Raw genomic sequence first — 56,448 nt, 5'->3', positions numbered from 1 at the left:
CTCGGTCATCAGTGAGGCTGAGGCCGTGGAAATGGCACAGCCGACACCTTCGAAGCGGGCATCCTCGATCAAGCCGCCGACCACTTTCAGGCGCAGCGTCAGGCGGTCGCCGCACAGCGGGTTGAAGCCCTCGGCCTGGTGGCTGGCCTCGGGCAGCGGGCCGAAATTGCGCGGCCGGCGCGCGTGGTCGATGATCGTTTCCTGATACAGATCGCGCAGTTCAGTACTCATCCGAACATCTCCCGGGCCTTGGTCAGCCCCTGAAACAGCGTGTCGATTTCATGCCGGGTGTTGTACAGCGCAAAGGAGGCACGCACCGTGGCCGGCACGCCGAAATGTTCCATCACCGGCATGGCGCAATGATGGCCGGTCCGTACCGCGACGCCGCAGCTGTCGAGGATGGTGCCAATATCATGCGGGTGGATGCCGGCCAGCGTGAAGGACAGAATGGCGCCCTTGTCGGCAGCCGTGCCGATCTGGGTGAGGCCAGGGAATTCGCCGGCCAGTGCGGTGGCGTAGCGCAGCAGTTCGCTTTCGTGGGCGGCGATGGCTGCCAGGCCGACGCCACCCACATAGTCGAGGGCAGCGCCGAGGCCGATGCCGCCGGCGATATTGGGCGTGCCGGCTTCGAACTTGTAGGGCAGGTCGTTCCAGCTTGAGCCGGCAAAACGGACCTCGCGAATCATGTCGCCGCCGCCCTGGTAGGGCGGCATGCTGTCAAGGATGGCGCGCCGGGCGTAGAGCACGCCGATACCGGTCGGGCCGTACAGCTTGTGGCCGGAAAAGGCATAGAAATCGCAGTCGATATCCATCACATTGACCGGCAGGTGGGCGACGGCCTGCGCGCCATCGAGCAGCACCACGGCACCGACCTGATGCGCCAGGTTGACCAGTTTTTTGACCGGGTTGATGCTGCCCAAGGCGTTCGACATGTGGCTCAGCGCGACCAGTCGGGTCCGCGGCCCGAGCAGTTTGGCGAATTGCTCGACGCAGAGTTGTCCGGCATCGTCGATCGGCGCCACCCGCAGCAGCGCGCCGCTGCGCTGGCAAAGCAGTTGCCAGGGGACGATGTTGGAATGGTGCTCCATTTCCGTGATCAGGATTTCGTCGCCGGCTTGCAGGCGCTGACCAAAGCTGCTTGCCACCAGGTTGATCGACTCGGTGGTGCCGCGGGTGAAGATGATCTCCTCGCGGCTCGACGCGTGGATGAAATCGCGCACCCGGTCGCGTGCCGCTTCATAGGCCTCGGTCGCTTCCTGGCTCATTTGGTGCACGCCGCGGTGGATATTGGCGTTGTAGTGGGCGTAATAGTGCCGTTCGGCCTCGATCACCGACCATGGCTTCTGGCTGGTTGCCGCATTGTCGAGATAGACCAGCGGTTGGCCATGGACTGCGCGCTGCAGGATCGGGAAGTCCTGGCGCAGGCGGGCGACATCGAGGGCGGGAAGCCTGGCGGTCGGCGAGGTATTCAAGGCGGTCAGCATCTTGGCTCTCTCACTGCCGCGGCAGCTTGTCCTGCAGTAGCTGATCCAGCCGCTCCTGCAGCGACAGCGGGCCGACCCGGTCGATGATTTCCTTGGCAAAGGCCCGGGTCAGTATCGCCCGGGCCGAGGTTTCGCCGATGCCCCGGGCGCGCAGATAGTAAACCTGATCCTCGTCCAGTTGGCCGACCGTTGCGCCATGGCTGCACTTGACGTCGTCGGCCCAGATTTCCAGTTGCGGCTTGGTGTCGATCTCGGCGTTTTCCGAGAGCAGCAGATTATGGTTGGTCTGCTGGGCATCGCTGCCCTGGGCATCGGGATGCACTACCACCCGGCCATTGAAGACGGCCCGCGACGCGCCGTTCAGGATGCCTTTGTAGAGTTCGCGACTGGTACAGCGGGGTTTCTGATGGTCGATCCAGGTATGGTGATCGACATGCTGGCGGCCATCGCTCAGATAAAGCCCATCCAACGTGCAATGGGCGTCCTCGGCCTGGAACTTGACGGCGATGCCGGTCCGGGCCAGGCGGGCGCCGAGGGAGAAGGAGGTCGAGGTGAACCGGCTTTTTGCTACCTGCGAGACGTTGACCGTAGCAATATGAAAAGCCGCCGGGCTTTCCTGCTGGACCTTGTGATGTTCAAGCGTGGCGCCGCTGCCAACGAGAATGTCGGTGACCGCATTGGTGAAATAGCTGCTCTCGCCGAGGGCGACATGCTGTTCGACGATACTGGCCGAACTGCCAGCGCCGGCGACCAGCAGATTGCGCGGCTGGACCGCGAGATTGGCCTCGCTGGTAATGAACAGCAACTGGATCGGGGCGGCCAGCGTCGCTTCAGGCGGCAAGCGGACATAGGCGCCGTCGGCCATGAAGGCAAGATTGAGATCGGCGAAGGGCGAGGCCGGCGGGTAGGTGACCAGCGTATCCTCCGGCCAATCCTGATCCTGCTCGAGCTGATAGGCCAGGCTGCTCAACACGGTGCCCGGCGGCAGGCGGCCCGGCCGGCAGAGTCCGGGGTCCAGGCGGCCATTGACGAAGACCAGAAGATGGCTGTCGGGCAGGGCATGGAGGGCGACCTGCGGGGCCAGCAAATTGTCGCTGGCGGTCGGCAGGATGTTGAAGCGGCCTTTTTCGATGCTCGCCACACTGGTGTATTTCCAGTCCTCGTCGTGCAGTGTCGGAAAGCCCTGCTGGCTGAAGCGACCAATCGCCTCGGCCCGGGCCTGGCGCAGCCAGTCCAGATGCTGGCCCGGCAAAATGCCCGAAATTCGCCGAAAGGCGCCCAGGTAATCGGCAGCCGAGCCGGGGACGCGGGCGTTCATGGCGTGGCCGCCTGCCGTCCCTGATGATCCGCCGGCGTGCCGTAGCCGGTGCGTTCGAGTTCGATGGCCAGTTCGCGGCCGCCGGAACGGGCGATGCGCCCGTCGGCCAGGACATGAACCTGGTCCGGCACGACGTAATCGAGCAGGCGCTGGTAATGGGTGACCAGGACGATCGCCCGCTGCGGGCTGCGCAGCCCGTTGATGCCGGCGGCGACCACTTTCAGGGCGTCGATGTCGAGGCCCGAATCGCTTTCGTCGAGCAGGGCGAGCGTCGGTTCGAGGAGAACCATCTGGAGGATCTCGTTGCGCTTTTTCTCGCCGCCGGAAAAGCCCTGGTTGACCGGCCGGTAGAGCAGGCTCTCGTCCATTTCCATCTGCTTCAGCTTGCTGCGGATCAGGGTGAGAAAGTCGATGGCGTCGAGTTCGGGCTGGCCACGATGGCGGCGCAGCGCGTTGAGCGCCGCCTTGAGGAAATAGACATTGGCCACGCCGGGGATTTCGACCGGATACTGGAAGGCGAGGAGGATTCCCTGCCGCGCCCGCTCCTCGATGCTCAGTTCGAGCAGGTTGCTGCCCTGGTAAAGGACTTCGCCGGCACTGACGACATAGCCGTCGCGGCCGGCCAGCACATGGGCCAGCGTGCTTTTTCCTGAGCCGTTCGGCCCCATGATGGCATGGACTTCACCGGCCTTGACGCTGAGGTCCAGCCCCTTGAGGATGGGCTTGCCGTCGACGCTGACGTGCAGGTTGCGGATGTCGAGCATGATGGAGGCCGTGCCTAGCCGATGCTGCCTTCGAGGCTGACCCCGAGCAGCTTTTGCGCCTCGACGGCGAACTCCATCGGCAGTTCCTGGAAGACTTCCTTGCAGAAACCGTTGACGATCATCGACACGGCGTCCTCGGCCGACAAGCCGCGGCTCTGGCAATAGAACAACTGGTCTTCGCCGATGCGCGAAGTGGTCGCCTCATGCTCGACCCGGGCCGAGGGATGCTTGACCTCGATATAGGGGAAGGTATGGGCCGCGCACTTGTCGCCGAGCAGCAGCGAGTCGCACTGACTGTAGTTGCGGGCGCCGACCGCGCTTTTGGCCATCTTGACCAGGCCCCGGTAGGCGTTGTGGCCATGGCCGGCCGAAATGCCTTTGGAGACGATATTGCTGCGCGTATTGCGGCCGAGGTGGATCATCTTGGTGCCGGTGTCGGCTTGCTGGTAGTTGCTGGTCAGGGCGACCGAGTGGAACTCGCCCTGCGAATTGTCACCGCGCAGGATCACGCTCGGGTACTTCCAGGTGATCGCCGAGCCGGTCTCGACCTGGGTCCAGGAAATCCGCGAATTGTCGCCCCGGCATTCACCGCGCTTGGTGACGAAGTTGTAGATGCCGCCGCGGCCTTCCTTGTCGCCTGGGTACCAGTTCTGCACCGTGGCGTAACGGATCTGGGCCCCTTCCAGCGCGATCAGTTCGACCACCGCGGCGTGCAACTGGTTCTCGTCGCGCATCGGTGCCGTGCAGCCTTCGAGGTAACTGACGTAGCTGTCGCGGTCGGCGATGATCAGCGTGCGCTCGAACTGGCCGGTATTGATGGCGTTGATGCGGAAGTAGGTGGACAACTCCATCGGGCAATGGACGCCGGGCGGGATGTAGCAGAATGAACCGTCGGAGAAAACCGCCGAGTTCAGGCTGGCGAAATAGTTGTCGGTGTAGGGGACCACCGAGCCGAGGTATTGGCGGACCAGCGCCGGATGTTCACGCACGGCTTCGGAGAAGGAGCAGAAGATGATGCCGAGTTCCCCCAGCTTGGCCTTGAAGGTGGTGGCGACGGAAACGCTGTCGAAAACCGCGTCGACCGCAACCCCGGCCAGAATTTCCCGCTCCTGCAGCGGCACGCCGAGCTTTTCGTAGGTCCGCAACAGTTCGGGATCGACCTCGGCCAGACTCTGCGGGCCATCTTGGCGGGATTTGGGCGCCGAGTAGTAGCTGATCGCCTGGTAATCGATGGGCGGGTGGTGGATCGTGGACCAGCCGGGTTCGCTCATCGTCAGCCAGTGCCGGTAGGCCTGCAGCCGCCAGTCGAGCATGAATTCGGGCTCTTCCTTCTTGGCTGAAATGAGGCGGATCACCGCTTCATTCAGGCCTTGGGAGAGCGTGTCGGTTTCCAGATCGGTATGAAAACCGTGCTGATATTCGCGACTGACGAGTTCGTCGAGTTTGGTGGCTTCCTTGAGCATGGCTCGCCTCCTTCGCAACTTGGACCGACGTCCCTATTCATCGTTCCAGGCCGACTCAAATGCACATCGACCGAACCAAGCGGACCTATATCAACTCGAACCTATGGAGAGTTTTGTTTCTTTCCCAATCCGATCATTGCCCTAAATCAGGTGGAGGCATGCACCATGAACAACTTTTTCAACAGCTTGTTTCACCCATACGGCGACAAGTCTGGCCATGGCGTCATGGATCGGGGTTTTGTTTCCAATCACACCCGTTTCATCGACCACTTTCTCGAGGAACACCCGGAGGTGGTCAAGGACCAGCACAAAGGCTGGCATATTTACTGGGACAAGCAAGTCGATCAGGTCGCCCAGAAAAAGGCTGAACTGGATAGCGTCCCCGACGATGGCTACGGCTTCCACAGTCATGGCCCACTAAAAGGGCCGGAGTGAGCTTTGCTCGCCCGGCCACGGGCGATAGCCTACTTGCTTTGGCGGGCCGCCTTTTCGCGCAGGAAACGTTCGGTCACATCCCGCGCCATGGCGACCGAACCGATAATTTTTCCGGGTTCGTCGCTGACTAGCGCAAAGCTCATTTCGACATAGAGCGTCTGTCCTGACTTGTGCGCTGCCCGCGTCAGGGTGGGGCGGCCGTGCAGTCGCGTCGAACCATTGCTCATCGCTGCGTCAAAACCCCGCCAATGCGCGGCCCGCAGGGGTTCGGGAATGATCAGGTCGAGGCTTTGGCCGCAGGCCTCGTCGAAGGTATAGCCGAACATCGATGCGGCAGCGGGGTTCCAGCGCTCGATGATGCCGTCGCGATTCGAGTAGATGAGCGCGTCGGCCGTGTGTTCGACGATCAAGTCGCCGAGGGAAGAAACCGCTTGCAGATTGTCATCCATAGTTGGCTCTCCTTTTGTTGCTCAAAGTAGAACTAAGTATTCGTTTCGGGCTGCTCGTTCGGGTCGATGCCCCAATCGCCCCACGTGTACCAGTCCTCGCCGAGCATTTCGGACGGGTGCTGGGTGCGACCGGAGCCGTTTCCGCACTGCAATGCGTTCACCGAGCAATATTTGTCGCATCCCCAACAGGTCCGCTCGGGATGTTTGGGGTTTAATGGAAATTTTTTTGCCATTTCAGGCGACTTGAAAAAGGTCGGTGTTTTACTCACGGGCGTGGATATGAGCTTGGCTATAGCTGAGTAGCTTACTCGACTATTCTGGCAATAATTTGATCTCGCTCACAAGATCGGCTTCCCGGCTGGCAGCCACCGAGCGCGTCGGCTTTGCGGGGTTCAGGCCAGGGACTAACCCTTTTTCTCAGTGGCAAAAGTCCGCAGTTCAGCCTCCAGATGCTTGGCACGGCTGATGTCGTTGAAAGTGATCACGACGCCGTCGATGACATTTTCCAGGGTTCGGTAGGGCATGATCTTGACCTGGAACCAACGGCCGTCGCGGGTGGACACCTCCCGGTCCGAGAAAACCAGCGTGTGCAGCACTTCCTCGGCATCGTGCCGGAACTCGGGGTAATCGAGGTCGGTGACGATGTCGGACAAGGCGCGGCCGAGATCGCTCGGGATCAGCTTGAACAGGCGGGTCGCCTGGGTGGTGAAGCGGCGGACATGTAGTGCGTTATCCAGGAAGACGGTAGCGATGTCGGTACTGTTGAGCAGGTTCTTCATGTCGTTATTGGTCGTCGACAGCTCATCGACCTTCGATTGCAGTTCGACATTCACCGTCTGCAGTTCTTCGTTCAAGGACTGCATTTCTTCCTTTGACGTGGTGAGCTCTTCGTTGGTCGACTGCAACTCCTCGTTGGTGGACTGGAGTTCCTCGTTGGCCGATTTGAGCTCCTCGTGTGAGGTCTGCATTTCCTCGCGCAACGTCCGTACTTCCAGGTGAGCTTGCAGGAGCGCTTGTTCCAGCTCCATTTCACGCGGGCTACCCCGTTCTCCTCGCTTGCCGGGCTTGGCATCGCGGGGTTTCGCTGTGGTCGCGGCGTCCCTGAAAACCAGCATGAGCATGCCGCGCAGGGCGGCGGGTTCGGCAATGGGTTGCAGCGTCAGGTCCACGATTTGCGTAACGCCATTGCTGTCGACCGAAAGGTTGGGGCAGACCACCCGTTCGCCGCTGCGCAAGGCCTTGGGGATGGCCAGCGCAATCGCCTGGCGTAGCCCGTCGCGGGCCATGGCGTGGATGTTCCAGTTCACCTTGCCGGCAGCGGGTTCGAGATATTTGCCGGTACGGCCGCTGATATAGACCAGGTCGCCGGTCGCGGTGACCAGCACGGCGGCCGGCGAGAACTGCTGGAGGAGCAGCTCGTCGGCAAGGTGTTGCAGGTTGGCGGGAACCTGTTCGGGCTTTGTTTCCATCGGAGACTCTGTTCTTGTAGGTAGATCGCGGGTCGGGAATTCAAGGGATGTCGGGCGCGTAAGGCTGTCGTTGCGCCGGAATAAGCGTGCCTTGCTCTCCAGCGGCACGAACAGGTCGGTAAAGCTGCCGATCGTTTCGGCACTGCCCAGCATCAGCACGCCACCCGGTTTGAGACTGTAGTGGAACAGGGGAAGCACCCGCTTCTGAAGCTCGGCGCCGAGGTAGATCAGCAGATTGCGGCAGGTGAGGATATCAAGTTTGGTGAAGGGCGGGTCCATGATCAGGTTTTGCGGTGCGAAGACCACCATTTCACGGATTTCCTTGCCGATCCGGAAACTGTCTCCTTCGTCAATGAAGAAGCGTTTCAGGCGATCCTCGGCGACATCCGCGGCGATATTGGCCGGGTAAATGCCGCGCCGCGCCTTTTCGATGGCATCCGGGTCAAGATCCGTGGCAAAAATCTGGACGGAATAGCGGGCGGGGGGCGGCATCTTGTCCATGGCTTCACGGAAGGCGATCGCCAGCGAAAAGGCTTCTTCGCCAGTCGAGCAGCCGGCCACCCAGGCGCGCAGCGTGCCGCCACCCGGGTAGGTGGCGAGCAAGCCGGGCAGCACGTGTTCCTGAAGATAGGCCCAGGTGGCCGGATCGCGAAAGAAACTGGTGACCCCGATCAGCAACTCCTTGAACAGCAATTCGACTTCCTGCAGGTTCTCGCGCAGGTAACGGGCGTAATCGGCAATCCGGTCAAGTTGATGAATGGCCATGCGCCGTTCGATTCGACGATAGACCGTCGTTTTCTTGTAAAGCGAAAAATCGTGGCCGGTCGCCGCCCGCAGCAGGATGCAGATTATTTCGAAAGCTGTCTTGTCGGCCGTGCTTTCGGTGGCCGGCACGGGGCGGACGGGCGGGTAATGGTGCGCATGATGCAGGGTGTCGATGATGCGCAACGGCAGTTCTTCGGCCGCCGCAATGATGTCGATCAGGCCGGTGGCGATAGCGCTTTTCGGCATGCTGTCGAACTTGGCGTTGCCCGGTTCCTGGACCAGAACGAGGCCACCGTATTCCTTGATGCTGCGCAGACCGAGGGTGCCATCTGAGCCCATGCCCGAGAGAATGACGCCGATGGCGTGCTCGCGCCGGTCTTCGGCCAACGCATGGAAGAAAAAGTCGATTGGCAGCCGCAGGCCGCGGGGTGCCACGGGAGCGAGCAGATAAAGATTGCCATGCAGAATGGAAATATTGGTATTGGGCGGAATGACATAGACGCAATCGGGCTTGACCTTCATCCGGTTGCGCGCCGGCTCGACCGGCATGCTGGTCGCCCGCTGCAGCAATTCGGGGAGCATGTCCTTGCGATCGGGGTCGAGGTGCTGGATGACGATAAAGGCCATACCACTGGCGGCCGGGACGTGACCGAGAAATTGCTCCAGCGCCTCGAGACCACCGGCCGAGGCACCGATCGCGACAATCGGGAAGAGCTTTGCCGGGCGATGCGTAACGACATTGGCCGGGTGGCTTGGCGGGCGCGTTTTGGGTACGGTCGACATCAGTCGCAACTCGCTATCAATATTTTTCCTTGCGGACATCAGGGGGATCGAACACCGTTTCAGGGTGCCCCGAATCTGCCGCCGCTGCAATCAATAAATCGCCGCCAGGCAAAGCCTGTGTGCGATGACACACAGACCTGCATCACAGTTGGGCAGCGGCTGGCGCCGTTGCTGACAAGCATGCAGCGGCGATGGCGAGATGCTCCTTGACTATCGCCATTGGCAGACCAGTATTGAGGGGGGGCTGGCCTTGTTCCAGTTCTGAGATTGCGGGAGCGGAATCCAACTACCTTTGGAGTCAGGATATTCATGCGACACACAGAGAAACACCGGACAGAACGGATCGGCTGGCTGCGCGCCGCAGTGCTCGGGGCAAATGACGGGATAGTCTCGACGGCCAGTCTGGTTCTGGGCGTTGCTGCAGCCGGGGCGGATTCGAGCACCATCCTGATTGCCGGCGTCGCGGGCCTGATGGCTGGCGCAAGTTCGATGGCCGCCGGCGAGTATGTTTCCGTGAGTTCGCAGGCTGATACGGAAAAAGCCGATCTGGATCGTGAACGGCGTGAATTGGCGGCCGATCCGGAACACGAGCAGGCGGAACTGCGAGCCATATACATCGGGCGCGGGCTGGACTCAGAAATTGCGGATGTGGTGGCCAGCCAATTGATGGCCCATGACGCCATCGGGACGCATGCCCGGGACGAGCTGGGTATCTCGGCCTGTCAGACGGCCAAACCCCTGCAGGCCGCGTTGACCTCGGCCGCCACCTTTTCAATGGGGGCGGTGCTGCCGCTGCTGGTTGTCCTGTTGGTGCCGGCGACTGTGCTGTTCTGGAGTGTCGCCGGCAGCGCGTTGCTTTTTCTTGCCCTGCTCGGCGCCTTGTCGGCTGCCGCCGGCGGCGCACCCCTGATCGTCGCGATCGCCCGCGTCAGCTTTTGGGGCGCCTTGGCGATGGCCTTGACGGCTGGCGTCGGTGCCTTGTTCGGCGTGACTGCCTGAGCTTTCTGCCTTTGGCCTGAGGCAGGCATCAATTGCGCCATTCAGCAGGCAAATCTCTGCTTATGTGCGCCAAGGGACAGATGGCTAGGGGCTTCTGTTCCAAGCTCGGTGCATCGGAGCCAAATGCAGTGCGACACCCGCACTGCGGCAACGCGCGATGCTCACGTATTACGCGGTTTTGGCAAAGAAAACCGTATGCCGGGCCTCATTTGCCTTTGCATCGGTCTCTCGATCAAACCATCAAGGACCCCAATGAAAAATCTCACCACCAACACGATCGCACTTGCCATCACCCTCGCTTTAAGTGCCAGCGCCATGGCTGAAGGCATGTCGAAAGGCGATTTCAATGCCGGCAAGGACAAAATTTCAGCCGAGTACAAGACGGCCAAGGCGCACTGCAATTCTCTGTCGGGCAATGCCAATGATGTCTGCATGGCTGAAGCAAAGGGCAAAGAGAAAGTCGCCAAAGCTGACCTTGAGGCCGCCTACAAGCCGACCCAGAAGTCACGCTACGAAGCACGCGTGGCCAAGGCCGAGGCGGACTATGGCGTGGCCAAGGAGAAATGCGACGATCTTGCCGGCAACCCCAAGGATGTCTGCGTAAAGGAAGCAAAGGCCGCGGAAACTGCCGCAAAAGCCGATGCCAAGGCGCAGATGAAGACCGCTGAAGCCAACGCAACAGCCAATGAAAAGACGGCTGATGCGCGCGGCGATGCCAGCAAGAAAACCAGCGATGCCCGCAAGGATGCCTCTGCCGACAAGAGCGATGCCGAGTATGCGGTTGCCAAGGAAAAGTGCGATACGTATTCCGGTTCGGCCAAGGATAGCTGCCTCGACAAGGCAAAAGTCACTTACCAGAAGTAGTAAGACCGCCTGACTCAGGCCGTCAAGGCTTGAAATCAGGTGTGTCGAGAAAGAGGTTGTTTGATGAAAACGAGAAACAAATATCTGGCTAATGCCGGCGTTATGTTGGCCCTGATTGGTCTCGGGGCTTGCTCCGGCATGTCACAACAGGGGCAGAACACAGCCATCGGTGCCGGTGCAGGCGCCATCGGCGGTGCTGTGCTGACCGGTGGCAGTGCGGCCGGAACCGTTGGCGGTGCTGTGGTTGCCGGCGTCATCGGTCACGAAATCAGCAAGTAAGCCTGAGTAATGATTGACCGGGTACGACCGGTCAGTCATCAACAACTGCGGGTTGGCAAATGCTTTCGAGGAGAACGCAATGAATACCAACGGAAAAACCATGACAGCGGTCATCGCCATGAGTGCCTTGCTCACCGCCCTGTATGGCTGCGAGAAAAAGGAAGGTCCGATGGAAAAGGCGGGCAAGGAAGTCGATAAGGCTGCCGTGTCAGCCGGAGAGCAGGTCGAAAAAGCCGGCGAAAAGATGAAGGATGCCGCCCAGGGCGACAAGAAGTAGTTGCCCGCTAGCTTTCACCATGGTGCCCGGGGATTCTCGTCAGGTGCTAGGTGAATTGATGAGAAGAACAGAAGGAACACCATGAAATTATTTCTGATTGCGCTACTACTAGCGGCCTCAACCGCCCAGGCGGCGGATGTCGGGGTATCGGTGAGTATCGGCCAGCCAGGCTTTTACGGCCGACTCGATTTTGGCGACTATCCGCCCCCGCCACAGCTGATTTATCAGCAGCCGAGAGCGGTGTACCGGGTACCGGAGAATCGGCCGCCGGTCTATCTGAATGTGCCTCCCGGCCACGCCAAAAACTGGCGCCGACATTGCAGTCAATACAATGCCTGCAACGAGCGGGTCTATTTCGTCCAAAACAGTTGGTACGAGCGCGAATATGCGCCGCGTTACCAGCGGCATTACGGTGATCGCCGGGACGATCAGCGTGGCGACCAGCGCAACGGCCCCCCTGGAAATGATCATCAGCGAGGTGGATATCGTTGAGCGAGTGGCAATCACCCTGCACGCGCCGCAGCATCAGCCGGTGGTCTCCACCGGTTGCCGTATCGGAGAGCAAGCCGGGAAAAATCGACACTTCCTCATGCCAGTCCACGGCTGTTTCGGAGCAGATCATGCACATACCAGCACTAGCAACATTCGCTCGGGGCCATCCTAAATTGGCTGGCCAGTCCGTTTGGTTACCCATCGCCGTCATTCTTGGCGCCTTGCTATGTCCTCCCTTGCAAGCCAGCGAGGTGGGTGACAATGCAAAATCCAATGCAACCAGCGTTTCGCAAGCCGATATTCCCTGGATGAGTGGCGGCATCGGTGAGGAGGCGCGCGATGAAATGCGCAAGGCAGCTTCTTCCTACAATGTCCACATTGTTTTCAGCAATCGCCAGGGCAGCTACCTGGCGGACATTCCATTCGCCGTGGCTGGCCGCGACGGCCGGCAGATCATTTCCGGGGTCAGCGAAGGTCCGCTGCTCTATGTCAAGTTGCCTCCGGCCGTCTATCGGATATCGGCACAAATTGACGGGGCGTGGCAGCATCGGCGCATCCAGGCGGGTACCACCGGGCGACCGCTGCGCATGGGATTCGTCAGTCGGGGGGAATGATCCTCTGCGGACCAGGAGTGCAAGCCTGGTGGAGTGCGAACGGGGTTGCAATAAAAAAACGGTCTTGATTCCATCTGGACTCAAGACCGTCATAAGGCGAGAGGCGTTTTAACTACGGCCTAGCTAGCGTTTGATACGGCTGATTTTCGTGCCCTCGATGCTGAGGCTGGCCATCAGTCCCTGCTGGTCGAAAATGAAGGCGTAGGCATCGTTCTTCAAAGTCGATGTCGAGAGATTCTTGGCTATCCCTTCATTGACCACGACCACCGTCGGGCCGACGCCGATTTCCCATCCCATGGAGTCATCAAGGTATTTCACGGCCTTGTCGCTCATCAGGAATACTACGTAGCCATACGACTCAGCTCCGGCCTGCCAGCCGAAAGTGGCGGTAACCGAGTTGTAGTAGCTCACGAATTTGTCATGCTTGCTCAGAACGCCTTCACCGTAGGCGCCACCGAAGACCAGTCCAGCCTTGAGAATCTTCGGAAAAACGAGGATTGCCTTGGCTTTCTTGGAAAGACTCTCGGCAACCGGGCTGCTCTTGTAGAGTATTTGCAGCGCCTGGGCCGCGTCCTTGTTGAGGTCTTCGGCGCTGGCGGCAAACGTCACGTTGCTGATGGTGGTCAATGCGAAGGCCGTAGCGGTAATGAGGATGAATTTTTGCAAGATGCTTGGTGTGTTGTTCATTTTTTTGATCTCCAGAATTACAAAGGGGAACTCGACGCGCCCGGGCTGCAAAACATGAGAAAACGGGAGGGGCGTTCCTGAAGACAGCCTAGATGGAGAAGTTTTCCATCTCTGTTTGATAGCGCACATAGTGAGCAATCAGTTATCGCTCTTCGGTCGGGGTGAGGCCGTTTGGCGCCTGATTCGGATGGCTTCTGTACAAAAAACAGCGAGCCGCGTCATGACCTTCTGCACGGCGTTATTCGCGGCGATGACGCCACCGTAGGGGGTGTCGTGGGGGGCGGGAACGCTCTCGTCGAATTCCTCCCTGGCAAGAACCTGGCGGGTTTCGGTATCGATCAGATAAGCGCGCAGGGTGAAACGGACCTGGCTTGGCGAACGGTCAAACTCATGCTGCAGGCGCACGATTTCGACATCAAGGCGAAGCTCGCCAACTGCGGCACTGGGGGTGAGGAGGATGGCGCGGAAGGTGGCGTTTTTTTCAAGCGCGGCGACGATCAGCGGTGCGATCATGCGGGCCGGCGTATCCGCCCATTCGCTATTGGCAAAGTATTCCAGTCGATGCGGTTCTCGCACGTAGATGATGCGCTGGCTATCGAAACCGGCTGCCGCATGCGGTGGATTGACGATCAGCGTTGGCGCAGCGATCGAGACCGGCAATGGTGCAGGAAGCATTCGTGCATCGACGACGCCTGCACCGTCCAGCGAATAAAAGGCTCGTTGCGATTCCCGGCCTGGGTTGAGTGCACCGCAGGCGCCGAGCAATGCGAACAGTACGCTGGCCAGCAGCCATTTGAGACGGAAGACCGATGGCTTGATCATGGCTGACTCACTCCTGCTGATGACTCGCCCGGCCCGTTCGGTAGCGGCCGGTGGCCGAACAGCAGACCGGACGGATCACGCTCGATCTGCTCACTGAGGCGGCGCAGCGAAGTGCTCAGGACGCTCAATTCGCGGAGCAGTCGTTCCAGTTCGGGCATGGTTTCGGCAGTGAAGCGTCCGACATCGCTACCTACCGAGTTGATGGTCTTGCCTGCGCTGGCACTGGTCCGGGTGACTTCGTTGCCCATTTTTTCGACGGCATCTGCCGCGCGCCCGATCCGGTCGAGCGCCGGTTCCAGCTTGACCGAGGCCTGCGATGCGTGGGCAAACAGGCGGGCGGCATCGACCAGGCCGGCATCGATGCTTTCCTTGCGTGCCGCAAGGGTGTGCGCCACGCTGGCGATGTCGGCGAGGCTGTTCTTGAATGCCGCCTGGTTTTCGGCACTGAGTATGTCGTTGAGGTGGCTTGAGGAGGCATCCAGCTTGGCGAGTACGCTGGTCAGCACATTTTCCAGACGTGTGCTCAGCGATGGCTTGGTGCGGATTACCGGATACTCGTTGTCGGCTGTCGCTTGCAGCAGCGGCGCATGGTCGGCGCCGCCGCTCAGTTCGACATAGGCGATTCCAGTCAGGCCCTGCGTTTTCAGCACGGCCACCGTGTCTTCCTTGATGGGCGTGCCGCGCTCGATGGCGAAGAGCAGATTGACCCTTTCCGGGTTGCCGGGGTCGAGCTGAATTTGCCGCACCTTGCCAACGTCGACGCCGTTGTATTTGACGGGCGCATTCAGATTGAGACCGGCTACCGATTCCTCCTCGATCGCCAGGTAAATATCGTATTTTTTTTGGATGGCGCCCCCCGCGGCCAACCAAAGGGCGGCGGCGACCAGTACCGTCGCCAGAAGCAGGACAAAGGCACCGACGACCGCATAGTTCACTTTTGTTTCCATCATTTCACCCCGCTTTGCGCGGCTCGCCCGCGCGGGCCGTCGAAGAATTTGCGGACAGCGGGATGGTCGAGGTGCGCCAGTTCGGCCATCGAGCCCAGGCCTTGCACCTTGCCGTCGGCGAGGACGCCAACGCGGTCGGCGACTTGCCACAACAGGTCGAGATCGTGCGTGATGATGACAATGCCCAGGCCGAACAGGTCGCGCAGTTTTTTGATCAATTGGTCGATTTCTTCGGCGCTCTCGGGATCAAGGCCGGAGGTCGGTTCGTCGAGAAAGAGCAGCTCCGGGTCGAGGGCCAGGGCGCGGGCGAGCGAGGCCCGTTTCATCATGCCGCCACTGAGTTCTGACGGGTACTGCGCGCCGACCGACGGTTCAAGCCCGGTCATTGCCAGCTTCCAGTCGGCAATCTCGTCGATCAGCGGGTCAGCCAGCCCGCTATGCTCGCGTAGCGGCAGGCCGACGTTTTCCCTGATCGTCAGCGAGCCGAACAGGCCGCCACTCTGGAACATGACACCCCAGCGCTGGCGCAGGGCGAGGGCGGCGGTGTCGCTGATGTTTTCCAGATCGACGCCAAGCACCTTGATGGAACCCGAGGCCGGCTGCTGCAGCAGAATGATTTCGCGTAGCAGGGTCGACTTCCCCGAGCCCGAGCCGCCGACCAGCGCAAATATTTCGCCTTGGTGGACAAGGAGATCCAGATCGGCATGGACGACATGTTTACCGAAGCGTGTCGTCAGTTGGCTGATCTCGATGGCGGGCGTGGTTTCCGGTGTCAGCGCGTTCATCTCAGAGGTCCAGGGCGCTGAAAGCAACAGAGAACAGGGCATCGGCAACGATCACCAGAAAGATCGACTGGACGACGCTGCGCGTCGTCTGCAGCCCGACGCTGTCGGCGCCACCCCGGGTGCGAAAGCCCTGAAAGCAGCCGACGGTGACAATGATTGCCGCAAAAACCGGTGCCTTGCCGATACCGATCAGATAAGCCGTGACACTGACGGTTTTGACGAAGCGGTCGAGGAATTCGAGATAACTGACGGCCAACTGGGCGCGCGCCATAATCATGCCGCCGAAGACACCGAGAAGATCGGCAAACACGGTGAGCAGGGGCAGGGCGATGAAGAGGGCAATAACCTTGGGGAGGACCAGCATCTCCAGCGGTGCGATGCCAATGGTGCGCATGGCATCGATCTCCTCGGTCACCGCCATGCTGCCGATCTGCGCGGCGTAGGCCGAACCCGAACGGCCGGCGACGATGATGGCGGTGATCAGTGGCGCGAATTCACGCAGCATCGAAAGACCGACCAGATCGGCGACAAAGATGTTGGCCCCGTATTGCCGGAGCTGGTCGGCGCCCTGATAGGCCACGACGACGCCGAGCAGGAAGGAGAGCAGGCCGACGATGGGCAGGGCATCGAAGCCGGCGCTGCGGATGTTGTAGAGAATGGGGCGCCAGCGGATGCGAGCCGGATGGGCAATCCACCCGCCCAAGGCGATGCTGGATTCACCGACAAAGGCCAGCAGGGCCACCCCTTGTTGGAGAGCGTCGGCCGTGCTGTGTCCGAGACCTTCGAGATTCGTTAACGGCTTGACCGCATCCGGTGGGCTGGTTGATGCCTGATGGGCAATTTCCTGACCAACGACATCCAGCAATCTGACGAACTCCGGCCGCAGGTCCCGTATTTCAGCCTGGCCGGAAGTGCCGCCCAGGCGATGCAGCAGCTTGTGCACGATCCAGGCGCCTGCGCTGTCAAAGGCCTCAATGCGCGAGGCATCGATGACCATGGTTGAGCCGGACGGCATGCTCAGGGTATTGAGTTCACTGTCGATCCGGCCGATCCCGCGCACCGTCCATGAACCCGATAGCGCAACTTCAAGTGGCTTTGTCCGGGTGACGCTGGCTGCTGTGGCCGGAGTTTGCGTCATGGAACGAGAATGCCGGCATTCGGCTTTTTGTTCATGGTGACTTCTTCCTTGCCGCTTGAAAAACGATGTTTCCGATCCTGCGAAGTAGCCAGGAGTTGCTACTTGTCGCCATGCAGATTTAGCACCACGCTCTCCATGTTTCTGTGCGCCAGCCCACATAGCGCGTTTTTTCGCGACTCAATTGCAGTTATCGGTAATCCACCGCATTTGTCACTTCTGTGTGTGTCAGCGAACGGAGGCCTGCCGAACGTGGGCGTACTGTTGAACAACAGCACACGGCGATCGAAAGACGCCAAAGTTAGTGCTTTCAATAAAGAGGAATCCAGATGAAATACTTAACGATTTTTTCAGCGCTGCTGCTCGCCTTGGGCTTGGGCGCATGCGAAAAGCAACCCAAGGTCGTGACACCGACGGTGGTCAACGTTCCCGTTCAAGTTCCAGTTCCCGGCCCGGCCGGGCCGGCTGGGGCCACCGGATCAAGCGGGCAGACCGGCTCCACGGGGGCAACCGGCTCGACCGGTGATACCGGGGCAACTGGAGCGGCTGGCGGGACCGGGGCCCAGGGCGAGCCAGGCAAGACGGGGGGCGATACGGTAGTCGTCGTTCCTGCTGCGCCGGCACGCTGAGTCATCAGGAAAGTTCGGCAGCCTGCTTGCGGGTGGTGGTGTCGTCCTTTTCACGGCCGATGGCGGGCGGAGGTGGTCAGTCATGCTTGTCCGCATCGCCAGGTTTGTTGTGGCGTCGACGGCGCTCCTACTCGTTGCAGCAGGTTGTGTCGCGCTGCCCGATACCGATGCCGTTATCGACCGCCACGGTGAACAGGCCGCCAGGTTCGAAAATGCGGAAGGCCCGTTGCCGGCCCGCAAAAATGCCGCCATCGTTGCCGATCTGAAACGCAAGTCGGGCGATATCGATATCCTCGACAAGCAGATTGCGCTGGAGCAGGCCATTGCCGGCGGCCCGCTCATGCTGGGCAACCGGGTAATTCTGCTGGAGGATGGCGCAGCGACCTACCGTGCGATGTTCGCGGCGATCCGGGCGGCGCGCGACCATATCAATCTTGAGTCGTACATCATTGAAGATGACGAGATTGGGCACCAGTTTGCGGACTTGTTACTGGCACAGCAGCGGCGAGGTATTCAGGTCAATCTGATTTACGACAGCTTTGGCGGGATCAATACGCCAAAAGCCTTCTTCGAGCGCATGCAGCAAGAAGGCATCAATATCCTCGAGTTCAATCCGATCAATCCGCTTGCGGCAAAGGTGGCATGGCGCTTCAATCATCGCGATCACCGGAAGTTGTTGGTGGTCGACGGGCGGACGGCATTCCTGGGCGGCATCAATATCAGCAGTGTCTATTCATCCGGTTCGGCCAATCGGCGGGCCAGAAAAGCTGCGGAAAACAAGGTTGCCTGGCGCGATACGGATTTGCAGATCGACGGCCCGGTCGTCGGCGAACTGCAAAAAATGTTCATTGAAACCTGGACGAAACAGCGCGGTAAACCGCTGGCGGCGAGGGATTATTTCCCCGAACTGGCGGCGCAGGGCAAAGATATCGTGCGCGCTATCGGCAGCACGCCGGATAACGCCAACAGCCCGATCTACCTGACCCTGGTCTCGGCGATCGGCAATGCCGAACGGCAGATTCATCTGACCAATGCCTACTTCGTGCCCGATCCGCAACTGCTCAAGGCTTTGATCGATGCGGCCGGGCGCGGGGTTGATGTCAAGCTCATCCTGCCCGGCAAGTCGGACTCGGCCGTGGTTTTTCAGGCCGGTCGTTCCCACTACTCCATGCTCTTGAAAGCCGGCGTTCAGATTTATGAGCGACACGGGGCCTTGCTTCACTCAAAAACGGCGCTCATCGATGGCGTCTGGTCGTGCGTCGGTTCAAGCAATCTTGATTGGCGCAGCTTTGTCGATAACGACGAGGTCAACGTGGTCGTCCTCGGGCGCGACTTCGCGCAACAGATGTCGGGATTGATTGCCCGGGACATCGAGGGATCGGAGGCAATCGATCTTGAGCATTGGGAACAGCGATCCATGCTGCTTCGTCTCAAGGAGTGGGGGGCCAGCTTGTTGCAGCGCCTGCTTTAGCGGTGCGTTATGCATGCCCCTGGCAATAACCCAAAAAAATGCCCGGATACAGGCAGGCTGTTCCGGGCAAATACCAAAGGCGTCCAACAAGGGGGTCATGGGAGAACGCCTTCTTGCATCATGCCTACGCTCAATGTCTGTTTCGGTCTGGTAGCGCACAGAGCGCAATTTCTTGAACCGAATGCCGTCGTCTTGCCGCTCAGGCCGGGGCTGTCCGATTGCCGCCGGCTTGGTGAGCGTGGGTCAGCGCTTGTTCCGCGCGGAGCAGGACGTCATCGGCCGATGCGTCGTCCCCGTTCATCGTGGCCAGGCCGATGCTGATCGTGGTCGATACCGGCTGGCCGGCGATGATGATCGTCGTGCTGGCGACCTTCTCCCGCAAGCGCTCGGCAAATACCTTGGCGGCGAACAGGTTGGTCTCCGGCAGCAGGACGGCGAATTTTTCGCTGTCGATGCGGCCGGCAAAATCGACCTTGCGCAATTCGTCGCGGAGCAGGGCCGAGAACAGGCGGAGCAGGGCATCGCCGGCCAGACCACCGAGGCTCTCGGTGGTCGTCTGGAACTGATCGAGGTCCAGCCGCAGGACGACCACCTCACGGTCGATGCCCCGTTTCAGCCGGGAGAAGGCTTGTTCCACGTGGTCGAGGAAATGCTGCCGGCTGGCCAGTTCGGTCAGCGGGTCGATGCTGGCCAGACGGTGCAGTTCAGCATCGATCAGTTTCTTGGCGGAGATGTCCTCGAGGATCGCGAGGACCGCGACGCGCCCCTCCCATTCGACGCTGCTGACATGAACGAGGCAGTCGATGATCCGCCCCGCCATGTTCACCAACCTGAGCTCGGCGCTGCTGTTTTCCAGTTCCCCGAGTGAGTGAACCTTGTGGGTGTCGGTGACCCATTGACGGTCGGCTTCATGGATCAGGGGCAGGAAGGATTGGCCGACGCAGGCGCCGGCCGGATCGCCGATCAGTTCCAGCCCCCTGGAATTGATGTACTTCAGGACGCCATCCTGAAGAATGGCGACGCTAAGCGGCATCTTCTCGATCAGGCTCCGGTATCGCTTCTCGGAGTTCTTCAGCGCTTGCTCGGCGGCGTAGCGCTCCGTAATGTCGCGAGCAAAGCCGACCGTACCGATCGGTTGGCCTTCAAGATGGATCGGCGATTTATAGACTTCGAACCAGCGTTGCCCATTGATCGTTTCGATCTGTTCCACCAGGGTTTTCGTCTGGCCGGATTCGAGGACGGCGCGATCTTCCGTCCGATAAAATTCGGCGAGTTCCCGGCTGGTGATGTCGAAATCCGTCTTGCCGATCAGGGCATCGGCCGAGGGCCAGCCGAAATTTGCCGAAAAAGGGGCGTTCACCGCAAGAAAGCTGCTTTGCGCATCTTTCAGCCAGACGATGAAGGGAAAGTTGTCGATGACAGCGCGCAGGTATTGCTCGCGCTCCTGCAGGGCTTTTTGGGCTTGCCGGGCCGGCGAAACATCGATGACGACCATCCGGCACTCATCTCCGTTTTCATCGGGGACGGCTTCGATTTTGACGATTGCCTCGGGGCGATGATCGTTGGCCGACAGCACGAACTCGCCGGCGGTCTTGTCTTTTGCCCGGAAGACTTGCTCGAAGAATGCATTGAAATCGACCAGATACTCGGGAGCGATGCGCGAGGCAAAGCGATAGCGGCCTTTCTGCGAGCTTTTGATGGCGAGCAGGATCGACCCGGCCAGGTTCATGTCGATGATGACGCCTTGCCGGTCAAGCGTGAAGTAACTGACCGGGGCGAAGTCGTAGATGTCGGCGTAACGCTCGATCAGGGCGTCGGCCTCGTTATAGGCCAGACGGAGTTCCTCGTTGTGCATTTCAAGTTCGATCTGATGAACCTGCAGTTCATGCACCAGTCGCGTGTTGTCCCATGGCGTTTTCAGGATGTCTGGGGCGGATTGCTGCAAGCGCGCTTCGGCACGTTTGCGCAGCGTCTCCGGGTTGGGGCGGACCCGGTTTTTGACGCGAATGGCGGCCGGAAACTGAAAAAGGCGGTCGTATTCCGACTTGGCCACGGCATAGCATTCGCAGACCCGCTCCTCCAGGCCAGCTCGGTCGAGGATGCTGATATGTCCGCGGCTGTACTGGATCAGGCCGGCGGCCTGCAGTTTCCCGGCGGCTTCGGTGACCGCCTCGCGCCTGACCCCCAGCATGTTACCAATCAGTTCCTGGGTCATGTTCAGTTGATTGCCGGGCAGACGGTCGAGGCTGAGCAGCAGCCAGCGGCAGAGCTGCTGGTCCACAGAATGATGGCGGTTGCAGACCACGCTTTGCGCCATCTGCGTCATCAAGGCCTGGGCGTAGCGCAGGCAGAGGTGCTGCAGTTCGCCGCCCTGGTCCAGTTCCCAGCGCATGATCTCCATCTTCAGGCGGTAAGCGATGCCGTCGCTCTGGATGACCGCCCGGTGGGTCGTGGTGTTGCCCCCCAGGACCAGCGGGATGCCGACCAGTCCATCGTTGCCGGTAATCGCCAGTTCGGCTGAGGCCCCCTTTTGGGTGGTGAACATCAGCGAAACGATGCAGGTCGTCGGGAAATAGGCGTAGGCAACGTTGTCGCCGGATTCGAAGAGAACCTGCCCGAGTTTCATCGAAACGCATTCGAGATCATCCTGCAGGCGCGCATAGTCATTGGGGGTGAGGGCCGCCAGAATACGGTTCTGCTTCGGACTTTGCGTCGACTGCTGTGGCATCGCTTCCTCTCTCGGTAGCTCGCTATCGCACATCATTGTTTGACGTATGGCGCTGCCTATATGCAAAGCATAGACGCCATTTTAAAAACTGTATGTGCGGAACCCGACATAGCCCGATTTTTCCGGCCTTGAATCGCGCTTTCGCCAATGGGTACGGTGACGCACAGACATCGAGTGCCATGCCGGCTAGCCTGAACTGTCATCCGTCGAGTACGGATATCCCAAGGAGAGTTGCCATGGATGAATATCGTCACCACGTTTCGGGCTTTTTTGCCCACCGCCCGGAAGCCGAAGGGGCATTGACGAGGCTTGTCGAGCGTGGCCTGCCAAGCGATCAACTCCAGTTGTTTGATGCCGATTCGGGGCCTGCAATTAGCGAACCCAAAGGCGAGAGCAACGAAGTGCTGACCAATGTCCTCGTCGATGGTGCCGTTGGCACCGCGGTGGGTACCGGCATCGGTGCGCTTGCCCAACTGGCACTGGTTGCGGCGAATGTCAGCCTGTTCATCGCCAGTCCCCTGATTGCACCTCTGGTCATGCTGGGTTGGGGCGCCAGCCTGGGGGGCTTTGTTGGTGCCGCGGCCGGTGCCAACACCGGTATCGAACACAAGGAAGGCTGGCTTTCGGATCTGGTGCATGATGCGATCGCCAATGGTCAGGTCGTGCTGGTGGCGCAGACCAGAACGCCGGATGAAACGGCCATTGCACGGGAAATCATCGAAGCCGCCGTCGGCGAATTCCAGGACACCGCCACTAATGCTTGAGTCGAGCCAAACGACCCGCCGCGACATCGACCAGCAGACAGGCATTGTTGGTCACCGCCCGCGCGATGGGCAGTCGGGCGTTTTGCTGCCAGGCGGCGAGGGCGGATGATTTTTCGCCGCCAGTGACGAGGACTAGCTGCTCCCGGCAGGTTTGCAGGCTTTGATAATTGAGGCTGACGCGTTCCGCCGGCGGTTTCGGTGCGCCATGCACGGCGATTACCGGGGCGTCTTGCGCTGCGGCCTGCGGAAACAGGCTGGCCGTGTGGCCATCCTCGCCCATGCCGAGCAATACCAGATCAAAAGGCGGGCCTTCGGCAAGCAAGGCGCCATAGCGTGCGGCCGCTATTTCCGGGCCGAGTTCGACCGGAATCGGGTGTAGCTGGGCGGCTGGAATCGGTACCTGTGCCAGCCAGACAGCCTGCGCCATGCGGTCGTTACGTTCGGGATGATTGGCCTGCAGGCAGCGTTCATCGCTCCAGAAAATTTCCCAGGCGGGCCAGTCTTGTTCGGTCGCGGCCAGCAACTGGTAGCAGCGGCGTGGCGTATTGCCGCCCGCCAGCACCAGGCGAAAGACCCGGCGTTGCCGGATGGCGTCCTGTGCTGCGCGGCCGATCAGGCGGCAGGCTTCGGCGGCAACGGCCTCGGCATCGACCAGCAGGCGGGTGTCAGCCGGCAACATCGGCTTCGCCGTTGCAGCTCAGGCTTTGTCGCCACTCCTGGCCGGCCTTGCCAAAGAGTTGGCTGGCCGCTTTCGGCCCCCAGCTGCCGACCGGATATTGCAGCGGCGGATGTTCATCCTCGGCCCATGCCTGCATCACCGGATCGACGACACTCCAGGCTGCCTTGACTTCGTCGTAGCGCAGGAACAGCGAACGGTTTCCTTCGATGACGTCGAGCAGCAGGTCTTCGTAGGCGTCCGCCTTGCGCTCGCCGGGATTGCCGACGCTGGCATCCATCGAGATCTGGCGGGTTCGCGTTTCGACGCCGGGAACCTTGGCGGATATTTCCAGGCGCACGACATCGTCCGGCTGGATGCCGATCAGTAACCAGTTGGGGTGGACGGTGGCGGCGCCAGTGCCCTGAAACAACTGCATCGGCGGTTCGCGAAAGCGGACGGCGACCATCGAGCGGCGCTCCTTCAGGCGCTTGCCGGTGCGCAGGTAGAAGGGCACATCGCGCCAGCGCCAGTTGTCGATGTAGAGCTTGAGCGCGGCGTAGGTTTCGGTGTGGCTACCCGGGGAGATGCCGGCTTCCTGATGGTAGCCGGCATATTGGGCGCGCACCGCGTGGCTGGCCAGTTGCGTGATGTCCAGCGGGCGGATCGAGCGCAGCACCTTGACCTTTTCGTCGCGCAGCGACTCCGCTTCCAGCGACACTGGCGGTTCCATCGCCAGCAGCGCCAGGACCTGCAACAGGTGGCTCTGGATCATGTCGCGCGTTGCCCCGCCGTGCCCGTCGTAGTAACTGGCGCGTCCTTCAAGGCCGACGGTCTCGGCGTGGGTGATCTGCACATGATCGATGTAATGACGGTTCCACAGCGGTTCCAGGATCATGTTGGCAAAGCGCAGCACCAGCAGATTCTGGACCGACTCCTTGCCGACGTAATGATCGATGCGGTAAATCTGCTCTTCTTCGAGATGGGTATTCAGGGCGTGCTGCAAGTGACGCGCCGATTGCAGGTCGTGACCGAAAGGTTTTTCGACGACCACCCTTCGCCAGCCGTTGCTTTCGGCCAGCAGGCCGGCCTGCGCCAGCCCGACGGTGACCGGCACGTAGAGCCCGGGGCTGAGCGAAAGGTAGAAAATGACGTTTCTGGCACACTCGCCGGTCCCGATCCAGTTGCCCAGCGCCTGGTAGAAGGCGGCATCCTGCAGGCTGCCGATCAGGTAGTCGAGGCGCTCGACGAAGCCTTCCAGGCAACTGCCGGTTCCGGTGCCTGAATCGCTCAGGATTTTGCGGACTTCGTCGCGCCAACCATCGCGTTCATGCGGTGTACGTCCACAACCGAGGATTTTCACCCCGGGCGCCAGGTAGCCCAGGCAGTGCAGTTGGTAGAGCGCGGGCAGGAGCTTGATCTTGGCCAGGTTGCCGGTGGCCCCGAAAATGACGTAGGCGTGCGATTCGGTGGCGCAGCTCATGGCAGCAACTCCTCGCCGCCATCGCCCAGCCAGCGGGTATGAAAGCGTTGCGCCGGATCGCGGTCGATACGCTGATAGGAATGTGCTCCGAAGAAATCGCGCTGGGCCTGCAGGATATTGGCCGAGCCGTTGGCGCAGCGGTAGCCATCGTAGAAGGCGAGGGCGGAGGCCAGGGCCGGGGCGGCGACGCCGCTGCCGACGGCGAGCATCACCGCCTTTCGCCAGCCGGCTTCGGCCGCCTTGAGTTCGCCGGCAAAGTAAGGGTCCTGCAGCAGGCTGGGCGGCGCCGGCTGGCGGGCGAAGCTGGCCTTGATGTCGCCGAGAAAGCGGCTGCGGATGATGCAGCCGGCCCGCCAGAGCATGGCGATCTCACCGTAAGGCAGGGCCCAGCCCTCGCTTTCGGCGGCGGCCTGGAGCAGCATGAACCCCTGGGCGTAGGAAACCAGTTTTGCGGCGTAAAGCGCATCGTGCAGGGCGTCGACCGCGGCGGCCCGTTCCGCTGCCGGGACGACCGCCGGCGGGCTGCCGAGCAGGGCGGCGGCCGCGACACGTTCGGCCTTGCGCGCCGACAGCATCCGGGCATGCACCGCCTCGCCGATCAGGGTCAGCGGTACGGCCTGTTCCAGCGCATCCTGCGCGGTCCAGACACCGGTGCCTTTTTGCCCGGCGCGGTCGAGGATCTTGTCGACCAGCGGGCTGCCATCGCGGTCGCGCTGGCGCAGGATGTGGCTGGTGATCTCGATCAGGTAGGACTCCAGACGACCGGCGTTCCACGCCGCGAACGTGTCGGCCATCGCATCGTGCGGCATGCCGAGGGTGTGTTGCAGCAGGTGGCAGACTTCGGCGATCAGTTGCATGTCGCCGTATTCGATGCCGTTATGAACCATCTTGACGTAATGGCCGGCGCCGCCGTCGCCCAGCCACTGGCAGCACGGGACGCCATCGACCCGGGCCGCGATGGCCTGGAACATTTCGCGGATAGTTGGCCAGGCCGCTGCAGCACCTCCCGGCATCAGCGAGGGGCCATGACGGGCGCCTTCTTCACCGCCGGAAATGCCCATGCCGACAAAGAGAATGCCCCGGGCGCCCAGTTCGCGCCAGCGGCGGTTGCTGTCGCGAAAATGCGAGTTGCCGCCGTCGATCAGGATGTCGCCCGGGGCAAGCAGCGGTGACAGTTGCTCGATGACTGCCTCGACAGCCTTGCCGGCCGTCACCATGAGCAGGATGACCCGGGGATGCGCCAGTTGGCTGACCAATTGCTGCGGGGTGTCGGCGGCCGTGAGGTCCCGCCCCTGGCCGTGGGCCACGACGAATTCGGCCGTCACCGCTGCCGTCCGGTTATAGACGCCGAGGCGGTAGCCTTTGTCGCTCAGGTTGAGGGCGAGGTTGGCGCCCATTACGCCGAGGCCGATGACCCCGATATCCGATCTGCTCATGGTGGTCTCCACCCGTGAAGCCTTGTCGATGCTGGACAACGGAGCAAGCCGCTGGTTCCCGGTTGGCCGGAATAGGCCTGCCGGCCTCAGAGGATGAAGTGGGTATTTATGAAATTGGATTTGTTGCCGAGCACGATGGCATCGAGCAGCCTTTTCGATGCTTCGGTCTGCTTGGCGGCGACCATGGTGCGGATCGAGAAGGCGCGCAGGGCGTCGTGCACGGACAGCGTGCCTTCGGCCGAATCCTTGCGCCCGACGAAGGGAAAGACGTCGGGGCCGCGCTGGCACTGGCAATTGATATTGACCCGGCAGACCTGGTTGACCAGCGTATCGACCAGCGAGGCGATCTGCCCCGGGTCGCTGCCGAAAATGGCGACCTGCTGGCCGTGGTCGGAGGTGATCACATAGTCGAGCGGCGTTTCGATGTCCTCGAAGGTGGCGACCGGGATGATCGGCCCGAACTGTTCCTCGCGATAGAGCTTCATGCCTTCGCTGACCGGGAAAAGCACCGCCGGATAAAACAGCGTCTCGACCGTCGCGCCACCGCCCGGATTGATCACGCGGGCGCCCTTGCCCACCGCGTCGGCGATGCATTCGTTCATGTAGGCGACCATTTCCATCTCGGGCAGCGGCGTCAGCATGACGCCCGGCTCCCAGGGCATGCCGATCGCCAGCCTGGCGACCTCCTCGCAGAAGCGGCGCAGGAAGGTTTCGGCAATCGACTGGTGCACCAGGATCATTTTGATCGCCGTGCAGCGTTGACCGTTGAAGGACAGCGCGCCGGTGATGCATTCCTTGACCGTCAGTTCGATGTCGGCATCCGGCATGATGATCGCCGCGTTCTTTGCACCGAGGCCGAGAATGGCGCGCAGGCGGTTGGTCTTCGGGTGTGATTTCTTCAGTTGGTCGGCCACTTCGGAGGAGCCGATCAGGGCCAGCACATTGACCTTGCCCGAGCCCATGATGTGCGGCACGACGACATGGCCCTGGCCGTAAACGATGTTGATGACGCCGGGCGGAAAGGCGCTACGGAAGGCTTCGAGCATTGGGTAATAAAGCAGCACGCCGAAGCGCGGCGGCTTGAAGAGCACCACGTTGCCCATGATCAGTGCCGGGATCAGCGTGCTGAAGGTCTCGTTCATCGGGTAGTTGTACGGCCCCATGCACAGCGCGATGCCGACCGGCGAGCGGCGGATCTGAGCGATGGTGCCGTCGACGATCTCGAAGCGCGAATTGCTGTTGTCGAGGCGCTTCAGTTCCTCGATGGTGGCGCGGATGTAATCGATGGTGCGGTCGAATTCCTTCTGCGAATCGGCCTGGCTCTTGCCGATTTCCCACATGATCAGGTTCACGATCTCGCGCCGGCGGGCGACGATCTGGCCGGTGAAATCGACGACACAGGCGATGCGCTGGGCGACCGACAGGTTCGGCCAGTCGCCGCGGCCGTGATCGTATGCGGCAACGGCGGCAGCCAGCGCGGCGTCGGCCTCGGCCGTGCCGGTGACCGGCACGCTGCCTAGTTCGACATGACTGAGGCGGCCGTCGTCGTCGCTGACGCAGACCGGCGAATGCACGGCGCGCGTTTCGCCTTTCCAGATGCGCATTTCGCCATTGATCAGGATGGCACGCTGGTGGATCGGGGCCAGGATGCGGCAGTCGGCCGGAATCTGCTCGGCGCGGGGAAACAGGCTGGCCAGTTGAGCAACGGTCTTCATGCGTCAGTAGCGACCCGGATCGTTCGGGCGCCTGTCCTGCCGATCCTGAACGCCATCTCGGTCGCGGTCGTGATCGCGATGGGTCGAGTTGTCGTGCTCGCCGCGGTATCGGCCATCGTTCCGGTAATGGTCGTCATAGACCACGCAGCCCGCTAACAGGCTGGCGAGAGCGGCCAGTATTACGGCAATTTTTTTCATGTCATTTCCTTAACAAGAAAGTTGAAGGAAGCGGGAGCCGAGTGATTCAGGGAGCAGGCTGCCAAAGTCGTTCATTGGGCCAGGCGCATCGGTTTGCCGGGGATCTGGGCCCGGATTTCCCCATCCGGGTATTGCGCGCTATGCACATTCACATACAGGTTGCCCATCGTGAAGCTGTTGAATTGCGCCTCGCTCAGGCGGCTGTCGGCGGGTACGGCGAAAGTGTTGTCAGGGGAGAAAGTCAGGGTAATGATCGGCGGCCCATTCTTTCCGACAGCTGCTTCATGAATGTGGGCCTTGGTCGGGACCATGCCGGTCACCTTGATGCTGCCACTGATATTGCGGTTCGGCAGCACGGTGATTTCGCCCGAGGCGGATGCTGAAGTGACGACTGGAGGCACCTCGGCTGCGCCGCTCAGGGTGATCGCTAGCGGCTCTGCATGCAGGCCGGCCGCCGCCAGAAACAGCAAGGCCATCGACAGGATGGTGCGCAACGGGCGTCGGGGAATATTTGACGATGGATTCATGCTTGTCTCCTTGACTGAGGACAGGTCTGACCAACAAGGCGAAGTGCCCCATGTCGGACGAAGCTATAAATTGCGCTGCCATTGAGCGGGATTCCGTTCGCCAGCGCACATAGATCGGCGTTTGTCTTATGTGCGGTATCGCACAGAGATCGTGCATTGCTGCTGGCATCTTGTATTTGTGTCGGACGGTGCGCCAACAACTTGATCGGCGACCAACCGGGCAAGCATTTGAAGACGCGCTGGCCTATATTGGAATTGGCATGTTCAGGGAGGACGCATGAAAAACGACGAAACATCTAGCCGCAAGCCGGCTCTCCATCGAGCAACCGAGATTGGCTGCACCTGCTGGACGCCGATCCAGCGTCCAGTGATTGCTGCCGGTCAGGAACATCCGGAAAATTCCTTCGCTTTGTCCGCCAAGCCGGAGTCTGTCGCCGAATCCGCCAGCACGATTCCGCTCAAGGCCGATCTCTGTCGGCCCAAAGACCGATGAAATCCAGGTGGCCGACGACCGGCGGGCTGCTGAGCAGCCGGGCAACATGGGCGGAGCGGGCATGAGAAAACGCAGGCGTACCTCGGCGTGGACGGGCATCTTTCGGCGCAGCATGACGGCTGTTGCGCGCAGTACGATCAAGGTCGGAACGCAGGCGCTCAAGCAGTCGCTCAAGCGGGCTGCCCTAAAATCCCCGCCGCCAACGGGGCCTGGCGCCTGGAGCCAGAGCCTCGTCACGGGCGCAGCCGGGGCACGCCGCTTCAGGCTTTACCAGCCGCCCGACATCAAGACCGGAGAGCGGCTGCCGCTATTGGTCATGTTGCACGGTTGCGGCCAGGATGCGAATGCCTTTGCGACAAGCACGCGGATGAATCGTGTCGCGATGCGCGAGCGCTTTCTCGTTCTCTACCCGGAACAGGATCGGCTGGCCAACGGCCAGGGCTGCTGGAACTGGTTCGACACGGCATCCGGCCGGGCTTATCGGGAAGCGGGGCTGATCATCCAGGCGGTCGACCAGGTTTGCCTGCTCCATCCGGTCGACAGCAGCCGCCTGGCAATTGCCGGTTTGTCGGCCGGGGCCAGCATGGCTGCACTGGTGGTTTCGCTGCATCCCACCTGCTTCAAGGCGGTGGTCATGCATTCGGGCATTCCGCCGGGAACCGCCCATTCGACACTGTCGGCGGTGGGCGCCATGCGCGGCCGTCGCACCACTTCGCCGCTCGCTGCCACGCCGCTGACGATGGCGGCGGCGTGGCCGGCTTTGCTGGTGATTCACGGCGAGGCCGACGGTGTGGTATCGCCGCAGAATGGCCAGGCCGCAGTGCAGTCCTGGGCCTATGCGGCCGGTGCCCGCGCCGGCACAACCCGCAGCGTGCAACGCGGCAAGCGTTACCCAATGTCGGTGACGGATTTCAAGCGTCGGGACAGAACGGTCGCCACGCTGGTGCTGGTCAGCCGACTGGCCCATGCCTGGAGTGGTGGCGCCGCCAACAAGCCGTACAGCGATGAGCGCGGCCCCGACGCGTCGCGCATGGTGTGGTCCTTTATCGCAAAGCACTTCAACGCCTGAGTCGTTACCGGGCTTGTGTGCTCTGTCGAACAGACGATGCGAATGCTGTTCTCTAGGCTTTAAGGACAGGGTATCGCTGCGTGGCATGTTGCATCGACATTTCCCTGCCATCTTTTATTGGAGATAGACATGAACTACGAAGAGCGCGATTCCTACGGCATCTACAAGGTAAAAACAGGCACACCCTCCGGCCCCGATACCAGCCATGGTCCGGGTCCGCATTTGATGGGCGCCGAGACGCTCATCGGCAATGACGTATTCAACAAGGCGGCCGAGGATATCGGCGACATCAAGGAAATCATGATCGACATGCGGACCGGGCGGGTCAGCTATGCCGTGCTGTCCTTCGGCGGGTTCATGGGCTTTGGCGAGAAATTGTTCGCGGTGCCGTGGGAGGCGTTGACCCTGGATACGACCAACAAGCGCTTCGAGCTTGATGTGAACAAGGAGCGGCTTGAGCACGCCCCCGGCTTCGACAAGAACAAGTGGCCCGACATGGCCGATGCCAAGTGGGAAGCCGGCATTCACGCCTACTACGGAACGACGCCCAGTCGCCCACCGGCCAGCCTCTGAACCAGAGAAGCGCCGTCTGAACAAAAAACTGCGGGCAGGTCTTAAATGGAATTCAAGGACTATTACAAGATCATGGGCCTGGCGCGTGATGCCAGCCAGGACGAAATCAAGCGCGCCTATCGCCAGTTGGCCCGCAAATATCATCCGGATGTCAGCAAGGCAGCGGATGCCGAGGTGCGCTTCAAGGAACTCGGCGAGGCCTATGCGGTACTGAAGGATCTGGAAAAGCGCGCCGCCTACGATCAGTTGGGCAAGGACTGGAAAGCCGGGCAGGACTTCCGGCCGCCGCCGGACTGGAACGCCGGTTTCGAGTATGCCGGTGACGGGGCCGGGGCGGGCGATGGCGGCTCCGGCGAGTTCAGCGACTTTTTTGAAGCCCTCTATGGCCGCCACTTCAGGAGCGGCGGACGGCAGCAGGCAGATTTTCATGCCCGGGGCGAGGATCGTCACGCCAAGGTGCTGATCGACCTGGAAGATGCCTACCGTGGCACCACCCGCAGCATCACGCTGCAAACGCCGAAAATCGATAGCCAGGGACGCGTGTCGATGGCGGCCCACACGCTCAATGTGACCATCCCGATCGGCATTCGCGCCGGCCAGCATATCCGCCTGAGCGGCCAGGGCGCGCCGGGTATCGGGCAGGGCAAGCCCGGCGACCTCTATCTGGAAATCGGCTTTCATCCGCATGCCCTCTATCGGGTCGACGGTCGCGATATCTATCTCGACCTGCCGCTCGCCCCGTGGGAGGCCGCCCTGGGCGCCACAATCAAGGCGCCGACGCCGGGTGGCACGGTCGAACTGAAGATCCCGCCGGGTTCGGCGAGTGGCGGCAAGCTTCGACTGAAGGGCCGTGGCATTCCCGGAAATACGCCGGGCGATTTCTATGCGGTGATCCGGATCGACTTGCCGGCCGCCGCGGCGGATGCTGAAAAAGCCTTCTACGGCAGCATGGCCGAGCAGTTCAAGAGCTTCCGGCCACGTGCCAAACTGGGAGTCTGAGAATGGCGAACGAAAAGAACCTGCCGCTGCCGAGCGCGCTCATTCTCGATGAACAGAGCAACCTGACGCTGGCCGAACTGTGCCGTGCCTGTTCGGTGCGGGCCGAGTTCATCGTTGAACTGGTCGATGAAGGCGTGCTCGCGCCGCAGGGCCGCGAGCCGCATCGCTGGCGCTTCAGCGGCGCACACCTCTACCGAACCCGCGTTGCCTTGCACTTGCAGCGCGACCTCGGCATCAATCTGGCCGGTGCGGCGCTGGCCCTGCAATTGCTGGAGGAAGTTGATGAGCTACGGGCCAGGCTGCGCATAATGGGCGGCGAGTAGCGGCATTGGCGCCGCTTCTCGGCACGGGGCCGGGCGGGGCGTCTGGTCAGCATTGCGGCGGATTTTCACTTTGATCGTTCAAGGAGAAGCAATTGTCCTCAATTGAAGCGGTGCTGGCGGTCGACGAACTGCAGCGGATGGATGCCTACTGGCGGGCCGCCAATTACCTGTCGGTGGGGCAGATCTACCTGCTCGACAATCCGCTCCTCAGGCAGCCGCTGCAACTGGCGCACATCAAGCCGCGCCTGCTCGGCCACTGGGGCACGACGCCCGGCCTGAACTTCATCTACGTGCATATGAACCGGCTGATTCGCCAGCGCGACCTGAGCATGATCTACATTGCCGGTCCCGGCCACGGCGGGCCGGCCGTGGTGGCGAATACCTGGCTCGAAGGCAGCTACAGCGAGCTGTATTCCGACATCTCGCAAGATGAAGAGGGCATGCGCCGGCTGTTCCGCCAGTTTTCCTTCCCGGGCGGCATTCCGAGCCACGCGGCGCCGGAAACGCCGGGCTCGATCCATGAAGGCGGCGAGCTGGGTTACGCCCTGTTCCATGCCTATGGCGCGGTATTCGACAATCCCGATCTGGTCGCCTGCTGCGTCGTCGGCGATGGCGAAGCGGAGACCGGGCCGCTGGCCGCATCCTGGCATTCCAACAAGTTCCTGAATCCGCGCACCGATGGCGCGGTGCTGCCGATCCTGCATCTCAACGGCTACAAGATTGCCAATCCGACGGTACTCGCCCGGATCAGCCATAGCGAACTTGAATGCCTGTTCGTCGGCTACGGCTACAAACCGTATTTCGTCGAGGGCGAAGACCCGGCAAGCATGCATCAGTTGATGGCTGCTGCGGTCGACCACGCCATGGACCAAATTTCGGACATTCAGCGCCAGGCCCGTGCCGGCGGGGAAGTGCAGCGCCCGCGCTGGCCGATGATCATCTTGCGCTCGCCCAAAGGGTGGACCGGACCGAAGGAAGTCGATGGCAAGAAGAGCGAAGGCTACTGGCGCTCGCATCAGGTGCCGTTCAGCGACATGGAGAAGCCGGAACACCTCCGCCTGCTCGAAGACTGGATGCTGTCCTACTTGCCGCGCGAACTGTTCGATGCCGAGGGCCGGCTGCGGCCGGAACTGGCGGCCCTGGCACCGACCGGCGAACGGCGGATGGGGGCCAATCCGCATGCCAACGGCGGAGTCTTGCTGCACGACCTGCGCCTGCCGGATTTTCGCGACTACGCGGTGCCGGTCCCGACGCCGGGCGGCGTGAGGGCAGAATCGACGCGCGCGATGGGCGAATTCCTGCGCGATGTGATGCACCGGAACCCGCACAACTTCCGCGTCTTCGGGCCCGATGAAACCGCCTCCAACCGCCTCGGCGCCTTGTTCGAGGCAACCGACCGGCGCTGGATGGCCGAGCGGCTGGCCGATGACGATCATCTGGGCGTCGATGGCCGGGTCATGGAAATCCTTTCCGAACATGCCTGCGAAGGCTGGCTCGAAGGCTATCTACTGACCGGTCGGCACGGGTTGTTCTCGTGCTACGAGGCCTTCATCCACATCATCGACTCGATGTTCAACCAGCACGCCAAGTGGCTGAAAGTCTGCAGCGAGATTCCCTGGCGGCGGCCGATTGCCTCGTTGAACATCCTGCTCACTTCCCACGTCTGGCGCCAGGACCACAACGGCTTCTCGCACCAGGACCCGGGCTTCATCGACCATGTCGTGAACAAGAAGGCCGACATCATCCGCGTCTATTTGCCGCCGGATGCCAATACGCTGCTCTACGTCACCGACGAATGCCTGAAAAGCAGGAACCTGGTCAATGTCATCGTCGCCGGCAAGCAACTGGAGCGGCAATGGCTGGACATGCCTGCCGCGATCAACCATGCCAGTGCCGGCATCGGCATGTGGGAATGGGCCTGCAGCGACCAGTCCGGCGAGCCGGACATCGTGCTGGCCGCGGCCGGCGATGTGCCGACGCTGGAAATGCTGGCCGCCATCGACATCCTGCGCCAGATTGTGCCGGCGCTGAAAATCCGTTTCATCAACGTCGTCGACCTGATGACCCTGCAGCCGCAGGAGGAGCACCCGCACGGTCTGTCCGATACCGAATTCATTTCGCTGTTCCGCGCCGACACGCCCATCCTCTTCGCCTATCACGGCTACCCCTGGCTGATTCACCGCCTGACCTACCGGCGCAGCAATCACGCCCATCTGCACGTGCGCGGCTATAAGGAAGAGGGAACGACGACGACGCCGTTCGACATGGTCGTGCTGAATCACCTCGACCGCTTCAATCTGGTGATGGATGTCGCCAATCAGGTGCCGAAACTGCAGTCGCAGGCGGCCCACATCAAGCAACAAATGCGCGACATGCTCAACCGGCACACGCAATACATCCACGAGCACGGCGAAGACATGCCGGAAATCCGCAACTGGCAATGGCCGGAGGCCCGGGAATGAAGCAGAACTCCCGGCTGGTGCTTACTTGCCGCGCATCAAGCCCATGACGAGAGAGCCGATGAAGAGCAGGATGAAGACGAAAAACAGAATCTTGGCAATTTCGACCGCACCGGCCGCAATGCCGGTAAAGCCGAAGAGTGCGGCGATCAGCGCAACAACAAAAAATACAACGGCGTAGTGCAACATGGTATTTCCTTTCTTTCCCGGGGAGGCGGTGTCAGGCTCTTTGGGCAAAGCGCCGGTCAACTGCCAAAACCGGGTTGAAACTTCAAATCTTGCCCAGCAAGAACAGAATGAGCAGGATGACCAGCACCAGCCCAAGACCGCCACTGGGGCCGTAACCCCAGCCACGGCTGTGGGGCCAGCTGGGAAATGCGCCGATCAGCATCAGAATCACGATGATCAGCAGGATTGTTCCTAAGGACATTTGATCTCTCCTTGTTTCTATTAGTAGCCACTCGGCGCCCGAGAGAAGTCCGGACAGGCGCTTCTGTCGCTTGTCTTCAAGACTACTCGGGGTGGAGCTGACGTCTGTGCGCCAGCACACCGACATCGCCCGACAACCAGGAGGAGGATGCGCCAAGGGGAGAGCGCCGAGTCAAACGTAGCCTCGCCTACGGAATTGCCCCGCAACGCAATGAGAAGGAGAGATGATGACTACTGAAAACACCAATCAAGGGACCGTCGAAGGCAGCAAGCAAGCCTTGGTCAAGGATCTCAAAAATGTTGTCGGCGATGCGAATGCGTTGATCGGTAACGTCGCTGCCGCCACTACCGACGAATTACTTACGGCCCGAACGAAGCTCGAAGCCCGTCTGGCGCAGACCAAGACGCGGCTGCTGGATGCGAGCGCGGCGCTGACCGCCAAGGCCCGCTGCTCCGCCGATGCGACTGACGAGTATGTCCGGAACAATCCCTGGAAAGTGCTGGGGGTTGCGGCTGCGGCTGGCGCCGTCATCGGCGCCATGCTCAGCCGGCGCCGAGCGGCTGATGATTGAAGCCCGCCGTTCGGCCCTTCAATCATTACCAACGTTCGGCGCCTGATATTTCCCTATGTATGGGAGCACACCGACCTGATCCGGGAATGCGTCTAACTTTGTACTTGCATCGCTCCTTTCAGCCAAGCGGCCCGTGCAGTTGCTGTGTTGATGGCCGACCGGTGCCGAAAAGAGGCGGAGCAAAAGGACCTTCGACAGGTGATTCCGCCCGCCGGGTCCTGACCAAAGGAGTTGGACATGAACTGGGATATTGTTGAAGGCAACTGGAAGCAATTCAAGGGCACGGTCAAGTCACAGTGGGGCAAGCTTACCGATGATCACCTCGACGTGATCGCCGGCAAGCGCGACCAGCTCGCCGGCAAGTTGCAGGAGAGCTACGGCATCACCAAGGATGAGGCGGAGAGGCAGATCAAGCTTTTCGAAGATTCCAACAAGGACTTTCGTCCGCCGGGGGCTTCCTGACGGAGGCAACAATCTCCCGAGCAAAAGTCTTTCCGGCCCCGGGGGCAGCCTCGTCTCTCACGGACGCTCGTGTCCGCGGTGCAACGGTTCGACAAACCGTATCTCCCGACGTGTGGCCGATCTGATTCTGAGTATTTTCGTTCCGGTCCATCGCTACCGTTGCCGCGATCTCCGCTGTGGCTGGGAAGGTAATCTGCGCGAGAGGGAATGCCCATGAACGCTCCAGACCTGAACAATGCTCTGACCCGTGTTCTGCTGGTCGAGGATGATCCAACCGACGCCGGGCTGATCAGGGACGCGCTTGCCAATGCGGCCGGTTGGGCTTTTCATGTCGAATGGGTGAGGAAGCAGGCAACGGCACTTGAGCGCCTGGGCAAGGCAGCCGTCGATGTCATTCTGCTTGATCTGAGCCTGCCCGACGGCCAGGGGCTCGCGGTGTTCGACAAGATTTCCAGGGCGGCACCGCGCGCCCTGATTCTGGTCCTGAGTGGGGCCAACGATGAGGCCCTGGCGCGCGCGGCAGTGGAACGCGGGGCCAGCGACTATTTGGCGAAAGGTGCGGTCGACGCCCATTGGTTGCCGCATGCCCTGCGCTACATCCTGGATCGCAAGGCGAGCCAGGATGCGCAGCGCGACAGCGAAGAATATTTTCGCGCCATGAGCGATGCCTCGCCACTGGGCATTTTCGTCTCCGATGCGCAGGGTAATTGTGTGTATACGAACGCGGCCTACCAGAAGATTTCCGGGCTCGATTTCGAACAGACGCTGGGCACCAACTGGAGCATGGCGATTCACCCGGACGATCGGCTGCGCATCGTTGCCGAGTGGCGCGATGCGGTACGCGGCCAGGAGGCTTTTCAGACCGAAGTGCGCTTTATGCGAAAAGACGGGACTATCGTCTGGACCCGCCTGAATGCGGCTGCCATGCCCGACGGTCCGAGTTCGCGCGGTCGGGTGCAGACGGTCGAGGATATAACCGAGCGCAAGGCGGCAGATCTCGAATTGCAACTGACCCGGGAAGAGTTGTTCCAGGAAAAGGAACGGGCTCAGGTGACGCTCAACTCGATTGGCGATGCAGTGCTGTGTACCGACATCGCCGGCAAGGTGACCTACCTCAATCTGGTGGCCGAGACGATGACCGGCTGGTCCCTTGCAGAAGCGCTGGGCCAGCCGCTGAGCGACGTTTTCCGGATCATCGACGGGGCGACCCGGCAACCTGCCGACAATCCGGCACAGCGCGCCATTGCAGAGAACCGGGTGGTCGGGCTGGCGACGGATAGCGTACTGATCCGGCGCGACGGCATCGAATCTGAGATCGAGGATTCTTCGGCGCCGATCCACAATCGGGATGGTCGGGTGGCCGGTGCCGTCATCGTCTTTCACGATGTCAGCGAATCGCGGGCCATGGCGCAGAAAATGGCCCATCTGGCCCAGCATGATTTCCTGACCGGCCTGCCCAATCGCCTGCTGCTGACCGAACGCTTTTCGCGGGCGATCGGACAGGCCCAGCGGCACCACAAGCAGGTCGCGCTGCTCTTTCTGGACATGGATTACTTCAAGAACATCAACGACTCATTGGGCCATGTCATCGGCGACCAGTTGCTGCAGTCGGTAGCGAAGCGTCTGGGTGAATGCATTCGGACGACGGACACGGTATGCCGCCAGGGCGGCGACGAGTTCGTGATCCTGCTCGCCGAGATCGAGCGGCAGCAGGATGCGGCGCAGGTGGCCGAGAAACTGCTGGCGGCACTGCTGGTGCCGCACCGCATCGCCGGCAATGAACTGCATATCACCCTGAGCATAGGGATCAGCATCTACCCGGACGATGGTTCTACCGCCGATGCCGTGATGCAGAATGCCGACACGGCGATGTATTACGCCAAGGCCAAGGGCCGCAACAATTACCAGTTCTTTACGCCCGAAATGAACACCCGGGCCATCCAGCGCTTGTCAGTCGAAAACAATCTACGCCGGGCCCTGAAGCATGGCGAGTTCGAGTTGTACTACCAGCCGAAAATCGATATCGCCTCGGGCATCATGACCGGGGCCGAGGCCCTTATTCGCTGGCAGGATCCGACGCTCGGCCTGATCCATCCCGGGCAGTTCGTGGCCATTGCCGAAGAGTGTGGCCTCATCGTACCGATCGGGCGCTGGGTGCTGCACGAAGCCTGCCGGCAAGTCCAGGCCTGGCTCGACTTCGGACTGCAGGCCGTGCCCGTCTCGGTCAATATTTCGGCGCTTGAGTTCAGGCACCTCAAGTTTCTTGAGGGGGTCGCCAGCATTCTTCAGGAGACCGGGCTGGCGCCGCGCTATCTCGAACTGGAACTAACTGAAAGCATATTGATGCACGAGGCCGAGGCCTCGGCCCAGGTCCTTGAAAAGCTCAAGGCGATGGGCCTGCAATTGGCGATCGACGATTTTGGCACCGGTTATTCGAGCCTCAGCTATCTCAGTCGCTTCCCGATCGATACGCTGAAAATAGACCAGTCCTTCGTGCGCGACATTGCCCGTAATGCGGATGACGCAGCCATCGTCAGCGCCATCATCGGCATGGGGAAAAATCTCCAGCAGCGGGTCGTTGCCGAGGGGGTTGAAAGCAGTGAGCAACTGGCTTTTCTGAAAACCCAGCGGTGCGATGAGGCTCAGGGCTTTCTGTTCAATCACCCGCTGCCGGCCGGGGATTTTTCCCGTTTGCTCGGCACGCGCACGCTGCTGAGTACGCCTCCAGCTTGAGTGCAAGCCTGGTTGGCTGCTATGTGCGCCAGCGTACCGAGTCGGCTGCCACTTCAACCTATGCTGACCGTTGAGGCGTCTCCACGAATCAACAAAAAGACGCTGGAAACAGGATTTCCTGTTTTGCTCACTTCAGGAGTGTCAATCATGAACCCAGCAAGCAAATATCTCTCCGCCGCCATTCTCGCCGTGACGCTGGTTACCGCCGTCGGCTGTGGCTCAACCTCGAAACAGGAAAGCACCGGCGAGTATGTCGACGACAGCGTCATCACCTCCAAGGTCAAGTCGGCGATCCTCGGTGACCCGGCCACGAAAGTCGCCGAGATCGGCGTCGAGACCTATAAGGGTGTCGTTCAGTTGAGTGGCTTCGTCTCATCCCAGGCCGCCGCCAACCGCGCCGTCGAACTGGCCCGCGGCGTCAAGGGCGTGGTCTCCGTCAAAAACGACATGCGCATCAAGTAAGCGTTCGCGGCAGCGGTGCCGCCGCCGGAATTTTGCCTCCGGTAGCGGCCCGCAAGGTACGAGGATTCCTTTCTCGCCGGTGAAGCACGTCGCTGAAGGCTATTTTCGCGAAAGGTCCCCTTGAATTGAGCGCAGACAGCAAGCTCTCCGCGTATGTTCGGCAGTTGCCGGCAAGACTGCGCGGCAACGATATGGTGCGCCGCTCGGTGAGTGAGGAGGCGCCCCTGCGCGCCGAGTTGTATAGCGCCGACCAGATGGCGCAGCATGGCAAGTCGCTGGCCGCCGCGCACCGCCTGGCTGCCGGGCGGGCACCCGATTTGTTGCTGGCGCGGCTGGCCGCCAACGAAAATGTGCTGGTCGGGGTCTGCAAGCTGTTGACCGAGGGCGTCGCCGACAACCGGCGGATCACCCCGGCCGGCGAGTGGTTGCTCGATAATTTCTATCTGATCGAAGAACAGATCAGGACGGCCAAGCGCCACTTGCCCAAGGGCTACAGCTTGGAACTGCCGCGCCTGGCCAGCGGGCTGTCGGCCGGCCGCCCGCGAGTCTACGACATCGCACTGGAAACCGTCGCCCATGGCGATGGCCGAGTCGATACCGAAACGCTGATCCGCTTCGTGGCGGCTTACCAGTCCGTCACCGACCTCAAGCTCGGCGAGCTATGGGCGATTCCGATCATGCTGCGCCTGGCGGTGATCGAAAATCTCCGCCGCGTCGGGGCGCGGATTGCTCTTGGCTGGGAGGAGCGCAACCTGGCCAACTCCTGGGCCGACCAGATGGTCGAGACGGCTGATCAGGACCCGAAAAGCCTGATTCTCGTCATCGCCGACATGGCGCGCTCGAATCCGCCGATGAGCAGTGCTTTTGTCGCCGAATTGGCCCGCCGGCTGCAGGGCAGGGGGCCGGCGCTGGCATTGCCGCTGACCTGGGTCGAGCAGCGACTGGCCGAGTCCGGTCTGAGCATCGCCCAGCTGGTTCAGACGGAAAACCAGCTGCAGGCGGCCGATCAGGTTTCGATCAGCAACAGCATCGGCAGCCTGCGCGTGCTCGGGGCGATGGATTGGCAGGAATTCGTCGAGACGCTCAGCGTCGTCGAGCAAAGCCTGCGCGAAGACCCGGCCGGCGTCTATGGCAGCATGGATTTCGCCAGCCGCGATCGCTACCGCCATGCAACCGAGGAAATTGCCCGGCATGGCCGACTGAGCGAGGGCGAGGTCGCCCGCCTGGCCGTCGAACTGGCCCGGACCGCCGCTATGGCGGAGGAGGGCAGCGGTGCCGGCGGGCGGGCCGGGCATGTCGGCTTTCATCTGATCGACAAGGGCTTGCCGAAACTCGAAGAACTGGCCGAGGTCAAGCGCCCGGTCGGCCGGCGCCTGCGCCGGGTGGCGGCCCGCTGCCCCTTGCTCCTCTATCTCGGTGCCATTGCCTTGATCGCGCTGCTCATTACCGGCAGCCTGCTCGCACTCACCACGCCGAGCGGACTATCGGGATGGCTGCTCGGGCTGCTCGGCCTGGGCTTGCTGTTGGCCGGTAGCCAGTTGGCCCTGGCGCTGGTGAACTGGCTCGCCACCTTGCTGGTAACGGCACATCCGCTGCCGAGAATGGATTTTTCCCGTGGCATTCCACTCGCTGCGCGAACCCTGGTCGTCGTGCCGACCATGCTGACCAGCACGGGCGGGGTGGAGGATCTGGTCGAGGCGCTGGAAGTCAGGTTTCTGGCCAATCGCGATCAAAACCTGCGCTTCGGCCTGCTGACGGATTTTCGTGATGCCCCGCAGGAAACGCTGGCCGAGGATGCGGCGCTGGTCGGGCTGGCCCGCTTGCGGATCGATGAACTGAATGCGAAGTACGCAGGCGCCGGGGAGCCGCAGCAGCCGGGGATTTTCTTCCTCTTCCACCGGCCGCGCCTGTGGAATCCGCAGGAAGGCGTCTGGATGGGCTACGAGCGCAAGCGCGGCAAGCTGGCCGATCTCAATGCGCTGCTCCGTGGCAATCCGGCCGGCTTTTCGGACATTGCCGGGGATGTGGCGGCCCTCGTCGGCGTTCAGTACGTCATCACGCTGGACACCGATACGCAATTGCCGCGCGATGCGGCCCGCCAGTTGGTCGGGGCGATTGCCCACCCGTTGAACCGGCCGTACTACGATGCGGCCCGGAAGCGTGTCACAGCGGGCTACGGCATCCTGCAACCGCGGGTCGCAGTCAGCCTGCCCGGCACCAACCGCTCGCTCTACGCCCGGCTCTATGGCGGGGAGCCGGGCATCGACCCCTACACCCGCGTCGTTTCCGATGTCTATCAGGATGTCTTCGGCGAAGGCTCCTTCATCGGCAAGGGCATCTACGATGTCGATGCCTTCGAGCAGGCGCTGGGTGGGCGCTTCCCCGAAAATCGCATCCTCAGCCACGATCTGCTCGAAGGCTGTTACGCCCGGGCCGGGTTGCTGAGCGATGTCCAGCTTTTCGAAGACTATCCGGCCCGTTACAGCGCCGATGTCAGCCGCCGCTACCGCTGGATTCGCGGCGACTGGCAACTGGCCGGCTGGCTGCGGCGGCGGGTGCCCTGCGCCTGTGCCGGCGAACCGATACATCGGCAGCACAATCCGCTGTCGGCCCTGTCGCAGTGGAAACTGGTCGACAACCTGCGGCGCAGCCTGGTGCCCGCCGCATTGATGCTGGTTCTGGTGCTGGGCTGGCTGGTTTTGCCCTCTTTTGGCCTGTTGACCGCAGCAATCGTCGGCATGCTGTTGCTGCCTTCCCTTTGCGCCAGAGCCTTCGAACTGCTGCGCAAGCCGGACGAGGTGCTGTTCCGGCAGCACTTGGCGGCGGTGGCTGGCGCCGCGTTCAGGCATTTCAAACAGCTGGCCTTCGAACTGTCCTGCCTGCCGTACACGGCATTTTTCAGTCTGGATGCCATTTTTCGCACCCTGTGGCGCGTGCTGATCAGCGGCAAACCGATGCTCGAATGGAATCCGTCGAGCGAGGTTGAGCGGGAGCTGGCCAGACGGGACCGCAGCGGCCTCGTTGCCACCGTGCAGGCGATGTGGGTCGGCCCATTTATGGCGGCCGCGCTCGGCCTTGGTCTGGCCGTGCAGGCACCGCAAGCCCTGGAGGCCGCGGGCCCGCTGCTCGTGCTCTGGTTCATCTCGCCCGGCGTCGCCTGGTGGCTCAGTCGGCCCCTCGTCCGCCCCCCGGCGACCCTGAGCCGCGAACAGCATTTCTTCCTGCGCAAGCTGTCGCGCCGGACCTGGGCCTTCTTCGATAACTTTGTCGGCCCGGAAGACCATTGGCTGCCGCCGGACAATTTCCAGGAATACCGCATTGCTTCGGTCGCCCATCGCACCTCGCCGACCAACATGGGCATGGCCCTGTTGGCCAATCTCGCCGCCTACGACTTCGGCTATCTGACGGCCGCCCGGTTGCTTGAGCGCACGGCGCAAACGCTGAACAGCATGGCCGGCCTGGCCCAGCATCGCGGCCACTTTTACAACTGGTACGACACGCAGACTCTGCAGCCGCTGACGCCGCTCTATGTGTCGACGGTGGATAGCGGCAACCTGGCCGGCCATTTGCTGACCTTGCGGGCCGGCCTGCTGACCCTGGCCGATGAGCGGATCTTCTTGCCCCGGCTGTACGAGGGCTTGCGCGACACGCTCGGCGTACTGGCTGAAGCCGCCGAGACGAGCACCCGGGGCAGCCTGGCGGCGTTCGGCAAGCTGCTCGATACGGCGACCGCGGCGCCGTCCGACAGCATTAGCGCGACCCGTTTGACGCTGCAACATCTGGCGAGCGGTGCGGCCGATTTGATGGCGCAGGTCGCCGGCAGCCTCCATGCCCGGGACATTACCCTGCCGGCCAGCGAGGCGAATGACTGGGCACAGGCGCTGGCCGCCCAGGTCGACGCGGCGCTGGCCGACCTCAAGCAGTTGACCGACGAAGTCGCCGGCGATGCCATGCCGACCCTGCGTCAGCGGGCTCACGACGGCTGCGCGGCGGCGACCGCCCGGCTGGCGCTGATCGACGGCCTGGTCCAGCAAATCAGCCAACTGGCGGAGATGGAATATGACTTTCTGTTCGACAAGTCGCGCCATCTGCTGACCATCGGTTACAACGTCGCCGAGCATCGCACAGACACCAGCTATTACGACCTGCTGGCCTCCGAGGCGCGCCTGTGCAGCTTCGTCGCCATCGCCCAGGGCCAGTTGCCGCAGGAAAGCTGGTTCTCGCTCGGCCGCCTGCTGACCGGTACCGGTGGCGAGCCGGCTCTGCTGTCGTGGAGCGGCTCGATGTTCGAGTACCTGATGCCGCTGTTGATCATGCCGACCTACGACAACACCTTGCTCGACCAGACCTGCAAGGCGGCGGTCGCCCGGCAGATCGAGTACGGCAGCCAGTGCGGCGTGCCCTGGGGCATTTCGGAATCGGGCTACAACACGGTCGATGGCCATCTCAACTACCAGTACCGCGCTTTCGGCGTACCGGGCCTCGGCCTCAAGCGTGGCCTGGCCGATGATCTGGTGATCGCGCCCTATGCCTCGGCGCTGGCGCTGATGGTGGCCCCGGAGGCGGCCTGCCAGAACCTGCAACGCCTGGCCGAGGAAGGGGCACTCGGCAAGTTCGGCTTTTTCGAGGCCATCGACTACACCCCGGCCCGCCAGCGCCGCGGCCAGGCCAAGGTCGTCGTGCGCTCCTTCATGGCCCACCATCAGGGCATGAGCCTGCTGGCGCTCGCCTACCTGCTGCTCGACCGACCGATGCAGCGCCGTTTCGAAGCGGAACGCCTGTTCCAGGCGGTGATGCTGCTGCTCCAGGAGCGGATACCCAAGGTGACCTCCTTGTTCGCCCATACCGCCCAGCTTTCCGAAGTGCGCTCGGCCTCGCTCGCCGCCGAGATGCCGATCCGCGTGTTTACGACACCCAATACGCCGATTCCCGAGGTGCAACTGCTGTCGAACGGGCGCTATCACGTGATGGTGACCAATGCGGGCGGCGGCTATAGCCGCTGGAACGATCTGGCCGTCACTCGCTGGCGCGAGGATGGGACCTGCGATAACCGCGGCAGCTTCTGCTATATCCGCGACCTGGCCAGCCAGAGCTTCTGGTCGAATGCTCACCAGCCGGCACTGAAGCGCGCGGCCAGCTATGAGGCGATCTTCTCCGAAGGCCGGGCCGAGTTTCGCCGGCACGACACGCTGGGTAGTGCCGATGTTGCTTTCGAGACCTATACCGAAATCGTCGTTTCGCCGGAAGACGACATCGAACTGCGTCGCGTCCGTATTACCAATTGGTCCCGCCAGCGTCGCGAAATCGACGTCACCAGTTACGCCGAGGTGGTGATTGCGCCACCGGCTTCCGATGACCTGCATCCGGCCTTCAGCAACCTCTTTGTGCAGACCGAGATCCTCAGCGACCGGCGTGCCATCCTTTGCTCGCGCCGGCCGCGCTCGCCCGGCGAGCGCCAGCCGTGGATGCTGCACCTGATGGCGGTGCACGGCGCCGACATTGGTGCGGTTTCCTACGAAACCGATCGCCTGCGCTTTCTCGGCCGCACCCGCAGCACGGCTGATCCGCTGGCCATGAGCGAGGCGGGCGGACTGTCGGGAGCCGACGGCTCGGTGCTCGACCCGATTGTCGCCATCCGTTATGCACTGACCCTGGCGCCGGAACAGTCGGTAACCATCGACATGGTCTCGGGTATTGCCGAGAGCCGCGACCTGGCGCTCAACCTGATTGAAAAATACCAGGACCGCCATCTTGCCGACCGCGTCTTCGACCTGACCTGGACGCACAGCCAGGTCGTGCTGCGCCAGCTCAACGCCAGCGAAGCCGACGCCCAGCTCTATGCCCGGCTGGCCAGTTCGGTCATTCACGCCAACGCCTCGCTGCGCGCCGATGCCGCCGTATTGGCCAGGAACCGGCGCGGTCAGTCCGGGTTGTGGGGTTATGCCATCTCCGGCGATCTGCCGATCGTGCTGCTGCAGATCGGCGACGCGGCCAATATCGATCTGGTCCGCCAACTGGTGCAGGCGCATGCCTACTGGCGGCTGAAAGGCCTGGCCGTCGACCTGGTGATCTGGAACGAGGACCACGCCGGTTACCGGCAGCGCCTGCAGGAACAGATCATGGGGATGATCGCCTCGGGCATCGAAGCCAGCATCATCGACCGCCCAGGCGGCATCTTTGTCCGGCTGGCCGAGCAGATTTCGGGCGAGGATCGCATCCTGCTCCAGTCGGTGGCGCGCATCGTCATCAACGACTGCCGGGGCCGACTGGCCGAACAACTGGAACAGCGCGGCCTGCCCGAGGCGCGCGTCCCGCTGCTCGAAGCCAGCCGCCGCTACCGGCCGGAAGTGCCGCCGGTGTCGACGCCGCCGCGCCGCGATCTGCAACTTTTCAACGGGCTGGGCGGCTTTGCCCCGGATGGCCGCGAATACGTCATCGAACTCGGCCCCGGCCAGACGACGCCGGCGCCCTGGTGCAATGTGCTGGCCAATCCGCATTTTGGAACAGTCGTTTCGGAAAGCGGCGTCGCCTACACCTGGAGCGAAAATGCCCACGAGTTCCGCCTGACGCCCTGGCATAACGACCCGGTCAGCGATTTGGGCGGCGAAGCCATCTACCTGCGTGACGAAGAAACCGGCTACTTCTGGTCGCCGAGTCCTTTGCCGGCCCGTGCCGGATCGTCCTACCTGATCCGGCACGGCTTCGGCTACAGCGTTTTCGAAACCCGCGCCGCCGGCATCCGCAGCGAGCTGTGGATCTACGTGGCGATCGATGCTGCCGTCAAGTTCTCGGTGCTGAAAGTGTTCAACGAATCGGGACGGGCCCGATCGCTGACGGCAACCGCTTACGTCGAGTGGGTGCTGGGCGACCTGCCGGCTAAGTCGGCCATGCATATCGCCACCGAACTGGCGCCGGGCAGCGGCACGCTCTATGCCCGCAATCCCTACAGCACCGAATTCGCCGAGCGCGTCGCCTTTTTCGACGTCGACGACCCGCGCCGCAGCGTGACCGGCGACCGCGTCGAGTTTATCGGGCGCAACGGCAGCTTGTTAAATCCGGCGGCAATGATGCGGGCCAAACTTTCCGGACGGGTCGGGGTCGGACTCGATCCCTGTGCGGCCATGCAGCTCAGTTTCGAACTAGCCGACGGCCAGGAACGGGAAATGGTCTTTCGCCTCGGCGTCGGGCGCAACACCGACGATGCCAGCCAGCTCGTCCAGCGCTTTCGCGGCGTCATGGCTGCCCGCGGGGCGCTCGAAGCGGTGCGCCAGCACTGGCAGCGCACGCTTGGCGCGGTGCAGGTCGAAACGCCCGATCCGGCAATAAATGTGATGGCCAATGGCTGGCTGCTCTATCAGACTCTGGCCTGCCGCATCTGGGCGCGCAGCGGCTATTACCAGTCGGGCGGTGCCTTCGGTTTCCGCGACCAGTTGCAGGACGGCATGGCCCTGGTGCACGCCGAACCCCAACTGGTCCGCCAACATCTGCTGCTCTGCGCCAGCCGCCAGTTTCAGGAAGGCGACGTGCAGCACTGGTGGCATCCGCCAGCCGGACGGGGTGTGCGCACCCATTGTTCCGACGACTTCCTCTGGCTGCCGCTGGCGGTATGCCGCTATGTCACGAGTAGCGGCGATCACGGCGTGCTCGATGAAAGCCTGCCTTTCCTCGAAGGCCGGCCGGTCAACCCGGAGGACGACTCCTATTACGATCTGCCGGTCCGCTCGCTTGAGGTCGCCAGCCTGTACGAGCATTGCGTCCGGGCCATTCGCCACGGCCTGCATTTTGGCGCGCACGGCTTGCCGCTGATCGGCTCCGGCGACTGGAACGACGGCATGAACCGGGTCGGCGTGCTGGGCAAGGGGGAGAGCGTCTGGCTCGGCTTCTTCCTCTGTGAAGTGCTCCGGCGCTTCACCGAAGTGGCGGTAGCGCATGGCGACCCGGGCTTTGCCGAACTGTGCAGGGGGGAAGGTGCCCGCCTGCGCCTGAGCATCGAGACCCATGGCTGGGATGGCGAATGGTACCGCCGGGCCTACTTCGACGATGGCACGCCGCTCGGTTCGCGGGCCAATGCCGAATGCCGGATCGATTCGATTTCGCAGAGCTGGTCGGTGCTGTCCGGTGCCGGTGACCCGGAACGCTCGCTGATGGCCATGCGGGCGCTCGACCAGCAGCTCGTCCGCCGTCGGGATGGCCTGGTGCAACTGCTCGACCCGCCGTTCAGCAAGTCGCAGCTGGATCCCGGCTATATCCGCGGCTACGTGCCAGGGGTGCGGGAGAACGGCGGGCAGTACACGCATGGTGCCGTCTGGGCGGCCATGGCGTTTGCCGAACTGGGCGACAGTGAGCGGACCTGGGAACTGCTGGCGATGATCAACCCGGTCAATCACGCGCTGACGGCGGCGGCGGTGGCGACCTACAAGGTGGAGCCCTATGTCGTCACGGCCGACGTCTATGCCGTCAATCCGCACATCGGCCGGGGCGGCTGGAGCTGGTACACCGGCTCGGCCGGCTGGCTGTATCGCCTGATCATCGAATCGCTGCTCGGCCTGCAGCGCCACGGCGATAGCTTGTTGTTCACGCCTTGCCTGCCGGCCGAGTGGCCGAGTTGCAGTATTCGCTACCGCTATCGGGAGACGGAATACCAAATAGAGCTTGCCGCAAGCGAGACTGGCGCCGGCAGCGTCATGCTCGATGGCAAGCTGCTGCCGGGGAACGCCGTGCCGCTGATCGATGACCAGCAGGCACACACGGTTGAAGTCAGGGGCAAGGCTTCCTGAAGGGCTGTGCGTGGTTTTTGGCTATTTTGCGCGGTCGACCGCAGCAATCGTTTGGCGGAGCCGGCCAGCGACGGCTTTCAGGCTGGGCGGAATTATGTTCAGATTCTCGCCATTCAACTCTGGAGTCTGACGACAATGGCCGCAAGAAATATCCTGCGCATGGGCGAACCGCTGCTTCTTCGGCCCGCCGAGCCGGTGACCGAGTTTGGCTCGGCCAGCCTGCAAGCGCTGATCGAGGACATGTTCGATACCATGCACGCCGCGGGCGGCGTGGGCCTGGCCGCGCCCCAGATCGGGGTCGGGCTACAGGTGGTGATCTTCGGTTTTGAGGAAAGCGAGCGCTATCCAGATGCCGAAGCGGTGCCGATGACCATCCTGATCAACCCAGTGATCACGCCGATCGGCGACGACGAAGCGACGGACTGGGAGGGCTGCCTTTCCGTACCCGGCTTGCGGGGCCAAGTGCCACGGCCGGCCCGGGTTCGTTATCAGGGGTTCGATGCGGCGGGACAGCCCATCGACCGGACGGTCGATGGCTTTCACGCCCGCGTCGTGCAGCATGAATGCGACCATCTGATCGGTCGGCTCTACCCATCGCGAATTCGCGACTTCACTCATTTCGGTTTTACCGATGTGCTTTTTCCGGACCTCGAGCGGCCGGAATAAGGCGCTGGCGCCGGTAGCCGCTCAGGGCAGCCCGATCAGTTGCGCCGGATCGGTCCAGGCCAGGCCGAGGGCCGTCGCCACCGCCTGGCAGGTCAGTTGGCCGGCGTGGGTGTTGAGGCCGTTGCGCAGTTGCGGATCGTCCTGCAAAGCCTGGCGCCAGCCCTTGCCGGCCAGGGCGAGCACGAAGGGCAGGGTGGCGTTGTTGAGGGCGAAGGTCGAGGTGCGGGCGACGGCGCCCGGCATGTTGGCGACGCAGTAATGCACGATGCCGTCGACGACATAGGTCGGATCGGTATGCGTGGTCGGCTGGCTGGTTGCGAAGCAGCCGCCCTGGTCGATGGCGACGTCGACCAGCACGCTGCCCGGCCGCAGCTGGGCGAGATCCTGGCGGCCCAGCAGGTGCGGCGTCGCGGCACCGGGGACCAGTACGGCGCCAATCACCAGGTCGGCGTCGAAGGCACTGGCTTCGATGTTCGCGCGGTTGGCGTAGAGCGTCCGGATCCGGTTGCCGAACTGGCTGTCCAGCCAGCGCAGCCGGTCGAGCGAGCGGTCGACCGCCGTGACCTCGGCCCCCAGGCCGACAGCGATCAGTGCCGCGTTATAACCAACGACACCGCCGCCGAGGATGGCGACCTTGCCCGGGGCGACGCCGGGAACACCGCCGAGCAGCACGCCGGCGCCACCTTTCGATTTCTCCAGGTGGGCGGCCCCGGCCTGCACCGCCATGCGGCCGGCGACTTCGCTCATCGGCGCCAGCAGCGGCAGGCCGCCGTGGGCATCGGTCACCGTTTCATAGGCAATGGCGGTAACGCCGGCGGCGAGCAGGGCCTCGGTCTGCGGACGATCCGGCGCCAGGTGCAAGTAGGTGAACAGCACCTGGTCGGGGCGCAGGCGGCGGCATTCTTCGGGCTGCGGCTCCTTGACCTTGACGATCAGTTCGGCCCGCGCGAAGACCTCGTCGGCCGTGTCGAGCAGCGTGGCGCCGGCCGCCCGGTATTGTTCATCGGTCAGGCCGATGGCCGTGCCGGCGGCGCGCTCGACGAAGGCTTCGTGGCCATGCGCCACCGCTTCACGGACCGAGGCCGGCGTCAGGCCGACGCGGTATTCGTGATTCTTGATTTCCTTGGGAACGCCGATACGCATGCTGTCTCCTTGACGGGGGATGGCGATTGAATCGTCTGCCCGATCAGTTTGGCAGATGCAGTCGCAGACTCATAGTCCTGACGGCGACCGAGTTTCGATCAAGACAGGTAATCGGCCGGCACCAGCGGCGCCCCACGGCGCAAGGCTTGGCGCAGCAGGTAACGGGCATCGCCGGGCGGGATTTCGTCGAGCCAGCCGGGCAGGGCGCCGAAGCGGTCTTCGTAGCTGGCGAACAGGTCGATGACAGCCGGGCGGATCGGCAATTCGAGGGTCAGAACCATTGGTAACTCCTTGCTCCCCGGTGTATCCGGCGAGGCCGGCTCCCGGGGAGGGTGGAGCGAGCGACGCTTTAGCCAGTATTTGTCATCCGCCCTGGCAAGTTATCGATTAAATCCGGCGAAGTGGGGCCATTCTGCCGGGCATTCCTGCGGTCGACAAAGAATTTCAGGTTATTTCGATATACCGATGTTGGCTGGGGCTTTGGCGGCCTGTCGACTAGCATGAACAGTGAAGCTGCCATTTCTGGAGGCTGCCTCGATCGGCATGAAACTGCTTACCAAACCCTCATTTACGACCGCCCTGGCCGTCGGGCGCATTTCCGTCGCCCTGCTGCTCGCGCTGGTTGGGTGCGCCACGCCGGAGCGCGTTCCCGAACCGGTCGTGCCGGAACCGACGCCGGTCGTCGAGATTTCCGAAACAACCTGGCTGCAAGTCGATAGCGACATCGGCGCCGCTTCGCTGGCCGCCGCCGGGCCGGCCCGGCACTTTGCCCGCGTCGAGATGGAGCGTTGGCGGCAACTGGTCGCCAGTCGGGTCGAGGCGGATTTCATTCCCTGGTTTTCCGGTTACTGGACCCAGCAATGGCTGTCGGCCCGGATCGCCTGGTACAAGCTGAGCGCCAGTGAGGAGAAGGAGGCGGTCGTCAACCGGCTGGCGACCTACCTGCAGGTCGAGTTCCGTGATCGTGTGCTGGCGCCGGTGGCCGCAGAGGTCGATCCCGAGGCGGTCAGGGCGCAGGCGACCCAATACTATGTCCAGAGCTTGCGGTCGGCTTTGCAACCGATCGCCCTGCTTTACGACCTGCCGCCCGAGCAGTTCGACCGGCGGCTCAAGGCGATTCCGGCCATCGAGCTGACGCCACCGGCAACCCACAATGCCTCCCTCTACCAACTGCTTCATGCCGGCAAACTCGACAGCCTGCCGGCCTATGCCGCCTTGCTCGAACAGGGGCACCAGGCTGCCATCGAGGCGGGAGCCGGGCTGTCGACCACGCGGATATCGCCGGTCGCACGGCGGGTCAGCGAAAAGTTGCTGGAACGCCTGGCGATCAGTGGCGGGGCGAGTGCCATTTCGGCGCTGATCGGCGGCATCGCCGGTTCGGTGATTACCCTCGGCGCCGCCAGTGTCGGCATCATGTTGCACGAAAGCGCACGCGGCCCCACCGAGGCGCTGCTCCGCGAAAATCTGACGGCCGGGGTGGAAGACATCTGGCACAGCCTGATGGAAGACCCGGTCAGCCGCGTGACGGCGGGCATCGACTACCTGTCCGACCAGATCGAGAAATGCTGCCCGCGCACCTTTGGCCAGCCGATCGAACTGCCCGGCCTGCTGGAACAAGCGCCATTGACGGACGAGCCGGACCCCCAGCCGGAAACGGCGGAGGACGGGGCGGTCGAAGAAAATGCAAACGACGATGAGCCGCCCGGCTTCAAATCGGTAGACTAGGCTTTTGCCTGCCGAGTCGATGCCGATGGAACCCTGTCCCTGGTGCACAGGTTTTGACCTGTACCGCACGTACCACGATACCGAATGGGGCGTGCCGCTGCGCGATGACCGTGCCCTGTTCGAACTGCTGATCCTCGAAGGCGCGCAGGCCGGTTTGTCGTGGGCGACGGTGCTCAAGAAACGGGAAAACTACCGGCGTCTGTTCGACGGTTTCGAGCCGGCCGTGATTGCCCGCTATGGCGATGAGAAAGTTGCCGCCTTGCTGGCCGATCCGGGAATTATCCGCAATCGCGCCAAGGTCGCGGCGACCATCCAGAATGCCCGCTCGTTCCTGGCGCTGACCGCCGACGGCAAGTCGTTCAGCGATTTCCTCTGGCAATTCGTCGGCGCCACCCCGCGCCAGAATCAATGGACGACGCTGGCCGAGGTGCCGGCCAAGACCGCGGCCTCCAACGCTATGAGCAAGGCCCTTGGCCAAGCCGGCTTCAAGTTCGTCGGCTCGACGATCTGCTATGCCTTCATGCAGGCCGCCGGCATGGTCAACGATCACCTGACGAGTTGCCCGCGCCATGCCGAGGTCGCCGATCTTGCCTAGCCTCGGCCATTTTTCCGGGCAGCCGGCCAAAGTCTCACTATAATTCGCGCCCTTCTTTGCCAGGCCTTCCCCAAAACCGGAAGCTGGCCAATCAGGGATGACGGCAGTGCAGACACGACAGATGACCCACGGGGGAATGAAATGCGGATGAATCTGAAGGTTCCCTTCGCCGAAAAAGACCAGGTGAAAAAGCTCGGGGCCCGCTGGGATGCCGCGCTCAAGGTCTGGTACGTCGCCGGCGAGGCTGACTTGAGTCCGTTCGCCAAGTGGTCGCCCAGCCCGCATGACGGTGCCGCCCCGGCCAAAGCAGGTGGCAGCGGGAAACAGCTGGCCAGCGGCAAGGTCTTTGTCGGCAGCGCTTTCGTCGTGCAGGAACGGCTATGCGACTGTTTGCCCTGGGATGTCTGTGAAAAATGCGAGCCGACCTCGCTGAGAAACACCCTTTGAGCATCATGGCAAGAAAACTTAGAAAAACGCAGGAACAACTCGCCTTTCCCGAACTTGAATTGCCCACCGGTGCGCCTGTTCTGCAGGCCGGGCTGAGCGGGCCTTTCGTCGGCGAAGGGCTGCTTGGCGTGCCCGCGACACAGCAAGCCGGCCTCGATGAAGGTGAAGCCGATTCCCGAAAGGCACCGCGCCGGCGGAGCGTCAAGCCGAAAATGGTCCTCGTTACCGAGTCGCTGGCGGAGTCGGCCAGCGATCTGGCGGTGCCGGAAGAGCAGGGCAGGCCTGAACCGGCACCAATTCGGCCAGCCGATTTGCCGGTCGACCAGCCCGAGCCGGTCGCCAGCGTGCCAGAGCCTCTCCCGAGTTCGCCAGTTCGCGAAGCCGTCGCGGCCAACGAGCAATTCCTTGCCGAGCCGGCGCCCGTCGTCGCCCTGACGGCAAATACCGTCGAACAGGCGCCACTTGTCGTAAGCAGCCCATCGACCGGCGAACATCGGCTCAAAATCTGGGCCCACGTGGCCACCATTGCGACGTCGGTGGTCATCGTCGCCGCGCTTTTTATCGGCTCCCGTCAATTCATTGAGACCGGGAAGAATCAGCGCGAACTGCTCGTCGCCCAGAAAGCCTCACTGCTGCAGGAGCGGCATGTGCAGGCGGCCGAAATCAACGCCCGGGCCGTCGAACTGTTTCTGCGCTACAACGACCTGATGCAGCAGCTCAACGGGCCGGTTGCGAAGAACGCGAAGAAGGAAACCCGCTACTGGAAAGAGAATCTGGCGGTCAATCTGCTCGAATCGCTGTTCAACCTGACCCGCGGCAACCGGGAATGGGAAACCACCATCGCTTGGGCGCTGGAAAAGCACATCCGCTTTATCCGTGAACAGCGGCTGTCATGCACTACCTATTCACCCGAATTTGTCCGCTATCTGGAGAAGACTGCCGGTGCCAGAGCTGTTTCGCTGTGCAGGGATCTGGCGACTTCGGATTAGCCGAATGCGAGCAGCGGCCTCGATTTTCGATTCCCTGGCCGGGGCTCAGCGCAGCTTGATTCCACCCGGCTGGTCACCGGTTTTCTGCCGCCGATAAAGCCGGGCATCCGTTCTGAAGCTGATCGAAAAAGCTGATTTATTGGATCAAGCAGTTGCAGAGACTGGTGGAAGAGAGATTTAGCCTCGCCAACCGCTTCAGGAACTCACCCTGTTTCGCCCGTCCTTCTTCGAACAATACAGGGCGGCATCGGCCCGGCGCACGGTTTCGTCCTCATTGGCATCCGCTGCCCGGGCAAGCCCGACGCCAATGCTGACGGTCACCTGGCCGACCACCGGGAAGCTCTCTGCCTGGATCGCATTGCGGACTTTCTCGGCGCTGACCATGGCGCCTTCGATTTCAGTGTCCGGCATGAGGGCGATGAATTCTTCACCGCCAAAACGGGCAACGAAATCGGTGGCGCGGAGCGTTCCTGCCACCGTTGCAGCAAAATGCTGAAGGACATGGTCGCCAGTCTCGTGACCGTAGGTGTCATTGATCGATTTGAAATGATCGATATCCATCATCAGTACGCAATAAGGGCTGCCGGTACGCTTTAGGCGCAGGAATTCCTGGCGCAGGCGTTCGTTCGCCGCCAAGCGATTCGGTAGTTTGGTCAATGCATCCTGAAGAGCAAGGCGCTGCAGTTCCTGGTTGGCCAGCATCAGCGCTTCCGTCCGTTCCGCCACTTGTTGTTCCAGATGCTGCCGATAGAGCTTGCGTGCTTCGTCCAGCGCCGTCTCGGTCTCCTTCCGGGATTGAATGTCCTCCAGCACCGAGACGAAATAATCGGGCTTTCCTTCCGGCGTTCTGACCAGCGCAACCGTGAGGTTGACCCAGGTCAGGGTGGCATCCCGCCGGACATAGCGTTTCTCCATGCTGTAGCTGGGAATACTCCCCACCAGCAATTGTTGGAGATAGTCGAGATCGGTATGCAGGTCCGGAGGATAGGTAATTTCCTGGAAGGTCAGGCCAAGCAGGACATCGCGCGGGTAAGCAAGAATTTCACAAATCCGGTCATTGACGTGTAGCCATTTCCCCTCCAGTGAAACGTGCGCCATGCCAACCGCGGCCTGATCGAACGTCGCCCGGAAGCGGATCTCGCTGTTGCGCAGTGCCTTTTCGGCTTCTATGCGCTCGGTAATGTCCTGTACGGTTCCCCGTAGCGCGATGACCTCACCCTCGGCATCGCGAATGGCCTCGCATTTGGCATGAATCCAGATGTGTGTTCCGTCGTTGCGATAGGCTTGCAATTTGAGGTCGTAACCAATGCCTGTCTTCAATGCCTCTTGCGCCGCGGCATTGACGCGTTCCCAGGACTCGATCGAGAGGAGGGTGCCACGCTGTTCCGGGAACGGTGGAACGTCGCGCCCATAGATATGGCGTATCTCCTCGGAAACAGTAATTTCGCCAGACTTGGCATTCCACTGCCAGATGCCAAACCTACCCAGCCGGTGCGCCTCAAGCAGTTCCTGTTCCCTGAGCAAAAGTGATTGATAGGTCGATTGGAGACTGGCCGTGCGCTGTTCAAGCAAGTTTTCGGCTTCGCTCATCGCACCAAGTACTTCGGCCGCTTCCTTGATATGCACCTCGGACGCCGGCAATGGCCCGCCTGCACCGAGCGCCCGGGCCGGCGCTTGCAAGGCTCGTACCGAAACGGCAATCCGGTCGCCGATCAACCAGGCCAGCATGGCCCCGAAACCAAATACGGCAATCATGCCCAAGGCCAGGGTCACGAACTTGTGCTGCAGCTCCGCCTCAAGGGCCTGGCGGGGAATGCCGATGCCGACCGTCCAGCCGGTGACAGCGGAACGGCTGAAGACCGAGAAGACCGGAATTCCTTCCCGGGTAATCGTCTCCATGGCCCCTTCCTGGGACTCCTGGAAGCGCTGGATATATTCCGCCGTTCCTTTTTGCCCGACGAACTGATCGGCGTTGTGCGTACGGGAAACAATCGTGCCCGTCGTATCGAAAATGGCTGCGACCCAGCTTTCCGGCAGCCGTTGGGCGAGTAATATGCCGCTGAAGTCCTTGGGTTCGATGCCGATGCTAAGCACGTAAGCCACTTTTTCTTCGCTCAGCACCGGGACATCGATGCTCATCACCGGACGTTGGGTCAGCCCGCCAATGAACAAGTCTGAAATTACCGGCTTTCCCGTTTCGAAGATGCGGCGCGCGACGGCGGGGTTGCCGTGCCTGGGCAAGGCTTGCCCGAACGGTTTGAGCGTGTTGACGATCTGCTGCCCGGATTGGTCGGTCAGGACAGCGTTGCTTCCTGCCTTGGTCGTGGCCAGCAAGGCCGTCGCTCGCTGTTGGAAATCGGCGAAGTTGCCTTTTGATAGGGCGCCGGCGGTCGACAGAGACTGGGCGGCAACCTGCGCTTTGAGCAGGTGCGCATCAACTGCCTGAACCAAGGCGCGAGCCGTCTGGATCGTGTCTTTTTCCAGGCGGGCACGACCCTCCCGGTATTCATGGAAAAACAGGAGGGCCGCCCCGACGATGCCGGGGACCAGGCAGGCGATGACCAGCCATCCCAACAGGGTCTGAACCGTCCAGCGGGGCGTCGAGCAATTGGGGCCGTCGGATTGCCTGGCGGCAATTTTTTCTGTTTTTATGGCCATCGGGCGGCAGGGACTATTACAAAGGTAAAAGGCGAACTATATCAGTTGGTAATTATGAATTACTACTATGTAAGTAAACCCTTGCGCACGCAGTCGTCGTTCGATCGCCATTGCGAATGGGGGCTTGGTTGGCCAACTGCTCAATTTTCCGATTGATCGTTGGCCGTCGGCCAGGCTTTCCGGGCCAGCTCATGGAGCCTGGCGAGCGGTGGAAATCGATCGCAGAGCGCTTGTGGCATTTTGGCCATGCCGTTCTCCCAAGCCAGCACTTGCTCGGGAGAACCTGTCTGATGATCGACCAGGGCACGGATCAATGTGCCACAGGCGGAGGCTATTGCTTCAAAATCAATGCCTTCTGAACGTGGCTTAATGTTAATAATCGCGTTGTTTTCGGCATTGCTACCATCACTCGACATCTTGCCGATTATTGCTCGACA

At 62.0% G+C, this 56,448-nt stretch carries 53 protein-coding genes (2 of these 53 running past the window's edge); 26 read left to right on the top strand and 27 right to left on the bottom strand.

Annotation, left to right across the window (positions count from 1 at the left end):
- The 5 genes in view from sufU to sufB are tightly spaced (at most 14 nt apart) and all read right to left on the bottom strand, a layout consistent with a single transcriptional unit that may run on beyond the window.
- Positions 1 to 231 carry the 5' portion of a Fe-S cluster assembly sulfur transfer protein SufU gene (gene sufU, locus AT959_RS05540; protein ID WP_066881443.1) on the bottom strand. Its footprint begins 219 nt before the window's first position, so 231 of the gene's 450 nt are visible here — the first part of the coding sequence; the start codon lies at positions 229 to 231; its stop codon lies beyond the left edge, outside the window.
- The gene (locus AT959_RS05535; RefSeq protein WP_066881441.1) at positions 228 to 1,484 is read right to left on the bottom strand and encodes an aminotransferase class V-fold PLP-dependent enzyme; all 1,257 of its coding nucleotides are present in this window, start codon (positions 1,482 to 1,484) and stop codon (positions 228 to 230) included. The genes sufU and AT959_RS05535 overlap by 4 nt, the downstream gene beginning before the upstream one ends.
- A gap of 10 nt (positions 1,485 to 1,494) precedes the next feature.
- Positions 1,495 to 2,802 (bottom strand): Fe-S cluster assembly protein SufD, encoded by a 1,308-nt coding sequence (gene sufD / locus AT959_RS05530; RefSeq protein ID WP_066881437.1) that lies wholly within the window; start codon positions 2,800 to 2,802, stop codon positions 1,495 to 1,497.
- Positions 2,799 to 3,566 (bottom strand): Fe-S cluster assembly ATPase SufC, encoded by a 768-nt coding sequence (gene sufC, locus AT959_RS05525; RefSeq protein WP_066881435.1) that lies wholly within the window; start codon positions 3,564 to 3,566, stop codon positions 2,799 to 2,801. The genes sufD and sufC overlap by 4 nt, the downstream gene beginning before the upstream one ends.
- Positions 3,567 to 3,580: 14 nt before the next feature.
- Positions 3,581 to 5,029, bottom strand: a complete 1,449-nt coding sequence (gene sufB / locus AT959_RS05520) for a Fe-S cluster assembly protein SufB (protein WP_066881423.1) — start codon at positions 5,027 to 5,029, stop codon at positions 3,581 to 3,583.
- A gap of 165 nt (positions 5,030 to 5,194) precedes the next feature.
- Between sufB and AT959_RS05515 the strand changes: the two genes are divergently transcribed.
- Complete coding sequence (locus AT959_RS05515; protein WP_205629835.1) at positions 5,195 to 5,464, top strand: DUF3460 family protein; 270 nt, start codon at positions 5,195 to 5,197, stop codon at positions 5,462 to 5,464.
- Between the two features lie 29 nt (positions 5,465 to 5,493).
- Here the strand turns inward: AT959_RS05515 and AT959_RS05510 are convergent, their stop codons facing one another.
- From AT959_RS05510 to AT959_RS05505, 3 genes are all read right to left on the bottom strand, one after another.
- Positions 5,494 to 5,913, bottom strand: coding sequence for a PAS domain-containing protein (locus tag AT959_RS05510; RefSeq protein ID WP_066881422.1), 420 nt, complete (start codon positions 5,911 to 5,913; stop codon positions 5,494 to 5,496).
- Between the two features lie 32 nt (positions 5,914 to 5,945).
- Positions 5,946 to 6,146, bottom strand: a complete 201-nt coding sequence (locus AT959_RS20375; protein ID WP_083518231.1) for a DUF3079 domain-containing protein — start codon at positions 6,144 to 6,146, stop codon at positions 5,946 to 5,948.
- Positions 6,147 to 6,317: 171 nt separating this feature from the next.
- Positions 6,318 to 8,969: a chemotaxis protein CheB gene (locus AT959_RS05505; protein WP_240481743.1), complete on the bottom strand. Its 2,652-nt coding sequence runs from the start codon at positions 8,967 to 8,969 to the stop codon at positions 6,318 to 6,320.
- A 270-nt stretch (positions 8,970 to 9,239) separates the two neighbouring features.
- On the opposite strand from AT959_RS05505, the gene AT959_RS05500 reads away from it, so the two are divergent.
- The 6 genes from AT959_RS05500 (at position 9,240) to AT959_RS05475 (ending at position 12,455) form a co-directional block, all read left to right on the top strand.
- Positions 9,240 to 9,929 carry a VIT1/CCC1 transporter family protein gene (locus AT959_RS05500; protein WP_066881414.1) on the top strand — a complete coding sequence of 230 codons (690 nt, stop codon included), beginning with the start codon at positions 9,240 to 9,242 and terminating at the stop codon, positions 9,927 to 9,929.
- A gap of 123 nt (positions 9,930 to 10,052) precedes the next feature.
- Positions 10,053 to 10,793 (top strand): hypothetical protein, encoded by a 741-nt coding sequence (locus AT959_RS05495; protein ID WP_240481741.1) that lies wholly within the window; start codon positions 10,053 to 10,055, stop codon positions 10,791 to 10,793.
- Positions 10,794 to 10,856: 63 nt separating this feature from the next.
- Positions 10,857 to 11,072, top strand: coding sequence for a hypothetical protein (locus AT959_RS05490; protein WP_066881410.1), 216 nt, complete (start codon positions 10,857 to 10,859; stop codon positions 11,070 to 11,072).
- 79 nt (positions 11,073 to 11,151) lie between these two features.
- Positions 11,152 to 11,349 (top strand): hypothetical protein, encoded by a 198-nt coding sequence (locus AT959_RS05485; RefSeq protein WP_066881408.1) that lies wholly within the window; start codon positions 11,152 to 11,154, stop codon positions 11,347 to 11,349.
- A gap of 81 nt (positions 11,350 to 11,430) precedes the next feature.
- Entirely contained in the window at positions 11,431 to 11,841 is a 411-nt protein-coding gene (locus AT959_RS20370; protein WP_083518230.1) for a hypothetical protein, read from the top strand.
- Between the two features lie 128 nt (positions 11,842 to 11,969).
- Positions 11,970 to 12,455 carry a hypothetical protein gene (locus AT959_RS05475; RefSeq protein WP_157651218.1) on the top strand — a complete coding sequence of 162 codons (486 nt, stop codon included), beginning with the start codon at positions 11,970 to 11,972 and terminating at the stop codon, positions 12,453 to 12,455.
- 123 nt (positions 12,456 to 12,578) lie between these two features.
- Here AT959_RS05475 and AT959_RS05470 read toward each other — a convergent pair whose 3' ends face one another.
- The 5 genes from AT959_RS05470 to AT959_RS05450 form a co-directional block, all read right to left on the bottom strand.
- Positions 12,579 to 13,142 (bottom strand): lipid-binding SYLF domain-containing protein, encoded by a 564-nt coding sequence (locus tag AT959_RS05470; protein ID WP_066881402.1) that lies wholly within the window; start codon positions 13,140 to 13,142, stop codon positions 12,579 to 12,581.
- A gap of 138 nt (positions 13,143 to 13,280) precedes the next feature.
- Positions 13,281 to 13,964 (bottom strand): ABC-type transport auxiliary lipoprotein family protein, encoded by a 684-nt coding sequence (locus tag AT959_RS05465; RefSeq protein ID WP_066881397.1) that lies wholly within the window; start codon positions 13,962 to 13,964, stop codon positions 13,281 to 13,283.
- Positions 13,961 to 14,899, bottom strand: a complete 939-nt coding sequence (locus AT959_RS05460) for an MlaD family protein (protein WP_240481739.1) — start codon at positions 14,897 to 14,899, stop codon at positions 13,961 to 13,963. Before AT959_RS05460 ends, AT959_RS05465 begins: the two co-directional genes overlap by 4 nt.
- 11 nt (positions 14,900 to 14,910) lie before the next feature.
- On the bottom strand, positions 14,911 to 15,696 hold the full coding sequence (locus AT959_RS05455; protein ID WP_066881395.1) for an ABC transporter ATP-binding protein: 786 nt from the start codon (positions 15,694 to 15,696) through the stop codon (positions 14,911 to 14,913).
- Position 15,697: 1 nt separating this feature from the next.
- Positions 15,698 to 16,834: an ABC transporter permease gene (locus AT959_RS05450; RefSeq protein ID WP_066881393.1), complete on the bottom strand. Its 1,137-nt coding sequence runs from the start codon at positions 16,832 to 16,834 to the stop codon at positions 15,698 to 15,700.
- Between the two features lie 708 nt (positions 16,835 to 17,542).
- Here AT959_RS05450 and AT959_RS05445 point away from each other — a divergent pair.
- Positions 17,543 to 18,931 (top strand): phospholipase D-like domain-containing protein, encoded by a 1,389-nt coding sequence (locus AT959_RS05445; protein WP_066881392.1) that lies wholly within the window; start codon positions 17,543 to 17,545, stop codon positions 18,929 to 18,931.
- Positions 18,932 to 19,130: 199 nt separating this feature from the next.
- Here the strand turns inward: AT959_RS05445 and AT959_RS20360 are convergent, their stop codons facing one another.
- On the bottom strand, positions 19,131 to 21,659 hold the full coding sequence (locus AT959_RS20360; protein ID WP_083518228.1) for a PAS domain S-box protein: 2,529 nt from the start codon (positions 21,657 to 21,659) through the stop codon (positions 19,131 to 19,133).
- A gap of 236 nt (positions 21,660 to 21,895) precedes the next feature.
- Here AT959_RS20360 and AT959_RS05435 point away from each other — a divergent pair, with 236 nt between their 5' ends.
- Positions 21,896 to 22,423 (top strand): hypothetical protein, encoded by a 528-nt coding sequence (locus tag AT959_RS05435; RefSeq protein ID WP_066881390.1) that lies wholly within the window; start codon positions 21,896 to 21,898, stop codon positions 22,421 to 22,423.
- On the opposite strand, the gene pgl is transcribed toward AT959_RS05435, so the two are convergent.
- The 6 genes from pgl to AT959_RS05405 form a co-directional block, all read right to left on the bottom strand.
- On the bottom strand, positions 22,413 to 23,102 hold the full coding sequence (gene pgl / locus AT959_RS05430) for a 6-phosphogluconolactonase (protein WP_066881388.1): 690 nt from the start codon (positions 23,100 to 23,102) through the stop codon (positions 22,413 to 22,415). The two genes, AT959_RS05435 and pgl, sit on opposite strands and share 11 nt — an antisense overlap.
- Positions 23,089 to 24,561 carry a glucose-6-phosphate dehydrogenase gene (gene zwf, locus AT959_RS05425; RefSeq protein WP_066881386.1) on the bottom strand — a complete coding sequence of 491 codons (1,473 nt, stop codon included), beginning with the start codon at positions 24,559 to 24,561 and terminating at the stop codon, positions 23,089 to 23,091. The genes pgl and zwf overlap by 14 nt, the downstream gene beginning before the upstream one ends.
- Positions 24,558 to 25,997: a decarboxylating NADP(+)-dependent phosphogluconate dehydrogenase gene (gene gnd, locus AT959_RS05420; RefSeq protein ID WP_066881381.1), complete on the bottom strand. Its 1,440-nt coding sequence runs from the start codon at positions 25,995 to 25,997 to the stop codon at positions 24,558 to 24,560. Before gnd ends, zwf begins: the two co-directional genes overlap by 4 nt.
- 86 nt (positions 25,998 to 26,083) lie before the next feature.
- Positions 26,084 to 27,712 (bottom strand): NADP-dependent glyceraldehyde-3-phosphate dehydrogenase, encoded by a 1,629-nt coding sequence (locus AT959_RS05415; RefSeq protein WP_066881378.1) that lies wholly within the window; start codon positions 27,710 to 27,712, stop codon positions 26,084 to 26,086.
- Between the two features lie 3 nt (positions 27,713 to 27,715).
- Positions 27,716 to 27,910: a hypothetical protein gene (locus AT959_RS05410; protein ID WP_066881376.1), complete on the bottom strand. Its 195-nt coding sequence runs from the start codon at positions 27,908 to 27,910 to the stop codon at positions 27,716 to 27,718.
- A 71-nt stretch (positions 27,911 to 27,981) separates the two neighbouring features.
- Positions 27,982 to 28,437, bottom strand: a complete 456-nt coding sequence (locus tag AT959_RS05405) for a CHRD domain-containing protein (protein WP_066881374.1) — start codon at positions 28,435 to 28,437, stop codon at positions 27,982 to 27,984.
- Between the two features lie 277 nt (positions 28,438 to 28,714).
- Here AT959_RS05405 and AT959_RS05400 point away from each other — a divergent pair, with 277 nt between their 5' ends.
- The 6 genes from AT959_RS05400 to AT959_RS05375 all read left to right on the top strand — a co-directional run bounded on the left by AT959_RS05400 (position 28,715) and on the right by AT959_RS05375 (position 34,356).
- Positions 28,715 to 28,930 carry a hypothetical protein gene (locus tag AT959_RS05400; RefSeq protein ID WP_066881372.1) on the top strand — a complete coding sequence of 72 codons (216 nt, stop codon included), beginning with the start codon at positions 28,715 to 28,717 and terminating at the stop codon, positions 28,928 to 28,930.
- Between the two features lie 61 nt (positions 28,931 to 28,991).
- Entirely contained in the window at positions 28,992 to 29,999 is a 1,008-nt protein-coding gene (locus tag AT959_RS05395; RefSeq protein ID WP_066881744.1) for an extracellular catalytic domain type 1 short-chain-length polyhydroxyalkanoate depolymerase, read from the top strand.
- Positions 30,000 to 30,128: 129 nt separating this feature from the next.
- Positions 30,129 to 30,572, top strand: coding sequence for a PRC-barrel domain-containing protein (locus AT959_RS05390; protein ID WP_066881370.1), 444 nt, complete (start codon positions 30,129 to 30,131; stop codon positions 30,570 to 30,572).
- Positions 30,573 to 30,617: 45 nt separating this feature from the next.
- Complete coding sequence (locus tag AT959_RS05385; protein WP_066881368.1) at positions 30,618 to 31,571, top strand: DnaJ C-terminal domain-containing protein; 954 nt, start codon at positions 30,618 to 30,620, stop codon at positions 31,569 to 31,571.
- Between the two features lie 2 nt (positions 31,572 to 31,573).
- Positions 31,574 to 31,894 carry a chaperone modulator CbpM gene (locus AT959_RS05380; protein WP_066881366.1) on the top strand — a complete coding sequence of 107 codons (321 nt, stop codon included), beginning with the start codon at positions 31,574 to 31,576 and terminating at the stop codon, positions 31,892 to 31,894.
- A gap of 92 nt (positions 31,895 to 31,986) precedes the next feature.
- On the top strand, positions 31,987 to 34,356 hold the full coding sequence (locus AT959_RS05375) for a phosphoketolase family protein (protein ID WP_083518227.1): 2,370 nt from the start codon (positions 31,987 to 31,989) through the stop codon (positions 34,354 to 34,356).
- Between the two features lie 21 nt (positions 34,357 to 34,377).
- Here the strand turns inward: AT959_RS05375 and AT959_RS20355 are convergent, their stop codons facing one another.
- Both AT959_RS20355 and AT959_RS20350 read right to left on the bottom strand, forming a co-directional pair.
- Entirely contained in the window at positions 34,378 to 34,542 is a 165-nt protein-coding gene (locus tag AT959_RS20355) for a DUF1328 domain-containing protein (RefSeq protein ID WP_083518226.1), read from the bottom strand.
- 82 nt (positions 34,543 to 34,624) lie between these two features.
- Positions 34,625 to 34,783: a DUF3309 family protein gene (locus AT959_RS20350; protein ID WP_083518225.1), complete on the bottom strand. Its 159-nt coding sequence runs from the start codon at positions 34,781 to 34,783 to the stop codon at positions 34,625 to 34,627.
- Positions 34,784 to 35,006: 223 nt separating this feature from the next.
- Here AT959_RS20350 and AT959_RS05370 point away from each other — a divergent pair, with 223 nt between their 5' ends.
- The 6 genes from AT959_RS05370 (at position 35,007) to def (ending at position 48,454) form a co-directional block, all read left to right on the top strand.
- A complete protein-coding gene (locus AT959_RS05370) occupies positions 35,007 to 35,354 on the top strand; it encodes an ElaB/YgaM/YqjD family protein (protein ID WP_066881362.1) in 348 nt (115 codons plus the stop codon).
- A gap of 237 nt (positions 35,355 to 35,591) precedes the next feature.
- The gene (locus tag AT959_RS05365; protein ID WP_066881360.1) at positions 35,592 to 35,816 is read left to right on the top strand and encodes a CsbD family protein; all 225 of its coding nucleotides are present in this window, start codon (positions 35,592 to 35,594) and stop codon (positions 35,814 to 35,816) included.
- Between the two features lie 213 nt (positions 35,817 to 36,029).
- Complete coding sequence (locus AT959_RS05360; protein WP_240481737.1) at positions 36,030 to 38,549, top strand: EAL domain-containing protein; 2,520 nt, start codon at positions 36,030 to 36,032, stop codon at positions 38,547 to 38,549.
- Between the two features lie 147 nt (positions 38,550 to 38,696).
- A complete protein-coding gene (locus tag AT959_RS05355; RefSeq protein WP_066881358.1) occupies positions 38,697 to 39,011 on the top strand; it encodes a BON domain-containing protein in 315 nt (104 codons plus the stop codon).
- Positions 39,012 to 39,136: 125 nt separating this feature from the next.
- Positions 39,137 to 47,788 carry a glycoside hydrolase family 94 protein gene (locus AT959_RS05350; RefSeq protein WP_338032496.1) on the top strand — a complete coding sequence of 2,884 codons (8,652 nt, stop codon included), beginning with the start codon at positions 39,137 to 39,139 and terminating at the stop codon, positions 47,786 to 47,788.
- Between the two features lie 135 nt (positions 47,789 to 47,923).
- Complete coding sequence (gene def, locus AT959_RS05345) at positions 47,924 to 48,454, top strand: peptide deformylase (protein ID WP_066881738.1); 531 nt, start codon at positions 47,924 to 47,926, stop codon at positions 48,452 to 48,454.
- Positions 48,455 to 48,475: 21 nt separating this feature from the next.
- Here def and ald read toward each other — a convergent pair whose 3' ends face one another.
- Positions 48,476 to 49,597, bottom strand: a complete 1,122-nt coding sequence (gene ald, locus AT959_RS05340) for an alanine dehydrogenase (RefSeq protein WP_066881354.1) — start codon at positions 49,595 to 49,597, stop codon at positions 48,476 to 48,478.
- 98 nt (positions 49,598 to 49,695) lie between these two features.
- Positions 49,696 to 49,878, bottom strand: coding sequence for a hypothetical protein (locus AT959_RS05335; protein ID WP_066881352.1), 183 nt, complete (start codon positions 49,876 to 49,878; stop codon positions 49,696 to 49,698).
- 226 nt (positions 49,879 to 50,104) lie between these two features.
- On the opposite strand from AT959_RS05335, the gene AT959_RS05330 reads away from it, so the two are divergent.
- The 4 genes from AT959_RS05330 to AT959_RS05315 all read left to right on the top strand — a co-directional run bounded on the left by AT959_RS05330 (position 50,105) and on the right by AT959_RS05315 (position 53,353).
- Positions 50,105 to 51,322: a hypothetical protein gene (locus tag AT959_RS05330; protein WP_066881350.1), complete on the top strand. Its 1,218-nt coding sequence runs from the start codon at positions 50,105 to 50,107 to the stop codon at positions 51,320 to 51,322.
- Positions 51,323 to 51,341: 19 nt separating this feature from the next.
- Positions 51,342 to 51,917 carry a DNA-3-methyladenine glycosylase I gene (locus tag AT959_RS05325; protein WP_066881348.1) on the top strand — a complete coding sequence of 192 codons (576 nt, stop codon included), beginning with the start codon at positions 51,342 to 51,344 and terminating at the stop codon, positions 51,915 to 51,917.
- 141 nt (positions 51,918 to 52,058) lie between these two features.
- Complete coding sequence (locus AT959_RS05320) at positions 52,059 to 52,364, top strand: DUF5710 domain-containing protein (RefSeq protein ID WP_066881347.1); 306 nt, start codon at positions 52,059 to 52,061, stop codon at positions 52,362 to 52,364.
- Between the two features lie 5 nt (positions 52,365 to 52,369).
- Positions 52,370 to 53,353: a hypothetical protein gene (locus AT959_RS05315; RefSeq protein ID WP_157651217.1), complete on the top strand. Its 984-nt coding sequence runs from the start codon at positions 52,370 to 52,372 to the stop codon at positions 53,351 to 53,353.
- 195 nt (positions 53,354 to 53,548) lie between these two features.
- On the opposite strand, the gene AT959_RS05310 is transcribed toward AT959_RS05315, so the two are convergent.
- Entirely contained in the window at positions 53,549 to 55,687 is a 2,139-nt protein-coding gene (locus tag AT959_RS05310) for a diguanylate cyclase (RefSeq protein WP_169795448.1), read from the bottom strand.
- A gap of 93 nt (positions 55,688 to 55,780) precedes the next feature.
- Between AT959_RS05310 and AT959_RS21370 the strand changes: the two genes are divergently transcribed.
- Entirely contained in the window at positions 55,781 to 56,167 is a 387-nt protein-coding gene (locus tag AT959_RS21370; RefSeq protein ID WP_169795447.1) for a hypothetical protein, read from the top strand.
- Here AT959_RS21370 and AT959_RS21015 read toward each other — a convergent pair.
- Positions 56,152 to 56,427 carry a hypothetical protein gene (locus tag AT959_RS21015; RefSeq protein ID WP_157651216.1) on the bottom strand — a complete coding sequence of 92 codons (276 nt, stop codon included), beginning with the start codon at positions 56,425 to 56,427 and terminating at the stop codon, positions 56,152 to 56,154. The genes AT959_RS21370 and AT959_RS21015 overlap by 16 nt on opposite strands.
- Positions 56,428 to 56,435: 8 nt before the next feature.
- A protein-coding gene (locus AT959_RS05305) for a ferredoxin--NADP reductase (RefSeq protein WP_066881341.1) crosses the window boundary here: on the bottom strand, positions 56,436 to 56,448 show its 3' end. 764 nt of this gene lie beyond the right edge of the window; 13 of the gene's 777 nt are visible here — the last part of the coding sequence; the start codon falls outside the window, past its right edge — the gene reads right to left on this strand; its stop codon occupies positions 56,436 to 56,438.

It is taken from the genome of Dechloromonas denitrificans, assembly GCF_001551835.1.
Classification (GTDB): Bacteria; Pseudomonadota; Gammaproteobacteria; order Burkholderiales; family Rhodocyclaceae; genus Azonexus; species Azonexus denitrificans.
Note: the sequence above shows the minus strand (reverse complement) of the source record. Positions and strands in the feature narration are given on the sequence as shown.

Bases quoted from the DNA above. Each gene is read 5' to 3' on its own strand.
- AT959_RS21015 (WP_157651216.1), bottom strand. From the start codon at position 56,427: ATGTCGAGTGATGGTAGCAATGCCGAAAACAACGCGATTATTAACATT.
- AT959_RS05415 (WP_066881378.1), bottom strand. From the start codon at position 27,712: ATGAAGACCGTTGCTCAACTGGCCAGCCTGTTTCCCCGCGCCGAGCAG.
- sufB (WP_066881423.1), bottom strand. From the start codon at position 5,029: ATGCTCAAGGAAGCCACCAAACTCGACGAACTCGTCAGTCGCGAATAT.
- AT959_RS05450 (WP_066881393.1), bottom strand. From the start codon at position 16,834: ATGACGCAAACTCCGGCCACAGCAGCCAGCGTCACCCGGACAAAGCCA.
- AT959_RS05405 (WP_066881374.1), bottom strand. From the start codon at position 28,437: ATGAATCCATCGTCAAATATTCCCCGACGCCCGTTGCGCACCATCCTG.
- AT959_RS05500 (WP_066881414.1), top strand. From the start codon at position 9,240: ATGCGACACACAGAGAAACACCGGACAGAACGGATCGGCTGGCTGCGC.
- def (WP_066881738.1), top strand. From the start codon at position 47,924: ATGGCCGCAAGAAATATCCTGCGCATGGGCGAACCGCTGCTTCTTCGG.
- AT959_RS05505 (WP_240481743.1), bottom strand. From the start codon at position 8,969: ATGTCCGCAAGGAAAAATATTGATAGCGAGTTGCGACTGATGTCGACC.
- sufD (WP_066881437.1), bottom strand. From the start codon at position 2,802: ATGAACGCCCGCGTCCCCGGCTCGGCTGCCGATTACCTGGGCGCCTTT.
- AT959_RS05335 (WP_066881352.1), bottom strand. From the start codon at position 49,878: ATGGTTCTGACCCTCGAATTGCCGATCCGCCCGGCTGTCATCGACCTG.
- AT959_RS05370 (WP_066881362.1), top strand. From the start codon at position 35,007: ATGATGACTACTGAAAACACCAATCAAGGGACCGTCGAAGGCAGCAAG.
- gnd (WP_066881381.1), bottom strand. From the start codon at position 25,997: ATGAGCAGATCGGATATCGGGGTCATCGGCCTCGGCGTAATGGGCGCC.
- AT959_RS05465 (WP_066881397.1), bottom strand. From the start codon at position 13,964: ATGATCAAGCCATCGGTCTTCCGTCTCAAATGGCTGCTGGCCAGCGTA.
- AT959_RS05435 (WP_066881390.1), top strand. From the start codon at position 21,896: ATGGATGAATATCGTCACCACGTTTCGGGCTTTTTTGCCCACCGCCCG.
- AT959_RS05485 (WP_066881408.1), top strand. From the start codon at position 11,152: ATGAATACCAACGGAAAAACCATGACAGCGGTCATCGCCATGAGTGCC.
- AT959_RS05395 (WP_066881744.1), top strand. From the start codon at position 28,992: ATGAGAAAACGCAGGCGTACCTCGGCGTGGACGGGCATCTTTCGGCGC.
- AT959_RS05510 (WP_066881422.1), bottom strand. From the start codon at position 5,913: ATGGATGACAATCTGCAAGCGGTTTCTTCCCTCGGCGACTTGATCGTC.
- AT959_RS05325 (WP_066881348.1), top strand. From the start codon at position 51,342: ATGCCGATGGAACCCTGTCCCTGGTGCACAGGTTTTGACCTGTACCGC.
- AT959_RS05490 (WP_066881410.1), top strand. From the start codon at position 10,857: ATGAAAACGAGAAACAAATATCTGGCTAATGCCGGCGTTATGTTGGCC.
- AT959_RS05445 (WP_066881392.1), top strand. From the start codon at position 17,543: ATGCTTGTCCGCATCGCCAGGTTTGTTGTGGCGTCGACGGCGCTCCTA.
- AT959_RS05320 (WP_066881347.1), top strand. From the start codon at position 52,059: ATGCGGATGAATCTGAAGGTTCCCTTCGCCGAAAAAGACCAGGTGAAA.
- AT959_RS05380 (WP_066881366.1), top strand. From the start codon at position 31,574: ATGGCGAACGAAAAGAACCTGCCGCTGCCGAGCGCGCTCATTCTCGAT.
- AT959_RS05390 (WP_066881370.1), top strand. From the start codon at position 30,129: ATGAACTACGAAGAGCGCGATTCCTACGGCATCTACAAGGTAAAAACA.
- sufC (WP_066881435.1), bottom strand. From the start codon at position 3,566: ATGCTCGACATCCGCAACCTGCACGTCAGCGTCGACGGCAAGCCCATC.
- pgl (WP_066881388.1), bottom strand. From the start codon at position 23,102: ATGTTGCCGGCTGACACCCGCCTGCTGGTCGATGCCGAGGCCGTTGCC.
- AT959_RS20350 (WP_083518225.1), bottom strand. From the start codon at position 34,783: ATGTCCTTAGGAACAATCCTGCTGATCATCGTGATTCTGATGCTGATC.
- AT959_RS05315 (WP_157651217.1), top strand. From the start codon at position 52,370: ATGGCAAGAAAACTTAGAAAAACGCAGGAACAACTCGCCTTTCCCGAA.
- AT959_RS05475 (WP_157651218.1), top strand. From the start codon at position 11,970: ATGCACATACCAGCACTAGCAACATTCGCTCGGGGCCATCCTAAATTG.
- AT959_RS05410 (WP_066881376.1), bottom strand. From the start codon at position 27,910: ATGAAAAAAATTGCCGTAATACTGGCCGCTCTCGCCAGCCTGTTAGCG.
- AT959_RS05535 (WP_066881441.1), bottom strand. From the start codon at position 1,484: ATGCTGACCGCCTTGAATACCTCGCCGACCGCCAGGCTTCCCGCCCTC.
- AT959_RS20360 (WP_083518228.1), bottom strand. From the start codon at position 21,659: ATGCCACAGCAGTCGACGCAAAGTCCGAAGCAGAACCGTATTCTGGCG.
- AT959_RS05455 (WP_066881395.1), bottom strand. From the start codon at position 15,696: ATGAACGCGCTGACACCGGAAACCACGCCCGCCATCGAGATCAGCCAA.
- zwf (WP_066881386.1), bottom strand. From the start codon at position 24,561: ATGAGCTGCGCCACCGAATCGCACGCCTACGTCATTTTCGGGGCCACC.
- AT959_RS05365 (WP_066881360.1), top strand. From the start codon at position 35,592: ATGAACTGGGATATTGTTGAAGGCAACTGGAAGCAATTCAAGGGCACG.
- AT959_RS05400 (WP_066881372.1), top strand. From the start codon at position 28,715: ATGAAAAACGACGAAACATCTAGCCGCAAGCCGGCTCTCCATCGAGCA.
- AT959_RS20355 (WP_083518226.1), bottom strand. From the start codon at position 34,542: ATGTTGCACTACGCCGTTGTATTTTTTGTTGTTGCGCTGATCGCCGCA.
- AT959_RS05385 (WP_066881368.1), top strand. From the start codon at position 30,618: ATGGAATTCAAGGACTATTACAAGATCATGGGCCTGGCGCGTGATGCC.
- AT959_RS20370 (WP_083518230.1), top strand. From the start codon at position 11,431: ATGAAATTATTTCTGATTGCGCTACTACTAGCGGCCTCAACCGCCCAG.
- AT959_RS05495 (WP_240481741.1), top strand. From the start codon at position 10,053: ATGCAGTGCGACACCCGCACTGCGGCAACGCGCGATGCTCACGTATTA.
- ald (WP_066881354.1), bottom strand. From the start codon at position 49,597: ATGCGTATCGGCGTTCCCAAGGAAATCAAGAATCACGAATACCGCGTC.
- AT959_RS05470 (WP_066881402.1), bottom strand. From the start codon at position 13,142: ATGAACAACACACCAAGCATCTTGCAAAAATTCATCCTCATTACCGCT.
- AT959_RS05515 (WP_205629835.1), top strand. From the start codon at position 5,195: ATGAACAACTTTTTCAACAGCTTGTTTCACCCATACGGCGACAAGTCT.
- AT959_RS05360 (WP_240481737.1), top strand. From the start codon at position 36,030: ATGAACGCTCCAGACCTGAACAATGCTCTGACCCGTGTTCTGCTGGTC.
- AT959_RS05355 (WP_066881358.1), top strand. From the start codon at position 38,697: ATGAACCCAGCAAGCAAATATCTCTCCGCCGCCATTCTCGCCGTGACG.
- AT959_RS20375 (WP_083518231.1), bottom strand. From the start codon at position 6,146: ATGGCAAAAAAATTTCCATTAAACCCCAAACATCCCGAGCGGACCTGT.